Source organism: Deinococcus betulae (assembly GCF_020166395.1).
Taxonomy (GTDB): Bacteria; Deinococcota; Deinococci; order Deinococcales; family Deinococcaceae; genus Deinococcus; species Deinococcus betulae.
The window spans coordinates 1-43,328 of the sequence record NZ_JAIQXU010000036.1; the positions used below are offsets into that span (position 1 = coordinate 1).

At 65.4% G+C, this 43,328-nt stretch carries 43 protein-coding genes and 1 tRNA gene; 30 read left to right on the plus strand and 14 right to left on the minus strand.

Annotated elements, in window-relative coordinates; all coding sequences use genetic code 11:
* Window positions 1-197: 197 nt before the first annotated feature.
* The 3 genes from dtd to K7W42_RS19840 are packed head-to-tail and all read right to left on the minus strand — an operon-like array spanning window position 198 to window position 1,288.
* Complete coding sequence (gene dtd / locus K7W42_RS19830; protein ID WP_224576888.1) at window positions 198-638, minus strand: D-aminoacyl-tRNA deacylase; 441 nt, start codon at window positions 636-638, stop codon at window positions 198-200.
* Window positions 639-905, minus strand: coding sequence for a DUF1844 domain-containing protein (locus K7W42_RS19835; protein WP_224576890.1), 267 nt, complete (start codon window positions 903-905; stop codon window positions 639-641).
* 17 nt (window positions 906-922) lie between these two features.
* Window positions 923-1,288: a hypothetical protein gene (locus K7W42_RS19840; RefSeq protein WP_157459305.1), complete on the minus strand. Its 366-nt coding sequence runs from the start codon at window positions 1,286-1,288 to the stop codon at window positions 923-925.
* Between the two features lie 336 nt (window positions 1,289-1,624).
* On the opposite strand from K7W42_RS19840, the gene K7W42_RS19845 reads away from it, so the two are divergent.
* Window positions 1,625-2,251 carry a C40 family peptidase gene (locus K7W42_RS19845; protein WP_224576892.1) on the plus strand — a complete coding sequence of 209 codons (627 nt, stop codon included), beginning with the start codon at window positions 1,625-1,627 and terminating at the stop codon, window positions 2,249-2,251.
* Between the two features lie 217 nt (window positions 2,252-2,468).
* Here the strand turns inward: K7W42_RS19845 and K7W42_RS19850 are convergent, their stop codons facing one another.
* Window positions 2,469-3,122 carry an outer membrane lipoprotein carrier protein LolA gene (locus tag K7W42_RS19850; protein ID WP_224576894.1) on the minus strand — a complete coding sequence of 218 codons (654 nt, stop codon included), beginning with the start codon at window positions 3,120-3,122 and terminating at the stop codon, window positions 2,469-2,471.
* Window positions 3,123-3,219: 97 nt separating this feature from the next.
* Window positions 3,220-4,308, minus strand: a complete 1,089-nt coding sequence (locus K7W42_RS19855; RefSeq protein WP_224576896.1) for a hypothetical protein — start codon at window positions 4,306-4,308, stop codon at window positions 3,220-3,222.
* A gap of 216 nt (window positions 4,309-4,524) precedes the next feature.
* On the opposite strand from K7W42_RS19855, the gene K7W42_RS19860 reads away from it, so the two are divergent.
* The 6 genes from K7W42_RS19860 (at window position 4,525) to K7W42_RS19885 (ending at window position 9,803) form a co-directional block, all read left to right on the plus strand.
* Complete coding sequence (locus K7W42_RS19860) at window positions 4,525-5,025, plus strand: LEA/WHy family protein (RefSeq protein ID WP_224576898.1); 501 nt, start codon at window positions 4,525-4,527, stop codon at window positions 5,023-5,025.
* 311 nt (window positions 5,026-5,336) lie between these two features.
* A complete protein-coding gene (locus tag K7W42_RS19865; RefSeq protein ID WP_224576899.1) occupies window positions 5,337-6,509 on the plus strand; it encodes an amidase in 1,173 nt (390 codons plus the stop codon).
* Window positions 6,506-6,928 carry a hypothetical protein gene (locus K7W42_RS19870; RefSeq protein WP_224576900.1) on the plus strand — a complete coding sequence of 141 codons (423 nt, stop codon included), beginning with the start codon at window positions 6,506-6,508 and terminating at the stop codon, window positions 6,926-6,928. The genes K7W42_RS19865 and K7W42_RS19870 overlap by 4 nt, the downstream gene beginning before the upstream one ends.
* A 123-nt stretch (window positions 6,929-7,051) precedes the next feature.
* The gene (gene miaB, locus K7W42_RS19875) at window positions 7,052-8,440 is read left to right on the plus strand and encodes a tRNA (N6-isopentenyl adenosine(37)-C2)-methylthiotransferase MiaB (protein WP_224576901.1); all 1,389 of its coding nucleotides are present in this window, start codon (window positions 7,052-7,054) and stop codon (window positions 8,438-8,440) included.
* Window positions 8,441-8,531: 91 nt separating this feature from the next.
* A complete protein-coding gene (locus K7W42_RS19880; protein WP_224576902.1) occupies window positions 8,532-9,101 on the plus strand; it encodes a hypothetical protein in 570 nt (189 codons plus the stop codon).
* A gap of 150 nt (window positions 9,102-9,251) precedes the next feature.
* Window positions 9,252-9,803 carry a hypothetical protein gene (locus K7W42_RS19885; RefSeq protein WP_224576903.1) on the plus strand — a complete coding sequence of 184 codons (552 nt, stop codon included), beginning with the start codon at window positions 9,252-9,254 and terminating at the stop codon, window positions 9,801-9,803.
* A 47-nt stretch (window positions 9,804-9,850) separates the two neighbouring features.
* Here K7W42_RS19885 and K7W42_RS19890 read toward each other — a convergent pair whose 3' ends face one another.
* Window positions 9,851-10,801: a ring-cleaving dioxygenase gene (locus K7W42_RS19890; RefSeq protein ID WP_224576904.1), complete on the minus strand. Its 951-nt coding sequence runs from the start codon at window positions 10,799-10,801 to the stop codon at window positions 9,851-9,853.
* A gap of 95 nt (window positions 10,802-10,896) precedes the next feature.
* Entirely contained in the window at window positions 10,897-12,996 is a 2,100-nt protein-coding gene (locus K7W42_RS19895; protein ID WP_224576905.1) for a 3-hydroxyacyl-CoA dehydrogenase NAD-binding domain-containing protein, read from the minus strand.
* A gap of 143 nt (window positions 12,997-13,139) precedes the next feature.
* Between K7W42_RS19895 and K7W42_RS19900 the strand changes: the two genes are divergently transcribed.
* The 3 genes from K7W42_RS19900 to K7W42_RS19910 all read left to right on the plus strand — a co-directional run bounded on the left by K7W42_RS19900 (window position 13,140) and on the right by K7W42_RS19910 (window position 16,670).
* A complete protein-coding gene (locus tag K7W42_RS19900; protein ID WP_224576906.1) occupies window positions 13,140-14,129 on the plus strand; it encodes an NADPH:quinone oxidoreductase family protein in 990 nt (329 codons plus the stop codon).
* Window positions 14,130-14,340: 211 nt separating this feature from the next.
* Window positions 14,341-15,444 carry a semialdehyde dehydrogenase gene (locus K7W42_RS19905; protein WP_224576907.1) on the plus strand — a complete coding sequence of 368 codons (1,104 nt, stop codon included), beginning with the start codon at window positions 14,341-14,343 and terminating at the stop codon, window positions 15,442-15,444.
* Complete coding sequence (locus K7W42_RS19910) at window positions 15,441-16,670, plus strand: NAD(P)/FAD-dependent oxidoreductase (RefSeq protein WP_224576908.1); 1,230 nt, start codon at window positions 15,441-15,443, stop codon at window positions 16,668-16,670. The genes K7W42_RS19905 and K7W42_RS19910 overlap by 4 nt, the downstream gene beginning before the upstream one ends.
* A gap of 214 nt (window positions 16,671-16,884) precedes the next feature.
* Here the strand turns inward: K7W42_RS19910 and K7W42_RS19915 are convergent, their stop codons facing one another.
* The 3 genes from K7W42_RS19915 to K7W42_RS19925 form a co-directional block, all read right to left on the minus strand.
* Window positions 16,885-17,427: a phosphoribosyltransferase family protein gene (locus K7W42_RS19915; RefSeq protein ID WP_157461205.1), complete on the minus strand. Its 543-nt coding sequence runs from the start codon at window positions 17,425-17,427 to the stop codon at window positions 16,885-16,887.
* 90 nt (window positions 17,428-17,517) lie between these two features.
* Entirely contained in the window at window positions 17,518-18,048 is a 531-nt protein-coding gene (locus K7W42_RS19920) for a phosphoribosyltransferase family protein (RefSeq protein ID WP_224576909.1), read from the minus strand.
* A 232-nt stretch (window positions 18,049-18,280) separates the two neighbouring features.
* Window positions 18,281-19,663 (minus strand): YdgA family protein, encoded by a 1,383-nt coding sequence (locus tag K7W42_RS19925; protein ID WP_224576911.1) that lies wholly within the window; start codon window positions 19,661-19,663, stop codon window positions 18,281-18,283.
* 179 nt (window positions 19,664-19,842) lie between these two features.
* Between K7W42_RS19925 and K7W42_RS19930 the strand changes: the two genes are divergently transcribed.
* The 8 genes from K7W42_RS19930 to K7W42_RS19965 all read left to right on the plus strand — a co-directional run bounded on the left by K7W42_RS19930 (window position 19,843) and on the right by K7W42_RS19965 (window position 27,170).
* Window positions 19,843-20,292, plus strand: coding sequence for a DUF4395 domain-containing protein (locus K7W42_RS19930; protein ID WP_224576913.1), 450 nt, complete (start codon window positions 19,843-19,845; stop codon window positions 20,290-20,292).
* 58 nt (window positions 20,293-20,350) lie between these two features.
* The gene (locus tag K7W42_RS19935; protein ID WP_157461210.1) at window positions 20,351-21,922 is read left to right on the plus strand and encodes a nitrite/sulfite reductase; all 1,572 of its coding nucleotides are present in this window, start codon (window positions 20,351-20,353) and stop codon (window positions 21,920-21,922) included.
* Window positions 21,919-22,458: an adenylyl-sulfate kinase gene (gene cysC, locus K7W42_RS19940; RefSeq protein WP_224576915.1), complete on the plus strand. Its 540-nt coding sequence runs from the start codon at window positions 21,919-21,921 to the stop codon at window positions 22,456-22,458. The genes K7W42_RS19935 and cysC overlap by 4 nt, the downstream gene beginning before the upstream one ends.
* Before the next feature lie 5 nt (window positions 22,459-22,463).
* Window positions 22,464-23,168 carry a phosphoadenylyl-sulfate reductase gene (locus K7W42_RS19945; protein ID WP_224576917.1) on the plus strand — a complete coding sequence of 235 codons (705 nt, stop codon included), beginning with the start codon at window positions 22,464-22,466 and terminating at the stop codon, window positions 23,166-23,168.
* A gap of 99 nt (window positions 23,169-23,267) precedes the next feature.
* Window positions 23,268-24,443: a sulfate adenylyltransferase gene (gene sat, locus K7W42_RS19950; protein ID WP_224576919.1), complete on the plus strand. Its 1,176-nt coding sequence runs from the start codon at window positions 23,268-23,270 to the stop codon at window positions 24,441-24,443.
* A 169-nt stretch (window positions 24,444-24,612) separates the two neighbouring features.
* Window positions 24,613-25,572 (plus strand): ABC transporter substrate-binding protein, encoded by a 960-nt coding sequence (locus tag K7W42_RS19955; protein ID WP_224576921.1) that lies wholly within the window; start codon window positions 24,613-24,615, stop codon window positions 25,570-25,572.
* Between the two features lie 18 nt (window positions 25,573-25,590).
* A complete protein-coding gene (locus K7W42_RS19960) occupies window positions 25,591-26,424 on the plus strand; it encodes an ABC transporter permease (RefSeq protein ID WP_157461218.1) in 834 nt (277 codons plus the stop codon).
* Window positions 26,421-27,170 (plus strand): ABC transporter ATP-binding protein, encoded by a 750-nt coding sequence (locus K7W42_RS19965; RefSeq protein ID WP_157461219.1) that lies wholly within the window; start codon window positions 26,421-26,423, stop codon window positions 27,168-27,170. The genes K7W42_RS19960 and K7W42_RS19965 overlap by 4 nt, the downstream gene beginning before the upstream one ends.
* Window positions 27,171-27,216: 46 nt before the next feature.
* Here K7W42_RS19965 and K7W42_RS19970 read toward each other — a convergent pair whose 3' ends face one another.
* Both K7W42_RS19970 and K7W42_RS19975 read right to left on the minus strand, forming a co-directional pair.
* The gene (locus K7W42_RS19970; RefSeq protein WP_157461220.1) at window positions 27,217-27,612 is read right to left on the minus strand and encodes a hypothetical protein; all 396 of its coding nucleotides are present in this window, start codon (window positions 27,610-27,612) and stop codon (window positions 27,217-27,219) included.
* 93 nt (window positions 27,613-27,705) lie between these two features.
* Window positions 27,706-29,109: an MATE family efflux transporter gene (locus K7W42_RS19975; protein ID WP_224576924.1), complete on the minus strand. Its 1,404-nt coding sequence runs from the start codon at window positions 29,107-29,109 to the stop codon at window positions 27,706-27,708.
* A gap of 128 nt (window positions 29,110-29,237) precedes the next feature.
* Between K7W42_RS19975 and lysS the strand changes: the two genes are divergently transcribed.
* From lysS to K7W42_RS20010, 7 genes are all read left to right on the plus strand, one after another.
* Window positions 29,238-30,446 (plus strand): homocitrate synthase, encoded by a 1,209-nt coding sequence (gene lysS / locus K7W42_RS19980; RefSeq protein ID WP_224576925.1) that lies wholly within the window; start codon window positions 29,238-29,240, stop codon window positions 30,444-30,446.
* 93 nt (window positions 30,447-30,539) lie between these two features.
* A complete protein-coding gene (locus tag K7W42_RS19985; RefSeq protein WP_224576926.1) occupies window positions 30,540-31,910 on the plus strand; it encodes a DUF1990 family protein in 1,371 nt (456 codons plus the stop codon).
* Between the two features lie 152 nt (window positions 31,911-32,062).
* Window positions 32,063-33,094, plus strand: coding sequence for a dual-specificity RNA methyltransferase RlmN (gene rlmN, locus K7W42_RS19990; RefSeq protein WP_157461224.1), 1,032 nt, complete (start codon window positions 32,063-32,065; stop codon window positions 33,092-33,094).
* Window positions 33,095-33,185: 91 nt separating this feature from the next.
* A complete protein-coding gene (locus K7W42_RS19995) occupies window positions 33,186-34,817 on the plus strand; it encodes a tetratricopeptide repeat protein (RefSeq protein WP_224576927.1) in 1,632 nt (543 codons plus the stop codon).
* Window positions 34,814-35,857 (plus strand): SPOR domain-containing protein, encoded by a 1,044-nt coding sequence (locus K7W42_RS20000; protein ID WP_224576928.1) that lies wholly within the window; start codon window positions 34,814-34,816, stop codon window positions 35,855-35,857. Before K7W42_RS19995 ends, K7W42_RS20000 begins: the two co-directional genes overlap by 4 nt.
* Window position 35,858: 1 nt before the next feature.
* A complete protein-coding gene (locus K7W42_RS20005) occupies window positions 35,859-36,557 on the plus strand; it encodes a redox-sensing transcriptional repressor Rex (protein ID WP_224576929.1) in 699 nt (232 codons plus the stop codon).
* The gene (locus K7W42_RS20010) at window positions 36,554-38,482 is read left to right on the plus strand and encodes a hypothetical protein (protein ID WP_224576930.1); all 1,929 of its coding nucleotides are present in this window, start codon (window positions 36,554-36,556) and stop codon (window positions 38,480-38,482) included. Before K7W42_RS20005 ends, K7W42_RS20010 begins: the two co-directional genes overlap by 4 nt.
* A 57-nt stretch (window positions 38,483-38,539) precedes the next feature.
* Here the strand turns inward: K7W42_RS20010 and K7W42_RS20015 are convergent, their stop codons facing one another.
* Window positions 38,540-39,016: a peroxiredoxin gene (locus K7W42_RS20015; RefSeq protein ID WP_224576931.1), complete on the minus strand. Its 477-nt coding sequence runs from the start codon at window positions 39,014-39,016 to the stop codon at window positions 38,540-38,542.
* Window positions 39,017-39,125: 109 nt separating this feature from the next.
* Here K7W42_RS20015 and K7W42_RS20020 point away from each other — a divergent pair, with 109 nt between their 5' ends.
* The 5 genes from K7W42_RS20020 (at window position 39,126) to K7W42_RS20040 (ending at window position 42,478) form a co-directional block, all read left to right on the plus strand.
* Complete coding sequence (locus K7W42_RS20020) at window positions 39,126-39,299, plus strand: hypothetical protein (RefSeq protein WP_224576932.1); 174 nt, start codon at window positions 39,126-39,128, stop codon at window positions 39,297-39,299.
* Entirely contained in the window at window positions 39,296-40,222 is a 927-nt protein-coding gene (locus K7W42_RS20025) for an MBL fold metallo-hydrolase (RefSeq protein ID WP_224576933.1), read from the plus strand. Before K7W42_RS20020 ends, K7W42_RS20025 begins: the two co-directional genes overlap by 4 nt.
* Window positions 40,222-41,481: a phosphoribosylamine--glycine ligase gene (gene purD / locus K7W42_RS20030; protein WP_224576935.1), complete on the plus strand. Its 1,260-nt coding sequence runs from the start codon at window positions 40,222-40,224 to the stop codon at window positions 41,479-41,481. Before K7W42_RS20025 ends, purD begins: the two co-directional genes overlap by 1 nt.
* Before the next feature lie 42 nt (window positions 41,482-41,523).
* Window positions 41,524-41,605: transfer RNA gene (locus K7W42_RS20035), tRNA-Leu, on the plus strand.
* A 621-nt stretch (window positions 41,606-42,226) separates the two neighbouring features.
* On the plus strand, window positions 42,227-42,478 hold the full coding sequence (locus tag K7W42_RS20040; protein ID WP_224576936.1) for a type II toxin-antitoxin system Phd/YefM family antitoxin: 252 nt from the start codon (window positions 42,227-42,229) through the stop codon (window positions 42,476-42,478).
* Between the two features lie 515 nt (window positions 42,479-42,993).
* On the opposite strand, the gene K7W42_RS20045 is transcribed toward K7W42_RS20040, so the two are convergent.
* Window positions 42,994-43,328 (minus strand): TIGR02391 family protein (locus tag K7W42_RS20045; RefSeq protein ID WP_224576937.1); only part of this gene is annotated, 335 nt, incomplete at its 5' end.

Here is a 43,328-nt window from a genome sequence, read left to right on the forward strand (position 1 = left end):
CCCGAAGTACAGCTAGACTGAGCACTGGCAAAGCTGCTGTCATGACTAGTGAGGGGCAGCAAGAGAGCCTCAAGCCGCCTGTTCCAGACCCAGTTCAGGACGGAGAGCAGCTCAAGAACCGACTCATCGCGGTTGCCTGTTTCGTTAGTGGTGCAGAGCCTAAGGGCATCATCCCAGCGCCCTCGCCCTCTTCGCCCTTAGTCCAGTTCCAGAGTTAGGGTGACGGGGCCGTCGTTGGTCAGGCTGATAACCATGTGGGCGCCGAACACCCCCTCCTCCACCGGCAGACCCAGGTCGCGCAGGGCGGCATTGAACACCCCGTACAGCGCCCTGGCCTGCTCGGGCGGCGCGGCGGCCGTGAAGCTGGGACGGTTGCCGCCCCTTGTCTCGGCGTACAGCGTGAACTGACTGATGCTCAGGATGCCGCCGGCCACATCCTGCACGCTGCGGTTCATTCGGCCCGAGTCGTCGCCAAATATCCGCAGCTTGGCCACCTTGGCCGCCAGGGCGCGCGCTGTGGGCTCGGTATCGGTGTGCGTGACCCCCAGCAGCACCAACAGGCCCGGCCCAGTGCGGCCGGTCACCTCGCCGTCAACCGTGCAGTCGGCGTGGGTCACCCGTTGCAGCGCCGCGCGCACCTAGGCGCCCGGCGCGGTCAGGCGGCCCTGCACACTGGCGATGGCGCCGGTCAGGAGGTCGGCCTCGGTAAAGTCCAGGTTGCCGCGCGTTTTCTCGGCCAGCATGACCAGCAGTTTCAGGCTGCGCTCAGCGGTCTGGCGGGCGCGGCGCTCGTCCAGCAGGCCGTCGCGGGCCGCGCTGGCCGTGGCGGCGTTCAGGTCGCCCAGGGCCGCCTCGGCGGTGGCCTGCAGGGAATTCACGAGTCCGACAAAATCCGGGTGGGGCATACCGCGCCAGTGTACGGTCAGGCGGGCAGCCGGGGGCGCCGGCTGCGCGCTTCGCGCCGGGTCTTGGGATCCAGCCCCACCAGCAGAAAGAAGTTTTCCAGGGCGTTTTCCTGGCCCTTGATGTCAGGATGGGCGTCTTCCGGGGTTCCGGTCACAAACGGCAGGCCCTGGTACAGGCTCAGGGCGTGCGCAATCGTCTCGTCTGGGCCGTGGCTGTCGGCGTGGGTGCCCAGCTGGACATAAATCTCGCGGCGGCTTTCAGCGTGCCTTAGAAAAGCGTCCGGGTGCGGGGTCTCGCCGGCACGCAACATGTCCTGACGCGCAATCCGGCGGTAATGCTTGAGGCCCTGCTGAATCTGTTCGGTGGACAGCATTTCCTTCATGCCGTCAGCGTACCGCCTGTGTCGGGGGCGGAGGTCACACCAAGCTTAAAAGGCACACGACTGTTGCCCACGAACCATTTGAGACCGCATTGTCCCAAAGCATTAGAAAAATGAGTTTTTGCAAAATTTGGCATTCGTGGAAAGAGGGCTGACATGGTGCTTTTTGACGAACCTTTCCCATGAGGGTCTTCTTGAGAATCCTGAGGTCTGGCCGCTATTTCCAGGCTCTTGATCAGGTTTCAATCACGCATAAAGACCGTATAGGCGCATACTCAGCCCGCCTTTTCCCAAGAATAAAGGACAAATAAATAAAGGGACGATAAACTGCGCAGGTCAATGAAAGTCTTCCGTGCCCTGCTGACCCTCGCCGCCCTTTGTGGCAGCGCCACCGCCGCCACCTACACCGTTAAGCCCGGTGACACCCTGTACTCGATTGCCAAGGCGACGGGTGTGGAGGCCGGCACGCTGATGAAGCTCAACCGCCTGAGTAGCTCCACGATTCAGGTAGGCCAGAAGCTGAGCACCGGCGGCAGCGCCCAACCGGCCGCCGCCAGCCGCCCCGCTGCGCCCGTGGCCGCAGCGCCGGCACGCGGCAGCGCTTTCGTGCGCTCAGCTGCCACCCGTTTCCTGGGGATTCGCTACGTGCTGGGCGGCACGGGTGGCGGCGGCCTGGACTGCAGCGGCTTCACCATGAATGTCTTCCGCCAGATGGGCATCAGCCTGCCCCGCACCGCAGCCGCCCAGTGGAGCGCCGGCAGCGCCGTCAGCCGACGCGACCTGCGCGCCGGCGACCTGGTCTTCTTCAACACGATGGGCCGCGTGGCCAGCCACGTGGGCATCTACATGGGCGACGGCATGATGGCCAACGCCAACAGCTACTACGGCCGCACCATTATCGAGCCGCTGTTTGGCAACGCTTACTGGTCCAGCCGCTACAACGGCGCCCGCCGCGTCCTGAACTAAGCCAAGCACACTTTCATTGACCGACCCCCGCCACCCCGGCGGGGGTTTTGCATAACGCAGCGCGACCACTCAAAAAAGCTGGTCGCGCTGCGTTATGACTTCAGTTCTTCACGTTCAGGTGGCGTCTTCCAATTGAGCGCCTTGCCTGCACTGGTTGTCAAAGACTTATCTCTACACCAGAAAAGGTCTCAGCAGTAGGCCTTTTCCGGCGGGACGTTTATTGCCGGATCACCTGGGCGTCTTTGGGGAGGGCACGGATAGACGCCGCACTGAGCCCAGAGTTGACGCGGTAGTTCGAGACGCTCAGGTCGGCAACTGTTTTGCCTGCGCCGCTAAGAATCTGGATACGGGTCGGGCGCCAGCCTGCTTCGGTAATCCAGACTCGGGTGCGGTCGCCGCTGCCCGACTTGGGCGTGGCTTCCAGCTGATACTGCCGGGCGCCCGCCGCGCCGCTGGTGGCCAGCAGTTTGACGTTGTAGGCGCTGAGCATGGCGGCGGTGTTGCTCAGCTGCGTGAAGTCCAGTCCCAGGCCCGCCGAATTGGCCGCGTTCTTGGTGCTAGTGACGGTAATCTGGTTGGTCAGATAAAGGTACTGACGAACCTCGTTCTTGTCGGCCACGACCACATTGTCGGCCAGGGCGTCAGGCGCAGCGAACTGCACACGTGCCACGTTCTGAGCGGGAATGGCCTTGACGGTGAGATCAATGCGCTGCGCAGCGCTGTCCAGAGCCGCCGTTCCGCTCAGGCGAAACGACACGTCTTTGGCCGCTTTCTGGGTGGTGTCTACTTTGTTAATGATGTCCTGTGCGGTCTGCGCTCCGGCCACAGGCAGCAGAGCGGTCAGCAGGGTCAGAGTCAGGCGTCTGGTCATACCGCCGCAGTATCGGGCGCCCACTCATGAGAAGGCCGCCGCACACCTGATGGGCGGTTTATTCTTGCGCCCAGACGTGCCCTAGGTCAGTTTGAGATCAGGGACTGTCCGTGCCGGCGAGGGGCAGAGCGTAGGAGACGCGCAGCCCAACACCCGCCGCCCCGTCCAGTCGGCGCCCCCCGTTCACCTGCACGCCCAGGGTGCCTGGCCCGGCGGCCAGGGTCGCCTCTACCCCCGCACGCAGCGGCGAGCTGACGGTGCGCCACGGCTCGTAAGCAGCATAGAGACGCAGGGTGCTGCCCTCGCCCAGCACTTCGTTCCAGGCGGCGCTGCCAGTGAGGCCCAGGGTATGCGGCCCGACCAGTGCGTCCAGGGCCAGGGTCAGACCGGCCTCGGTGGCATACGACAGCCCGCCGCTGAGCCCCAACACGTCCCGCCCAGCGCGGGCACCCAGCCGCCAGGAGAGTGTGCCCACCAGTTCCACCTCGGGTTCGGCCAGGGCTGATTCATCGGGAGCAGGCTCGTCGGGGGCAACTTCGCTGGACGTAGGTGGTTCTGTGGGCAGGGTGTCACTGGGGACAGTGTCAGGTAGAGAGTCTGCGGCCATTGGTTCGGCATCCTCAGCGGCTTCTGCACCCTGCACAGGCCGGGTCAGGACGCGGCGGCCCTCGACACCCGCCAGCAGATGCGGCTGCGCCCCGAATTCGCCCCCGACCACCGCCACCACTTCGCGGGAGAGGCGGTAGCGCAGTGTGAGGTCGCCGCTGATGCCACGCTCACGCAAATCGGTGGCGGTCTCCGTGAACGCGGCGTTCGGGTCAGCAGCGGTGGCAGAGGTGGTAAAGGCAGCGGCCCCCAGATTTAGGGCCAGCGGGCCCACGCTGCCACTGGCGCGGCTGGCCAGCCGCACGCCACCCTGCCAGGTCACAGTCAGGTCACTGCTGACGCTGACCGCCCCCAACGGCGGAAGCGCGAGACCCCGCACGTAGCCCAGCCGCGCGGCGCGGGTGCCGGCCACGGCCGTGACGGTGCCGCCCAGCAGCGGCAGGTCGCTGACACCGGCCTCGGCCCAGAGGGGAGAGCCTACAGGGCGCGCATACGACACCCCGAACTCCAGCGTGACGGCCTGGGCGCCGCCCACCCCCACCGCAGCGGCCAGCGCCAGCACCCGAACAATCTGCACCATGCCGGCAGGGTAGCAGGAGCGGCCTGGGTGAGGAGGGGCGCTGTCAGGGTCCAACACAAGTTCTCTGCGGCCTGGCACGCAGGTGGCCATCTGAAAGAGTGGGTTCCGGCACAACTCGCTCCAGAGACATTACGGGACAGAACCCGGAGTCATCGCAGCTTCCATGAGCAACTGGGCCGTCAGGTTCCGGCAAGCCCAGCGCGCTACCGTGCAGCCATGCGTTTGCGTCTTGCCGCGCCGGCTGTGTTGCTCTCCCTTGCCCTGGGCGCCTGCGCGCCGCTGCAACAGGTGTTCCAGGTGCCCGAGGTGGCGGTCCAGAGCATCGGCCTGACAAGCCTGAGCCTGCCCGGCGGCTTTGGCAGCGCGCCTGTTGCCCAAATTCGAGTGGGGCTGCGTGTGACCAACCCCAACCCCTTGCCGCTGCGCCTAGCCAACCTGGGCGGCTCACTGGTGATTGACGGCGCCGCAGTGGGCGACGTGAACTTTCCGAATATTGCCCTGCCCGCGCGCGGCAGCGCCGAACAGGTGGCCGACTTGACCCTGCCGGTGTCGCTGACGACCGCCGCCTCTTTTCTCAAGGTGGCGCGCGGGCAACTGGTGACCTACCGGGTGGATGGCCGGTTCAGCGCGGATTTTGGACCGCTGGGCCTGCAGAACTTTGGCCCCTACACCCTGGCGCAGGGGCAGTGGAAGCAGGACCCAATCTTGCCGTTCTGAGAAGGGTGCAGCCCTGGTCAGCAACTGTCAGACCAGGGCTAACGAAAAACAGCTCTGGTTCAGCCGCACTGAATTCCAGGGGTAGATTCCGGGTCTTCTGTCTTGCTGAACTTCGCCCTCTTACTCAGGCTGCTTGTCGCCCTTTTTCTGCCCGCCCGTATGACCCACCTAACCTTTGAAGGACAGCGCCAACCTAGAAGATCTCGGTTGCCAGTCGCTGTAATTGTCTCAGCCCTAGTCAGCTCATGGCACTGCCCCTCTTCCGGATGGCGCCTGACCTTTCTTTCCTCGAATGCTCTAGGCTGAGCTGGATGAGTGGCCCTCTTGCCCCTGACCCGCAGCGCGCCTGGGCGTACCGGCCGGCCTCTCCCCTGCTGGGTCAGGCGGGCGGGCCACTGTCCGGCCTGACCTTCAGTATCAAGGACCTGTATGGCGTCGCGGGCTGGCCGCTGCACGCCAGCACCCGCGCGCCGGTGCCGGACCCTGGCCCCAGTCCACTGGTCACGCGCCTGCTGGCGCTGGGGGCAAGTGCCACAGGCAAAACGCACCTGCACGAAATCGCGCTGGGCATTACGGGCGCCAACGGTTACGGCGGCACCGAACACCCGACACTGCCCGGACATGTGCCAGGCGGCAGCAGCAGCGGCGCGGCAGTCAGCGTGGCGCTGGGGCAGGTGGATTTCGCGCTGGGGACCGACACTGGCGGCAGCATCCGCATTCCAGCGGCGTGGTGCGGGGTGGCCGGGTTCAAGCCCACCAAGGATCATCCAGCCTGGCCATTGACCGGGGTGCTGCCGCTGGCCCCCAGCTGCGACCACGCCGGGCCGCTGGCGCGCGACGTGGCCACACTGGCGCGGGTGCATGACGCCCTGGCCGGCACCCAGACCCAGGCGCAGCCCTGGACAGGTGTGCGGGTGGGCCTGTGGCAGCCCGAGGGCTGGGTCACCCAAGAGGTGGCACAGGCGACCGAGGCGCTGGCAGATCAACTGCGCAACTTGGGGGCTGAGGTTGCCCCCGCCGATTTTCCCGAGGTTCTGGACGCCTACTCGCCCACCGTACTGAGCGAGGCTGCAGAGGTCCACCGCGCGGCGCTGGCGCTGCCTGACCCGGCCTTCCTGCCGGTGACGCTGGCTTCACTGCGGCAAGGAGCCGCCCTGAGTGCGGATGAACGGGCCGCCGCACAGGAGCGCCGCGTGGCTTACCGGGCGCAGTTGGACAGCCTGCTAGCGCGGTTTGATGTGCTGCTGGCCCCAGCAGTCCCCACCCCACCCCCCCGCATAAGCCAGGATGAGGTTGAGTTGCCCGGCGGTCCCCTGCCCCTGCGCCGCGCGGCCCTGCGCCTGACCGCTCCCTTTAGCCTGCTGGGAACGCCGGTGGTGACGCTGCCCACAGGTCTGCCCTTTGTGGGCGCGCAACTGGTGGGCCACCACGGTCAGGACGAGCATCTGCTGGGCCTGGCCCTGAGCCTAGAGGGCAGCCAGTGAAGCGCGGTTGGCCAGTCCTGGTGCTGCTGGCAGCCTGCGCCCCCACCCAGCAGGCGCAGCCAGTGATGACCTACGAGGGCGAGGTCCGCTTTTTGCTGCTGCCGCAGCGTCTGCGTATCACCTATACCGTTAATCCGGTGACCCACAGCGTTAGCGGGACCTACCGCAACCTGAGCAGCGGCGACGCCTTTGTACTGGAAGGCACGCTGCTCCCCGGCCCGGACGGCGCGACGCTGACTGCTCGCATCACCCCCGCCGAGACCGCCCGGCTGAACGCCAGCGTTCTGGGCTTTGGCGTGAGCAATATTCCCCTCAAGGCCAGTGCCACCCTGAGCGCCTTGGTAGGCCAGGACACCCTGAATGGGGCACTGACGGTTAACGCCCTCCGGTATCCCGTGACGCTGAAACGGCTGCCCTGAAGGGGATTCGCGCGGTTCAGCGCGTAGCATCTGTGCAGAAAATGCTCTAAACTCCCGTGTTCACCCTTACAGCAGTGCTAGGGGGAGGAAAGGCCCCGGAATCCATCCGTTAGGCTGAAGGAGTTGGTTCATACGAAGGCACATCTCATTACCTACGGCTGTCAAATGAACGAGTACGACACGCACCTCGTTCAGTCTCAACTGGTCAGTTTTGGCGCCGATATAGTGGAATCGGTGGACGAGGCCGATTTCGTCCTGATCAACACCTGCGCCGTACGCGGCAAGCCGGTCGAGAAGGTGCGCAGCGTCCTGGGCAAGTTGCGCAAGGCCAAAGAGCACCGCCCGTTGGTGGTGGGCATGATGGGCTGCCTGGCGCAGCTGGAAGAAGGGCAGCAGATGGCCCGCAAGTTTGGCGTGGACGTGCTGCTGGGACCAGGCAGTCTGCTGGACATCGGCAAGGCGCTGGAAACCAACGACCGGTTCTGGGGGCTGGCCTTCAAGGATGAGCTGCACGACCACATTCCGCCGCCGCCCACCGGCAAATTGCAGGCGCACCTGACCATCATGCGCGGCTGCGACCACCACTGCACCTACTGCATCGTGCCCACCACGCGCGGGCCACAGGTCAGCCGCCACCCGGACGATATTCTGCGCGAGCTGGACACCCTCCTGGCAGCGGGCGTGCAGGAAGTGACCCTGCTGGGCCAGAACGTGAATGCCTACGGGGTAGACGGCGGGGCACGGCTGGGTGGTTACCCGAGTTTTGCCAACCTCCTGCGCCTGGTCGGCCAGAGCGGCGTCCAGCGCATCAAGTTCACGACCAGTCACCCCATGAACTTCACCGAGGACGTGGCCGCCGCGATGGCCGAAACCTCGGCTGTGTGCGAGTACGTGCATCTGCCGGTGCAAAGTGGCAGCAGCCGTGTGCTTAGACGCATGGCCCGCGAATACACCCGCGAGAAGTACCTGGCCCACATTGCCGATATCCGCAAGCACATGCCGGACGTAGTGCTGGCCACCGACATCATCGTGGGCTTTCCCGGCGAGACTGAGGAGGACTTTCAGGAGACCCTCAGCCTTTACGACGAGGTGGGCTACGACAGCGCCTATATGTTCGCCTACAGCGCCCGCCCCGGCACGCCCAGCTACAAGCACTTTGACGACCTGCCGCGCGAGGTCAAGACTGAGCGCCTGAGCCGCCTGATCACCAAACAGAAAGACTGGAGTGCCCGTAAGAACGCCGGGAAAATTGGCACGGTGCAGGAGGTGCTGCTGCGCGGCGACGCCCACGACGCCAACTTTCTGGAGGGCCACACGCGCGGCAACCACCCCACGGTCGTTCCCAAGGTCATGGGCATAACGGGCGCAGGCATCTATCAGGTGCGTATCAACCACGCCACGCCACATGTCATGTACGGCAAGCTGCTGGACGCCCAGGGCAACGAGCTTCCCGAACTGCCCAAGCACAACCCCGAAGCGGCGGCCCTGAGTGCGCCGCTGGCGATGGCCTGAGCCGCGCCGCCCAATGTCCTTTAAGCCCGCCTGAAGACACCCTCAGGCGGGCGTCACATTCGGGTCAGGGTGAGCGGGCACAGTGAAGCGCATGAAACGACTGGGTGTGGTGACGGCAGGACTGGCAGGACTTCTGGCTGGGTGCGGCAGCTTCGGCGCGGCGCCAGATGGCAGCGGCGGCGGCCGCATCGAGCAGATGAGGACGGAATACAAGCTGGGCAGCACATTCATCGCCTGCGACAACATCGCCAACAATGTTGGGCGCAGCAGCCAGACCCAGGTGGGCGTGCGCTTCGTTCTCTCGGGCAGCATCAGCACCGTCACGGTGTCGCTGAAGGGCGTGAACTCAAGCCAGTACGACAACAACTTCAAAGAGACCTTTACCCGCGACCAGCTGCAATCGGTAGACACCAACACCTACCGCGCGCTTTTCAATGCCAACTCGGCCACAGGCGCTTTCCTGCCGCAGGCCATTGTGGTCAATCCAGCGCCCGTCAAGATCAAGACCGTGACCGCGTCAGACCAGGTAGGCGAGTTCTACGCCCAACTGGACGTGAACACCGGCTCGGCCACCTACTCCTTTAACGGCAACAGCGCGCCGTTCCGCGTTCCGGTGTACCGCAACTGCACGGTCACGGGCGACACTGGCGAGAACGTCTAAAGTTCATCCGCCCTGTAGGGCTCAAGATCAGAGCCTGTCCAGACGCCTTTTGCACCGCCGCTACTTGGGGCGGTGTCTTTTTCTCTTTTCTTCTGGGGCGCTCAAGACCCCATCACACACGCGTCAGCTTGGAGAGGCACAGTGAGAGGCATGAAGAAAGCCGCTTTGCTCTCTCTCGGTCTATCTGGGCTGCTCGCCAGCTGTAACGTCACGGTGGTAGGGCCCTCGGTTGACCCAGTGCGTAACTTTCAGCTTCAGGCCTACCAAAGCCAGTACACGCTGCCCGCTGACTACACGGATACGCGCACAGGCACGGTGTATCCCAAAGGCACATCTATCATTTGCGACAACCTCAACACCCGGCTGAGCGTCACGCTGGACTGGAACGGCACCATCAGTGAGGTGGGCGCCCGTCTGGTGGGACGCGACACGGGCACCACGCGCCGCGTGTACTCCAACCCGCTGGGCGACATGTATTCCAGCAGACCCTCCACGTTTGAATTTGTGGTGGGGCCGAACACCGCGCCCCTGAGCCTGTCGGCCGGCAAGTTGGGTGCCCAGGCCATCGTGGTCAACCCGGTGCGCACCTTCACGGTCAAGGGCGCGACGTTTGTTGACGTGCAGGCCCGCTCCTCAGACGGCACCACGACCCCCATTCGCCAGAGCGTGCAGGCCATTCCCGTGGCCGACTGCACCGTCTAAACCGCATGAAAAAAAGGCCCCGTCCAGATGCGACGGGGCTTTTTTTCTCAGGTCAGCGGCGTCAATCCCGCTTCAATCTGTGGGCGCCTCGGCTCCAGGAACGGCGCGAGAATCAGGGTTTCGCCCAGGTGGGCCGGGTCTTCATCCACGGCGAACCCAGGGCCGTCTGTGGCCAGTTCGATCAGGACGCCCTGCGGCTCCCGGTAGTAGATGCTCTGAAACCAGTGGCGGTCCACTTCGCCGCTGGTGCGTAGCCCTAGGCCGCTCAGATGGGCATTCCAAGCGTGGTAGTGCCCGTCTTGCACCCGCAGGGCCAGATGATGCACGCCGCCGGCGCCAGGGCGGGCTGGGGGCAGCGCAGGGTTAATGCGCAGGTGCAGTTCGGCGTGGGGACCTCCTTCGCCCATCTGGTAGACCTGAACGGTGTGCGCCGCGTTCTCCGAATCGGGATAGGTGCCGCTGGCCGTCAGCCCAAACGCCCGTTCCAGCACCCGCGCAGTGGGAAAGAGGTTGGGCAGGGTTAGCTCAGCAGGCCCCAGGCCATAGATTTGATGCTCTGCGGGGACAGAACTATCCGGCCAGACCACGCCCTGAGGCCCACCCTCGACCAAGCTCAGGCGCTGGCCCTCAGGGTCGTGGAAATCCAGATGTGGACGCCCGGCGCGGGTGACGGGTGTGACCTGAAGGCCCTGCCCTTCCAGATGCCCCTGCCACCACTCCAGCGACCCCAGTGGCACCCGCAAACTGGTGCGCGAGATGCTGTGGTTGCCGGGCTGCTCGGGCGGCACTGGCCACTCGAAGAAGGTCAGGTCGCTGCCGGGACTGCCCTCGGCATCGGCGTAGAACAGATGGTAGGCGGTCACGTCGTCCTGATTCACGGTTTTCTTGACCAGCCGCAGCCCCAGCACCCCAGTGTAGAAGCGCAGATTTTCGCGGGCATTGGCGGTAACGGCCGTGACATGGTGCAGGCCATGCGGAACAAGAGGGATCGTCGTCATGGTTCTATTCTAATCGTTTAATGTTGAGCGATTGTGATGGGCCAGCGATGAATAAGGCGGGTGCCCGCTAGAGGGGGCTGGCCCGCCTCAGCCCCCTAGCTCCTCGGTTCCTTCTCCCAGTCCGCAAAGGTCTTGCCCTCCGCTGCCAGCCGCTCCAGCAGGGGCGCAGGGGCCTTGCCGCCGTAGCGCTTCAGGTCGTCGACCACGCCTTGCAGCCCCTGCTCGCTGGCATAGTGCATGGGCCCACCCCGGTAGGCCGGAAAGCCATAGCCGTAGATATAAATCACGTCAATGTCACCGGCGCGCGCCGCAATACCCTCGTCCAGAATCCTGGCCCCCTCGTTGACCAGGGTGGCAGTCAGGCGGCGGGTAATTTCATCCTGGGTGAGTTCGCGCGGCGTCACGCCTTTCTCGGCGCGGTAGGCGTCAATCAGCGCCTGCACATCAGCATTTGGGCGGGGCCTGCGGTTCTCGTCGTAATCGTAGATACCGCCGCCCGTCTTCTGTCCTTTGCGCCCAGTTTTCACCACGCGGTCCAGCCAGCCGTCCGGCTCGGGTTCGCCGCGTTGCTGCGCCCGGTGGACGCGGATCGCGTGGCCGATGTCCAGCCCGGCCATATCGGTCATCTGAAACGGCCCCATCGGCAGGCCCAGGGCGTTCATGGCGGCGTCCACGTCACCTGGGGCCGCGCCTTCCTCGACCAGCTGGCGGGCTTCCTCACCGTAGCGGTGCACCATGCGGTTGCCCACAAAGCCGTCACACACGCCCACCACCACGCCCACCTTGCCGATCTGTTTAGCCACGGCCATGCTGGTCGCCAGCACCGAGTCGCTGGTCCTGTCCGCCCGCACGATTTCCACCAGTTTCATCACGTTGGCGGGGCTGAAAAAATGCAGTCCGATCACCTGCTGGGGGCGCGAGGTCACAGCCGCAATCTCGTTCACATCCAGCGTGCTGGTGTTCGTGGCCAGGATGGCGTCTGGCCCCGCAACCGCGTCCAGGCGCGTGAAGATGTCTTTCTTGACGGCCATACTCTCGAACACGGCTTCGATGATGAGGTCGGCGTCTTTCAGGTCTGCGAGGTCGAGGCTGGGGGTTAAGAGGCCCAGTCTCGTGTCCACATCCTCGGCGCTGATGCGGCCCTTTTTCGCGCTGCTCTCGTAGTTGCGGCGGATAAGGCCCAGGCCCCGGTCCAGCGCCTCCTGACCGGTTTCCACGATGGTCACGGGAATGCCCACGTTCAGGAAGTTCATGGCGATGCCGCCGCCCATCGTGCCCGCACCAATGACGCCCACCCGGCGGATAGTGGTGGTGGTGGTGTCTTTGGCCAGTCCGGGCACCCGGGCACTCTCGCGCTCGGCAAAGAAGATGTGGCGCAGCCCGCGCGACTGGGGCGACTCGCGCGCTTCCATAAACTTGACGGCCTCGGCCTGCCAGCCCTCCTGAAAGGGCCGGGTGGCGGCCAGTTCCGCGAGGTCAATGATGAGCGACGGCGAGAGCTGGCCTCTGTGGGTTCTTTTGATGGCTTCGCGGGCCGCTTGAAACGCCTCCGGAGTGACGTCAGGACTTGAATCCGTCAACGTGCGCTCACTGACCCGGGGCAGTGGGCGGATGGTGGCATGGGTGCGGGCGAACTCAACAGCGCCGGACAGCAAGTCACCAGCTATCAGCTCATCTACCAATCCAATGTCTTTTGCTTCTGCCGCGCCGATGAGGCTACCGGACAGCATCATGCTGAGCGCCTTAGCCACCCCCACCACGCGGGGCAGCCGCTGGGTCCCGCCCGCACCCGGCAGCACGCCCAGCTTCACCTCGGGCAGCCCCAGGCGGGCGCCCCCTACGGCCACGCGGTAGGTACAGGCCAGCGCCAGTTCCAGACCGCCGCCCAGCGCCGTGCCGTGCAGCGCGGCCACCGTGGGCTTGGGGAAGGCGTCCAGTTTTTCAACCGTGCCGCGCAGGTCGGGCGCCTGATCGCGCGGCAGATTGAAGGTCTTGATATCGGCGCCGGCCACAAAGGTGCGCCCACCGCCGATCAGAATCACGGCTTCAATGGTGTCGTCGACTGCCGCCGCGTCCAGACCGGCTTTCAGGCCTTCAGGCACGCCGGGCGAGAAGGCGTTCACGGGGGGGTTGTTGATGGTCAGAACGAGGACAGAGCCTTCACGGGTTTGCTCGACCAGTTGGGGGTTAGTCATGGTGGGGTGGCCTCCTTGGGTGGGGGCGGGGGAAGGGCTTGAGGTTGGCGGCCCCAGCTTTCCACGATTCGGAAAGGGGGTCAAACACGCGCGCGTTCACTATGTCCGTCCACGTTCATTCTGAGCGGAGTATGCTGCGCCGCATGACCGACACCATGCAGGCTATCCGGGTCGAGCGTCTTGGCCCTCCCGACGTGATGCAGCTTCAGGACGTGCCCGTGCCGCAGCCTGGCCCCGGTGAGGTGCGAATTGAGGTCGAGGCTGTGGGCATCAACTTTGCCGACGCCCTGGCCGTGGCCGGCGAATACCTGACGCGCACCCGCGTGCCCTACACACCGGGCATGGAGTTTGCGGGCCGTATCGAGTCGCTGGGTGAAGGGGTCAGCGGCGTGCAGCCAGGGCAGCGGGTGGCGGCGCTGGGCGGCAGCGGCGCCCTGGCCCGCTACGCCACCGTGAACGCGGCGGGCCTGATTCCCGTGCCCCAGAGCCTCAGCGGGGCGCAGGCCGCCGCCTTTCCGGTGTCGTACTTCACGGCCTACCACGGCCTGAAGACGCTGGGCCGCGGCCAGGCCGGGGATTGGGTGCTGGTGCAAGCCGCCGCCGGGGCGCTGGGCACCGCCAGCGTTCAGCTGGCCAAGGCCCTGGGACTGAACGTCGTGGCCCTGGCCAGTACCGAGGAAAAGCTGGACCTGGCCCGCCGCCTGGGTGCCGACGTGACGCTGCTGCAAGATGACCCTGAGCGCGTGCAGAAGGTCAGGGACGCCGCTGGCGGCAAGGGCGTACCGCTGATTCTGGAAGTCGTGGGAGGCGCGCGCTTTCAGGAAAGCCTGGACATGGCCGCCAGCCAGGGCCGCATCATCGTAATTGGCAACGCCAGCCGGGAACAGGCGAACCTGCGCCCCGTCGAACTGATGAAACGCAACCTGACCGTCACGGGCCTGTGGCTGACCAGCTTGATGGGGGACCGCCAGGCCACCGCCGAGGCCGCGCAGGTGCTGGGCGAACTCGTGGCCAGCGGCCAGGTGGTCCCCCAGGTCGGCCCCACGTACCCCCTGTCCCAGAGTGCCCAGGCGTTTCAGGACCTTCTGGACAGAAAGACGACCGGCAAGGTGATTATCGAACCGGGGCAGTAAGGCAACAGACGACTCCCCTGCCAGGCCCCCCATCAGGGGCCTTAATTTACTTCATCAAGAAATCATCTTAGACTGAGTACACATCTGAGGCCAACGGTGGCATCCGCTTCCGTTGGCCTCATGTTGTGTCCGCTTCCGGTCACGCCCTGGTCATGGACCGCCAGTCACAGTGCCTGCAGGTCCAGTCAACACGCTCCCCTGTGAGGTCGCTATGAACGATGCCCCCTCTGCTCCACGCCACCCCGTTGCCTTTCTCGTGCATCCGCGTACCAATGTGGCGCGTGACCTGGGCGGCATTTTCAGGCCCCTGGGCTGGGTGCCCAACCACGTGTACGACGCCGCCCTGCGCCGATTTGACCTGCCTGCACCTGTTACAGGAACCCTGCGCTACGCAGACCGCCCAGCCGAGACTGCCGCCTGGCTGCTGACTGTGCCGCTCACACCAGCCAGCCTGCTGCAAGGCGGGCGCCGCGTACAGCGCATTATTGATGGGGCGGTAAGTAAAGCCGCTGCCCTGGGCGCACGCACCGTGGGCCTGGGTGCCCTGACGGCGCCGGCCACGGCGGGGGGGGCGGCCCTGCGTCACCGCACCGATGTGGGCATTACCAACGGCAATGCCTTTACCGCTGCCATGACCTTTCTGGGCGCCGAGCGCCTGCTGAGCCTGTGCCCTCCAGACGCGCGCATTGCCCTGGTCGGCGCCAGCGGCAGCGTCGGCACGCCTCTGACCCAGCTGCTGGCCCGCCGCACCCAGCAGCCCCTGCTGCTGGTGGCCCGCAACGAGGCCCGCCTGCTGAGCCTGCAAGCCTCGCTGCCGGCGGGCCGCGCCGAGGTCACCACCGATATGCGCCGGGTGCGCGAGGCCGACCTTGTGGTCCTGCTGACCAGCGCCACCGACGCCGTGCTGCGCAGCGAACATCTGAAAGAAGGCGCAGTGGTGCTGGACGATACCCAGCCGCGCAACACCAGCCCTGAACTGCTGCAGGAACGACCTGATGTGCGCGTCATAGACGGCGGCCTGGTCAGCGTGCCGGGCGTGCAGCGCAAAGGCTTTATCGGCTTGCCACAGGGGGTCGCCTACGCCTGCCTGGCCGAGACGCTGCTACTGGGCCTGGCGGGCCATCAGGGACACTACTCGCTGGGGCGGCCCCGTCTGGAGCAGGCCGAAGAGATGCTGGCACTGGCGGGCCGCTTTTCGCACCTGGGCTTTACCCTGGCTGCCCCCCATTCGTTTGGCCAGCCGGTCGAACTTGAAGAGGCCGCCGCAGGCTCCGCGCCCGTGCCCATGGGTCCGCTGGCTGGGGCGCAGGCGTGAGCGCGCCGGCGCAGGTGGTCATCGTGGGCGGCGGCTACGTGGGCCTGGACGCCTACCGCGCCCTGATGCGGCAGCTGGGTGAACAGGTCAAGCGCAGGGAGGTAACAATTACCCTGATTAACCCTGTCCCGTACCACACCTTCCACGGCTTCACGGGTGAGGGGCTGGGGGGCCTGGTGCCCCTGACGCATACCCTCACGCCCCTGGCGCCCCTCATTCCACACGCACGATTTGTCCAGGGCCAGGTGACACAGGTAGACCTGGAGGCCCGGCGGGTACACGTGGCGCAGGAGGACGGCGCGGAGACCTGGTTGCCCTACGACCATCTGGTGCTGGGCATCGGCTCCGTTGACCCGCTGGACCAGGTGCCTGGACTGCGCGCCCATGGCCGGCGCCTCAAAGATTCACGCGATATGCATGCATTTCACGCCGAAGTGAACGGCCGTTTCCAGGCTCGTCAACCCACCACGTTCAACGTGATTGGGGGCGGCTACGCGGGCGTGGAGATGGCGGCGGCCCTGCGCGAGCGCCAGCAGCGTGAAGGCGTGGGAGGCGAAGTTCATCTGCTGGCCAGTGGTCCGGTGCTGGAGACCCTGGGTGACCGCCTGGCCCCACTGGCCGCCCACGCCCGCACCTCGTTGCGCCGCGCTGGGGTCCAGGTGCACGAAGGCGAGCGGGTCACCGAACTGGTCGCAGCTGGCGCTCACGCTTCTCGCTTCTTTCCTGCTGACCTGACCCTTTACGCTGCCGGGATTGCCCACACGGCCTTGCCAGGCACTGAGCGTCTGCCACGCGACGCACGCGGCCGACTGCTGACCGACGAGTGTATGCGGGTGCCGGGCCACGCGAACATCTGGACTGGCGGGGACGCCGCGCGGGTCCGCCGCCCCCAGCGCGACGAGGACTGCCCCGTCAATGCCCTGTGGGCCATGAAACATGGCATGTGCGCTGGCAACAACATCGGCCGCAGTTTGAAAGGCCAACCCCTTCGCCCCTTCGCCTACCGTGGCCTGGGTCAGAGCGCCAGCCTGGGGCTGGGCGACGGCATTACCGAACTACTGGGCATGCGCTTCACGGGCCCACTGGCGTGGGTGATGCGCCTGGCCTTTTTCGCCTGGTTCATGCCAAGTAAGGCGCAGGGCGCACGTGTGGTGGCCGACTTGTTGTGGCGGCGGCCGAAAGCGGTGCGGGCCGCCGCAGTGGACACACCCAGCACGGTGGCCTGATCGGAAAATCCGGCATCGAGATACAACACTCTAGCCGTTATGAGCGAGTTTGCCGAGTGAGTTTCTGCGCCGAGCCGATGGGCGGTGTGAAAGAGCCAGTGACGCGCTTGAAGTATCAAGACACGGATGACAGCTGTGAAACCCGGAGAAGCGGCTAGACCCCCTCGTCTAGCCGCTTCTGCATTCAAATTAGTGGCGCTGTTGAGTCTTCGTCTTACAGCGTCTTCGGCAGACTTTGCAGGGCCACCAGTGGCAGGGTGCTGTCCCCCTGCCGGAAGGCCGCCAGATAGCCGTTGACGGTGCCGCCGGCCCGCTCCACCAAACGCGCCAGCGCCTGCGCCGTACCGCCTGAGGCCACCACATCCTGCACCACCGTCACCTGCTTGCCCTTCAGGCGCGCCGCATGCGGGCCGTCGAGCCACAGGGTTTCGGCCACGCCCAGGGTCATGCTGGGCACGTCCTGAATGATGGGGTTTTGCATGTAGGTGCGCCGCTTTTTACGGGCACAAACATACGGCAGGCCCGAACGGTCGCTGAGTTCGTGCGTCAGGGGCAGGGCGTTGGTGACCACTGTCAGCAACACCTCGGTGCCCTCAGGAATGAGAGCCACCATCTCCTGCGCCACGGCGTTCGTAAATTCACTGTCGCCAATGAATTCCACCAGCGGCACGCGGCCCATGCCTCCGGCACGAACAGTGGGGAGGGTGCGCGACACGCCGCCGATGGTCACGGTCAATTCCTGCTGGGTGCTGGTCATGGCTCAGGCTAACGCACCCACGTCGGTCTGTCACAAAGACGCGCAGAGGCGTCCAGGGCCGCTGGAACGCCTCTGCGCTGCCCGACGGGTTTACTTGAACAGGGGCAGGTGGCCCAGCGCCGTAACCTCGGGGCGCTCCTGGCCTTCGGTGAACACAGCAACCACCGCCGCGACCTCACCGCCCACCTCTTCAATAATCTGGCGAATTGAGTGCAAGGTGCCGCCACTGGACACCACATCGTCCACGATGGCGACCTTGCGGCCACGAATTTTTTGCACGTCGAAGCCGTCCAGCACCAGCATCTGCGGCTTACCTGTGGTGATTGAAATGACCTCGCGCGCCACCGGGTCCACCATGTAGGGTTTCTGGGTCTTGCGGATCACGATGTAAGGCTTGCCGCTTTCCCGGCTCAGCACATGCGCCAGCGACAGCGCCTTCACCTCGGGGGTCACCAGCACCTCAATCTCGGCGGGCAGGAGGGCGGCCAGTTCGCGCCCAGCCGCCTCGGTGACTTCGGTGTCACCCAGCATGTTAAAGAGAGCAACACTGACGCCGGGCGCAACGGGAACGATGGGAAGCTCGCGGGTAACCTGACCCACTTGAACCTTGAACGTCTTCACTCTGGGTAGTGTACGGCACCGCTCTGACCCTGCCTGCTCGTGTTCAGCCCCAGGCAGCCGACGACCTGGAGCGCCTACACCACAAAGAGGGCGTCCTTCGCCACCCTCTTTGCCTACAGAGGCACCTTGACTCTTTCCGCACGCTGAGGGCGACCTCCGCAGCACCACCCAGCACTGTGGACTGCTGAGAACCGGTTGAGGGCTTGCCTTTCAACAGCGCTGGGTTCCGTGCTCAGAAGTCAGCCATACTCTGGCCGTTCAGCGTGGGCTCACCCTGGTTCAGTCGCAAGGCCAGGCTCAGGGTGTCACCGCTGCGCTTCAGGTAACCCGCCTCGATAAAGGCGTCGAGGTTGTCTTCCAGGCCACGGCCAAAGGTGCCCAGCAGGCCGCGCATCGCGGCTTCCGACCCCTGCAAGTTGGCCTGCACGTCCAACATGCCCAGCGCCCCCGTGGGTTCTTCCAACAGGGCTTTCAGGTCGGTGTCACTCAGGGCAGCGGCGCCGGGGAGGGCCGCGCTGCCCGTCAGCAGGACTTCGCCGCCCTCACCTTTCAGGCTCAGCCGGTCCAGGGTCAGGACTGGCTTGTCCTTGACCAGGGCCAGCAGGTCAGCGCCCGCCTGCTTCTCCTGCTCGGGGGTGAGTGACTTCAAGTCGCCCGCTGCCGAGGCCACACCTGTGGTCTTGCGCGTCTCATCCAGCAGCACCAGGAGGCGGTGCAGCGGGGCCTGGGCCAGGTGCCCGACCCCCAGGTGCAGTTGCACGCCGCCGTAACTCTGGCCGGCGCCCTCGGCACGGCCGATGTCGTAGTTCATGGCCACGTCGTAGTGTTCGCCCTTCAGAGCGCTCTGGGCCGTGACTGCCACGTCCTGTACATTGATCTGCTCGCTGCCGTCGCCCAGGCGCACCTGCGCCAGCTTTAGGGTGCTGCTGCCGGTGCCCAGGCGGTCTTCCGGGCCGCTGCGGCGCAGATCGCTGGTCAGGGTTACATTGCCCACCTGACCCGAGCCGTCCGGGCCGCTCATCTGAAGGCCAGGCCAGGTCAGGTTGGCGCGGGTCTGGAGCCCACGGACCTCAACCTGGCCTTTCAGTGCCTGCCAGGTCAGGTTGGTGCCCTCTTCTGTCACGGTGCCGGCCGGCACGCCAAGGTCGCTGGTGGTGTCGCCGTTCAGCGCAATGCGGGTCAGCAGCTTCGGCTTGTCGGCCGGAAAGGCCCGCTCGTACCCCGCCTGAATTTTGGGGTCTTCAAAGCGCACCGTGGTATGGATCACCGCCTGCCCGGCCGCCTGAAAGCCGGGCAGCGGCCCGTGCTGAATCTCGTTGGTCACGAGCAGGTTGACCGGCGCCGCGGCGTCCGTGAGGGTCACGCGCATGGTCTGGGTGCTGCGGGTCAGCCCCCGCTGATAAGACAGCTGCTCCACCTTGGCGGCGCCGCTGGCCTGGGCTGAAAGCTGGAGGCCGGCCGTCAGGTCACGGGTAAGGGTCTGGGCACGGCTGGAAAACAGGGCGGTGGCCCCGGCGTAGGTGCCGGCCAGCAGTAGGGCGCCCACCCCCAGCAGCAGGGGCAGAGGGCGGCGGCGGGCGCGGGGACGGGTGGGGGCCGGTGGGGGAACAGTCATGGTAACTCCTGGCAGTGAAGGGGCAAAGGCAAAGCTCGGTCTTCCGGCAGGCTACCGGGCGCGGCGGGGGCGCGTTGCCTCATGTGTGGCCAGCCTCCGGCCCCTGTCCCGCCCCTGCCAAGACAGGTGACCAATTGTTGACTTGTTTTGTCCTCCATAAAGGTTTACCTTTTTTGTCAATGATTGCTTCTGCCTCTCCCCTTCCAGCCCAGACCGACCTCAGCGCCCTGAAGTTCAATGCGTGGCTGGTCGTTGTGGTGACGGCCCTGGCTCTGCTGTCCAGGCTGCCGGCACTGACGCTGGGGCTGGGGGCGGCCATGCTGCTGGGCGCGCTGATACCGCAGCGCTCGGTGCTGCGCGCGGCCTACCGAATGCTGGGGCCACGGGTAGGCCTGACCCCCGACGTGGTGGCCGAAGACCCGCGCGCCCACCACTTTGCACAGGGCGTGGGCGGCAGCTTTCTGCTGGCCTCGGGGCTGCTGTCCCTGTCCGGTCTCTGGGTGGCCGCTACCGTGCTGGGGCTGACGGTCATGGCCCTGGCCCTGCTCAACCTCTCGCAGAAGATCTGTGTGGGCTGTCTGATGTACTTCCAGTTTCGCCGCCTGAGGTACGCCCTGCTGGGGCGCTAAAGGTTCAGACCACCGCCCCACCGCCGTCTCCTGCCCCTATATAAGGAAGCCACCTGCCATGTCCGACATTGAAGCGCTGAAAAAAGAAGTTCCTCCCTTCCAGATTTTCGACCTGATTCCGCAGTACGCCGCCCAGGGCTTTATTGACCCCGAGCGCATTGACCTGCTCAAGTGGGCGGGCGTCTATCCGCAGCGCCCCCAGGAAGACGGCTTCCTGATGATGCGCGTGCGTGTGCCCGCCGCCGAGTTCTCCAGCGCCACCCTGCGCGAGGTCGCCAATATCGCCGAGGAGTACGGCCGGGGCTTTCTGGACGTGACCGACCGTCAGGCCTTTCAGTTTCACTGGCTGACCATTCAGGATATTCCGCGTATTTTTGACCGCCTGGCCCCGCTCGGGCTGCACCCCAAAGGTGCGTGCGGCGACACGGTGCGCGCAGTGATTGCCAGTCCCCTGGCCGGCCTGGACGCCCGCGAGATCATAGACGTGCGCCCGCTGGCCTTTGCCATGGAAGGCAGCCTGACCGGTAACCCTGACTTTCAGGACCTGCCGCGCAAGTTCAAGATGAGCCTGACCGCCACGCCCGAGCTGGAAGGCATTCACCTGATTAACGACATCGGCTTTCTGGCACACCGCGTGAACGGCGAGATCGGCTTCGATGTCTGGGTGGGGGGTGGCCTGGGGGCCGTGGCGCACCTGGCCAAGCGCCTGGGCGTGTTCATCCGCCCGGAAGAAGTCGTGGAGGTCGGCCAGGCCATCACGGCGGCCTACCGCGACCACGGCTACCGCCAGAACCGCAAAAAGAGCCGCCTGAAGTTCCTGATCAAGGACCTGGGTGCCGAGAAGTTCCGCGAGATTGTCGAAACCGAGTATCTGGGCCGCAAGCTGCAAGACGGCCCCTCAGCCCCCGTGGCCCGCTTCGGCGGCAACGACGTGCTGGGCATCAACCCGCAGGCCGACGGCCTGAATTACGTGGTCGTGGCCACCACCGTGGGCCGCATCAATCCCGAAAAGGCGCGCGCGCTGGCTGACCTGGCCGACCGCTACGGCAAGGGCACGCTGCGCACCACCGCCTTCCAGAACATGGTGATTCCGCATGTGGGCACAGAGGACCTGGAGGCCATCAGCGCCGAACTGGCCGCCCTGAATCTGGCGCCGAAGGCCACCATTCGCGGCACCACCATCGCCTGCACCGGCAACCAGTTCTGCCGCCTGGCCCTGACCGAGACCAAGGCGCGCACCGCCGACTTAGTGGACCATCTGGAACCCCTCACCCTGGCGCTGGACGTGCCGTTTACCATCAACCTGACGGGCTGCTCGAACGCCTGCACGCGCTATCAGGTGGCCGACCTGGGCTTCATGGGGGCCAACCGCACCGACAAGGACGGCAGCGTCCATGAGGTCTACAACGTGCATCTGGCGGGCAGCATCGGGCAGGCGCAGCGCACCGGCACCAAGCTCAGGGGCGCCGTGCCCGCCGAGCGACTGAACGAATACACCGAGGCTGTGCTGAGCGACTTCCAGGCAGGCAAGGCGCCGGGCGAGAGCTTCGTGGAATACGCCGACCGCATGGGCCACGAGCGCTTTACCCCCGACGCTGTGCTGAACGCCAAAGAAGTAGTGGGCGCATGACCATCCTGGCAGAGCGCCCCGCCACCCAAAAAGGCCGCGTGGTCTGGCTGACGGGCCTGAGTGGCGCAGGCAAAAGCACGCTGGCCAGCGCCCTGTACGCCGAGCTGCTGGCGCGCGGCATTCCCACCGAACTGCTCGACGGCGACGCGGTGCGCGAGAACCTGAGTAAGGGGCTGGGCTTTTCCAAGGCAGACCGCGATACCAACGTGCGCCGCATCGGCTTTGTGGCCGGGCTGCTGGCCAAACATGGCGTGACAGTGCTGGTCAGCGCCATTAGCCCCTACGCCGACACCCGGCGCGAGGTGCTGTCCGGGCTGCCCAATCCCCTGGAGGTCTTTGTGGACGCGCCCCTGGAGGTTGTGACGGCGCGCGATGTCAAGGGGCTATATCTGAAGGCGCTGGCCGGGGAGATTCCGCACTTCACCGGCGTCAGCGACCCCTACGAGGCGCCCGAAGCCCCGGACCTGCACCTGCGCACCGACCAGATCGCGGTGGATGAGGGGGTGCGGCAGTTGCTGGTGGCCCTGGGGCTGTGACAGCTGTGGACCGGACCGAAGAGGCCCCGCGCCTTCCCTGGCTTCCCGCCGCCTTCTCCCCGGACACCGACCCGCTGGAGGTTATCCGCTGGGCGCTGGCGACCTACCCCGACCTGCGGATGCCCAGTGCGTTTAACCTCAACGGGGTGGTGCTGCTGGACCTGGCTTATCAGGCGGGCTACCGGGGCGAGGTGATCTTCGTGAACACCGGGTTTCACTTTCCCGAAACCCTGGCCACGCGGGACCGCCTGGCGGCGCGCTATCCGGGCCTGACCTTCGTGACCTTGAATGCGGGCGCCCACCCCGAGGACGGGCAGACCGACCCCACGCTGTACGCGAGCAACCCGGATGCCTGCTGCGCGGCGCGCAAGGTGACCCCCTTGCAGGCCTATCTGCGCCAGCAGGCCCCCTCGGCACTGCTCAACGCCCGCAGCCGCGACCAGGCCGCCACCCGCGCCGAGATTCCGTTTGTCGAAGACGGCGCGCGCGTCAAGATCAATCCTCTGGCCCACTGGACGCGCGAAATGCTCGAAGCGTACGCCGCCGCCCACGACCTGCCGGTCAATCCGCTGTACTGGGACGGCTTTCTGAGCGTCGGCTGCTGGCCCTGCACCCGCGCGGTGCGCCCCGGCGAGGACGCCCGTGCGGGCCGCTGGGCGGGCCAGGGCAAAACCGAGTGCGGCCTGTGGGCCGGCGAGGGGCGCCTGTGAAGGCCCAGCGATGTTCCCCCTCTTTCTTTTTGCCGCAGTAGTTGACCCCTTTTGTCCACCAAGTACGCTGACTCCACCCCATCCGAGGTTGCCCACGACATGACGATTCTGCTGCCCCACCTTGCCTCCTCTGCCCTGCCGGCCCCTCTGGGCGGCACCCTCGTCAGCCGTCTGCGCCACCCCGGTCTTGACTTTGACCCCGCCGAGCTGGCTGGCCTGCCCCGCCTGGCGCTCTCGGACCGCAGCGCCGCCGACCTGGAAATGCTGGCGACGGGCGCCTACTCGCCCCTGACCGGCTTTGTGGGCGAGGCCGATTACCTCAGCGTCATCGAGCGGCTGCGCCTGGCCGACGGCACCCCCTGGAGCGTTCCCATTACGCTGCCCGTGAGCCGTGAGGACGCCGCGCGCCTGCGGGGCCGCGTGGTCCTGACGGTGGCCGGCCAGGATGTGGGCTGGATAGACGTGCAGGAGGCTTACGAGGCCAGAAAGGCCCTGGAAGCCCGCGAGGTCTACCGCACCGAGGACGAGGCGCACCCCGGCGTGGCCGCGCTGTACGCCCAGGGTGATTACAACCTGGCCGGCGAGGTGGCGCTGTTTGACGTTCCGCGCGGCGCCTTTCCGGGGCATCACCGCACGCCCGCCGAAGTCAGAACGGTGATTGAGGCGCGCGGCTGGCGCAGCACCGTTGCGTTCCAGACCCGCAACCCCATTCACCGCGCCCACGAATACCTGCAAAAGGTGGCGCTGGAACTGGTGGACGGCCTGCTGCTGCACCCGCTGGTAGGCACCACCAAGGGCGACGACGTGCCCGCCGACACCCGCGTCAAGGCCTATGAGGTGCTGCTGGCCGGGTACTATCCCCAGGCCCGCACCCTCCTGAGCGTCTACCCGGCCGCCATGCGCTACGCCGGGCCGCGCGAGGCGATTTTGCACGCCCTGTCACGGCGCAACTACGGGGTCACGCACTTCATCGTGGGGCGTGACCATGCGGGCGTGGGCAGCTACTACGGCACCTACGACGCCCAGGAGATTTTCAGTGCTTACAGCGCCGAAGAACTGGGTGTGCAGATTCTGAAGTTTGAACACACCTTTTATTGCAACTCCTGCGGCCAGCTTGTCAGCCCACGCACCTGCCCTCACGATTCTTCCCACCATCTGGTTCTGAGTGGCACGAAAGTCCGCGAAAAGCTGCGCGCCGGCGAGGATCTGCCCGCCGAATTCACCCGCCCCGAAGTGGCCGAGGTGCTGCGCGCCGCCTATACCGGGCGGGCGTAGAGGCGCTTGTCGGGTCTGGCCGCTGACCCTCCTCAGGCTGCCGCCTGCGCCCTCTTCCTCATCTTCCTGACCGGGCCTTAAGAAGCCCTGAAGGCGCCGCCAGCGTGGTCACACCCGGTCGGCGGCGCCTGAGCTTGAAATGCAGCATCTCCACCGGAGGCCCCTTCCTATGACCCGAACCCAGACCCTGCTTGCCCTGTCCCTTGCCCTCTTGGGCACCACCCACTCTGCCCAGGCCCAGGAGGCACAAAGCGTGCGGCTGGGCTTTTTTCCCAACCTGACCCACGCCCCCGCGCTGGTGGGCCTGGAGCGCGGCACCTTTCAGAAGGCGCTGGGCAAGGTCAAGCTGGAACCCAAGGAATTTGTCTCGGGCACCACGCTGACCGAGGCCTTTGCCGCTGGGCAGATTGACATCGCCTACATCGGGCCGGGCCCGGCCATCAATGCCATTACGCGCGGAATGCCCGTGCAAATTGCTGCCGGGGCCAGCGAGGCCGGCGCCGTGCTGGTGGCGCGCAAGGACAGCGGCATCAAGACCTACAAAGACCTGAGCGGCAAGATTGTGGCGGTGCCCAGCCTGGGCAACACCCAGGACATCAGCCTGCGCCACATCCTGAACGAGAACAGCCTGAAGCCCAAGACCGATGGCGGCACCGTCACGATTACCCCCGTGGCCCCGGCCGACGTGCAAACCGCCTTTGCAGCCAAACGGGTGGACGCCACGCTGGTCCCCGAGCCCTGGGGCGCGGCACTGGAAGCCCAGGGGCACAAGATTATCGGCACCGAGAAAACCGTGTGGCGCGACGGCAAGTATCCGACCACCGTGGTCATCGTGAACACCAAGTTCGCCCAGGCCAACCCGGCCCTGGTGGCGGCGCTCCTGAAGGCCCACGGCGACGCGGTGGCGTACATCAACAAGTCGCCAGCGGCGGCCCAGACCGTCGTGAACAAGCAGCTGCTGGAACTCACCGGCGCCAAGCTGGACCCGCGCGTGCTGCAGCGCGCCTTTGCCCGCACCCGCTTCACCACGGCCCTGGACGCCGCCGCCCTGAAGGAATACGCCGCCCTGAACGTGGAGGCCGGCTATGCTCGCAGCGCGCCCGACCTCACGCCGTTCCTGCGCAAATAAGCGGCTTGGGGGAATGTCATGACTGCGCTGCAACGAACTGACTTCGCCCGCCCCGCCGGCGGTCCCTCTCGCTGGCAAATGCTGGCCTGGCAGTTCGCCGGCCTGCTGGTCATCCTGGGCCTGTGGTGGCTGGTCACCGATGTCCTGAAGGTGTATCCGCCCTACGTCTTTCCTGGGCCCAAGGCCGTCTGGACCGAAATCAGTTACGGCCTGTGGGGCACCGGACCCCAGGACGGCAAACTGCTGTCCGCGATTGCTGGCAGCCTGCGGCGCGTCCTGACGGGCTACGTCATCGCAGTGGCGCTGGGCGTTGGGGTCGGCCTGCTGATGGGGGCGTGGCGGCCTCTGCGCACGACGTTGGGCGCCTACCTGACAGGCATTCAGAGTGTCCCCAGCATCGCGTTCGTGCCGTTTGCCATCCTGTTTCTGGGCCTCAACGAGCGCGCGGTGCTGTTTGTGGTCATTCTGGAGGGCTTTATTCCGGTGGCGCTGGCGGTATCGGGCGCGCTGCTGAATGTCCCGCCCGCCCTGCGAGTGGCGGGGCGTACCCTGGGCGCCGGGCCGCTGAGCCTGATGCTGCGGGTGCTGCTGCCAGCCAGCGTGCCCAACATCCTGACTGGCCTGCGCACTGCCTGGAGCTTTGCCTGGCGGGCACTGGTGGGCGGCGAACTATTAATTGCCGGGGCCAGCAGTCTGGGCGAGCAATTAGAGGTGGGGCGCAACACCGCCAATGTGGCGCTGGTGCTGGCGACCATCATCATCATTGGCATTATCGGCGGGCTGTTTGACGCCCTGCTGCGCGCCGCTGAAGGTCGCGTGAGGCGCAATTACGGCCTGGAGGTGCCACAATGACCACCACCATGAATCGCTCTGTGCCTGCGGTGTCCAGCGCTGTGCGCGGCGGCGCCCCACTGCAGCTGGACGGCGTGGTTTACCGCTATCACGGCAAGCAGGCCAGCGGCGCAGGCGTGGGGCCGCTGAGTCTTCAGGTGGCCGCTGGCGAATTCCTGTGCGTCGTAGGGCCTTCGGGCAGTGGCAAAAGCACCCTGCTGTCGCTGCTGGCGGGCTTCTTGCGCCCGCAAAGCGGCAAGATTTCGCTGGGCGGCGAGGCTGTGCGCGGCCCCCACCCCCGCCTGACCCTGGTGCAGCAGGAAGCGGCGCTGTTTCCCTGGCTGACGGTGGCGGGCAACGTGGCCTTTGGCCTGCGCGGCGTCTCTGGTCAGGAGAAAAAGGCGCGGGTGGCCGAGGCCCTGCGGCAGGTCAACCTGGCCGGCTACGAAGGCCGCCGCCCCCATGAGCTGTCGGGCGGGCAGCGCCAGCGCGTCGCCCTGGCCCGCGCCCTGGTCACGCAGCCGGGGCTGCTGCTGCTGGACGAACCGTTCAGCGCCCTGGACCACGCCACCCGCACTGCCCTGGCCGACGAACTGCTGAGCCTGTGGCGTCAGGCCGGCGTGACGGTGGTGTTCGTGACGCACCAGCTGGATGAAGCGCTGCATCTGGGCCAGCGTATCGTCGCTCTGCACGACGGCGAGGTGGCGCTGGACACGCTGGCCACTCAGACCAGCCTGCCCGAGTTGCAGGGGCTGTTTAAGGTCTAGGAAGTGAGCAAGGGTGAGGCGGCGTGTGGACTGCTCACACGCCGCCTCACCATTTGTTCAGCAGCGATCGCATGACCCGCAGAGCATCCTGACTGTGCGGGGTGGTGGGGTCGGCCAGTGCCATCTGCGCGGGGAGAACGGCGGCCAGCCCCTCCAGCGCCTGCCGATAGTTCACCCTGAAGGCAAGCGAGAGGTGAGCCTCAAGCCCGGGCGGGTGGGTATTTCGGCGCTGTCTGGACGCCTCTATCAGCGCCAGCAGAACGAACAGTTCGCCGTGAAAGACGGCTGGAAAACGGTGGATGACCGCACACCACACCGGCACCGCCACACAGGTTGCCGGATAGATGGTGCCCTGGTGCCAGATTTGACTCCAGGTGCGTTGATACAGCGGGATTTCTTCCTCTCTGTAGATTCTGGACTCGGGTGGAAACCCGTATTCCACTGGTCCACATCTGGGCCAGCCAGTCAGCCAGCCGGGGCTCCTTATAGCAGGACTGGAGGAGCAGCGCTCTCTCCTCTGCCGAGAACACCAGGCTCAATGCGCCGCTACTTCTTTGCCCTCCTGCTCCTGGGCCAGCTTCACCCAGTCAATGCGGCGGCGGCGCCATTCGAAGATGGCCACCTTCACCAGTTCTTCGGCGCTGCGGCCCAGGAAGACGCCCCAGACGCCCAGCGGTGAGTACAGGCCCAGCGCCACCGCCAGCGGCAGCCCTACGACAAACGCCCCCACCACATCCCCAAGAATGACGCCCTTGCCATCAGAGGCGCCGGGCAGCACGCCGCCGCCGATAATCATGTTGCGCACTTTGGCCACCTGGGTCACAGCGCTGATCAGAATGCCGAACAGCGCAATCTGATGCACCTCGGCCCCCACACGCGGAAACAGGGGCGGCACCAGCAGGGCGCTGGCGGCAAACAGCAAACCAAATACTGCACCCGTCAGCAGCCCGGCGCGGCCAATGCGCCGCAGCCACACCTGGGCGCCTGCCGGGTCGCCTGCTCCCAGGGCGCGGCCGATGAACACAGTCGCGGCGCTCATCAGGCCAAACGACCCCACGATAAAAATTCCTTCCAGGGTGCCCACAATCTGACTGGCCGCCAGGGCCGCCGTGCCCACGCGGGCGTAGACCGCAGCGTACAGAAACCCGCCCAGGCTCCACGCAAACTCGGTAAAGGCCATCGGCGCACTGACCTTGAGGAGGGGGCCAGCAATGGTGCGCCACGCCGCACGGGCCGGCAGGGTCAGGGCGGCCAGGTGGCGCGGACCATAGATCTGGTAGGCCAGCAGCGCCACCTTCAGCACGTTGGCCACCACCAGCGCCCACGCGGCGCCCACTACGCCCAGCGTCGGCAGCGGCCCCACCCCGAACACCAGGCCCAGCGCCACCAGGCTCTCCACGATGACCGTGATGACCGTCGCCACCAGCGGCGTGCGCGCGTGCCCCAGCGAGCGCAGCGCCCCGCTGAAGATCCAGGCCAGGCTGCCGGGAATCAGGGCCAGCATGCTCACCTGCATGTAAGGAATGGCGGCCTGCGTCACTGCCTCCTCGCCGCCGGCCAGGCGCAGCAGCGCACCGGCGCCCAGGACCACGGGCACGGTCAGCAGCAGCGCCAGCAGCAGGCTGGTCAGGACACTGACGGTCAGTGTCTGGTTGACGCCGGCGGTGTCCTGCGCGCCGTGACGCCGGGCCACTAGAATGCTGGTCCCGGTGCCCAGCGCCCCCAGCGTGACAAAGAAGAGAAACCCCAGGCTGCCGCTCAGGCCGACCGCTGCCACCGCCACCGCGCCCAGGGTGCCCACGATGATCTGGTTGACGAACGTCAGGACCAGCTGAATAACCATCTCCAGGCTGACCGGCACAGCAATATCGGCAATCTGACGGGCTGGGCTCTTGAACGATTCAGAAGGGGGCGGCGTCAGAACTGCTTCGGCAGACATGCCCCTACCCTACACGCCCGAACAGGACCAGGAATCAGCCAGATGACCGAGGTGACAAACGCGACCATTCTTTTCACTTGGAAATACTTTAACTCTTTTTCTTGACATTTAACAAGATAGGCACCAGAATGCCCTCCAGCGAGACCCCCATGACCCAGGACGCCGACCCCATCACCGATCTGCCCGCCCCCCTGATTCCCGCCACGAGTTGGGCCATCATTGATTCCACGCTGCGGGAAGGCGAGCAGTTTGCCCGTGGAAACTTCGGGACGGCCGACAAAATCGAGATTGCCCGTGCCCTGGACGCTTTCGGGGCCGAGTTCATTGAAGTCACGACGCCGATGGTCAGCGCACAGACCCGCGCCGACATTTGCCAGTTGACCGGGCTGGGGCTCAAGGCCAAGTTCCTGACCCATGTGCGCTGCCACATGGAAGACGTGCGGCGGGCGGTAGACACGGGTGTAGACGGCCTGGACCTGCTGTTCGGCACCAGTTCCTTCCTGCGCGAATTCAGCCACGGCAAGAACATCGGGCAGATTATCGAGGCGGCGCAGGAGGTGATTGGCTGGATCAAGACCAATCATCCTCAGCTTCAGATTCGCTTTTCCGCTGAGGATACCTTCCGCTCAGAAGAGGCGGACCTGATGGCGGTTTACCGGGCGGTCTCTGACCTGGGGGTTCACCGGGTCGGGCTGGCGGATACGGTGGGCGTGGCCACCCCCCGCCAGGTCTACACCCTGGTGCGCGAGGTCCGCAAAGTGATTCACGAGGACTGCGGCATTGAGTTCCACGGCCACAACGACACCGGCTGCGCGGTCAGCAACGCCTACGAGGCCGTCGAGGCCGGCGCGACCCACATTGACACCACCATCCTGGGCATTGGCGAGCGCAACGGGATTACGCCGCTGGGCGGCTTTCTGGCGCGGATGTTCACCTTTGACCCGCACGGCCTGATGGCCAAGTACAACCTCGACCTCCTGCCCGAACTGGACGCCATGATCGCCCGCATGGTCGGCCTGCCGATTCCCTGGAACAACTACCTGACCGGTGAATTTGCCTACAACCACAAAGCCGGCATGCACCTCAAGGCCATCTACCTGAACCCCGGCGCCTACGAGGCCATTCCACCGGGCGTGTTCGGCGTGGGGCGGCGGATTCAGGCGGGCAGCAAGGTCACCGGCAAGCACGCGATTGCCTACCGGGCGCGCGAACTGGGTCTGCACTACGGCGAGGACGCCCTGCGCCGCGTGACGGACCACATCAAGGCGCTGGCCGAGCACAATGAGCTGGATGACGAGCATCTGGAGCAGGTGCTGCGGGAATGGGTGAGTGCGTAAAGGAAACGGGCGACCCGGACGGCCGCTCAGCGACGCGCCTCTTCCGTGAGAGGTCTGCCCCTGGTTCTCAACACGCCCGCCGCACTGGCGCGCATGCGGCGGCGCCTGAGCGCGGCGCCCCTGACCACTTGGGCTGAGGGCGCGGTGCAGGCGGCTCAGGCCGACCTGGGCCGGGGCGAAGGCACTTTTAGGCGGGCTCGCGCACCTCTGCGCGGCTGGCAGACGCACCGTTCGGGCTGGCTCCGGGTCGTTCTAGACACTCCGCCTGCCGTGGGCCTGACTGTCCTGGTCTGTCTTCAGGCGGGACCGCGCAGCCCACTGCGCCTGGCGTTTGGCTGCCGCGTCACGCAGATCATTGACGAGCCGCGCCGCTGGGGCTTCGTGTACACCACCCTGCCGGGTCACCCGGAACACGGCAAGGGACTGTTTCTCGTGGAGTGGCAGGAAGACGACAAGGTGGTGTTCCGACTCCTGCCCGGCCCACGGCCTGCGGCGGCTGGGGCGTCCCCTGGCCCTGTGGGTGCGGGCCCAGGGCACACGTCAATACCTCCTTGCCATGCAGGCGGGCGCGTCCTGAAGAATGGTCTAATGAACGCTTCCAGACTGACGACTGCTCTGCTTTCCTCAGCAGGCACGCGCCGCCGTGTCTTTACGGGTCTAGACGGGCAAGGGGGCAAGGCTGTCACCGTCTTTCCCAGAGCCGTCACAGACCCTCAAACCGCCGCTGCCCACGCAGGCACGCCCCTGAGCGTCTTCGTGGAGGCGGCCGAACCAGCCGCCGTTCACCTGCGCGTGTTCACGCCTGCCCGTGAGAAGGGCAGTTCGGACAGTGCGGCGCTGGCGGCCCTGACGGTTCTTCAGACCCAGTTGCCTCTCAGCGACCTGCTGACCGTGACCCAGGGCGAGGGACCGGGCGCCGAGGACCAGGCTGCGCAGCTGTGCGGCGGCGAATGGCTGCTGCGGCAGGGCGAGGTGCAGGCGCGGCCGATGACGGCCGACCTCTCCTCCATCGGCCTGGCTGGTCAGGACCCCTGGCTGGCCCAGACCGAGCGGCCCACGCTGGTGGTTCAGGTGAACGGTCTGGCCACACTGGACGCTTTCGCGCCGGATGACGGGGCCATCCGCGCCCTGGGTCAGGCGACGGGCACCACCGGCCTGGTGCTGCACGCGCCGGGTGGGCCTGACCGCGCCCTGGTCAGCTTCCGCGCCTTCGCCCCGCTGCGCGGCTTTGCCGAGGACGCCGCCAGCAGCAATATGCTGGCCTGCCTGGTGGGCACATTGGGCGCGCGCGGCGACCTGCCGGCCGACACCAACCTCCTGCGCGCGGCCCAGCGGATGCCTGGCCAGCCAGCCCGACTGAGCGCCCAGTTTGCCACCACTGCAGGCGGCACTGAGGTCTGGGTCGGGGGCCGGGTGGTGCAGGCACCGGAAGCAGGACACGAGACGCAGGCCGCAGAAAAATAAAACCTGCGCTCTGAACTCAGGCCAAACTGACCAGAGCGGCAGCTGGCCTCGTCGATGTTGCCTGCTCTACCGCGTCCTGCTAATCCCGCGCCCGCCTTTATCCCCGAGGACTTCACGGAAGCGGGGCGCGGCTGACCCGTACACTACCTGGCATGGAGCTTCTTCTCGACCTTCATCCCGACGCCTACCCCCTGGAGGGGTTCCGGCGGCGGCAGCTGCTCGACTGGGTCTTCGGGCAGGGCGTGGGCACCTTTGACGCCATGAGCAACCTGCCGGGCCCGGCCCGCGCCGAACTGGGGGCGCAGTATCACCTCAATCCGTTTCGGCTGATCGAAACGGTGCGCAGCAGTGACGGCAGCGTCAAGTACCTGTTTACCCTGCACGACGGCCGCCAGATGGAAGCCGTGTACATGCCCTACCTGGACCGCAAGACCATCTGCGTGTCCACCATGGTCGGCTGCCCGGCCCGCTGCGCCTTTTGCGCCACCGGGGCGATGGGCTTTGGCCGCAACCTCACCCCCGGCGAGATCGTGGGGCAGGTGCTGGCGGTGGCGGGCGGCGAGGACGTCGCCCCGCGCGAGATTCGTAACCTCGTGTTTATGGGCATGGGCGAGGCGATGCTCAATTATGAGAACACCATGCAGGCCGCGCGGATTCTGCTGCACCCGCAGGCGCTGGGCATGAGCAAACGCCGCGTGACGCTCTCCACGGTGGGCATTGCCAAGGGGATTCGCCGCCTGGCCGCCGAGGACGACCTGGGCATCAAACTGGCCATCAGCCTGCACGCCCCCGACGAAGACACCCGGCGCCAGATTATTCCCACCGGACACGTCAACTCTATCGAAGAGATCATGGCCGCCGCCCGCGATTATCAGGACGTCACGGGGCGCCGCATCACAATGGAATACACCATGCTCAGGGGGCTCAACGACCACGGCTGGCAGGCCGAGCGCCTGGCGGAGCTGCTACGCGGGCTGGTCAGTCACGTCAACCTGATTCCCATGAATCCCTGGCCGGGGTCCAACTTTGAGAGCAGCACCGAGGAGCAGATTCAGACCTTCTACGACATTCTGGAAGCGCGCGGGGTGGATGTCAGCGTGCGCCGTTCACGTGGGCGCGACGCTGGCGCCGCCTGCGGGCAACTGGCCCTGAAGCGCCCCGCAGCCGTCACAGGCGCGGCCTGAGGCCGGGGAGCAGCCCCGCACATGAGTAAGGGTTCCGAGAGACGTTAATGCTAGGCTACAGGCGTTTTCCGCACATCAGGAGGCCATCAAGGTGACGCAACACACGAAAGCGGTTCTGCTGGGGCTGGCCCTGGCACTGGCCACGTCTGGGGCCGCGCAGACCATGATCGAAACGGTCAGCACCATCGGCGTGCAGAACACCCTGCAATCGGCCGGCACGACCTCGGCGCAGGGCGCGCTGCAAAGTGCCCAGAATCTGCAAGTGCCGGGCGCTCCGGGCAGCGCCGCGACTGGTCAGGCGACCACCACGGCGCCGGCGGTTACGGTGACGCCCCTCACTGCCGAGCAGCAAACCCAGGTGGATCAGGCGCGCGCCGCCTACCAGACTGGGGACTACGCCCGCGCCCGCACGCAGTTTGAAGCGGTGCTGGCCCAGAACTACACCAACCCCGAGCCTCATTTCGGGCTGGCCCTGACGCTGTTCGCCCTGAGCGACGAACGCGGCGCCACCTTTGAATTCCAGCAGTTTCAGGCCCTGGCCCCCACCCGCTTTGAAGGGCTGTACAACCTGGGCGTCATCGCCGCGCGTCAGGGCAACCGTGACCAGGCCCTCACGCTGTTTACCCAGGCCGCCACCCTGATGGCCGGCCAGGCCACCCCCGCCGCCCAGCGGCAGGTTCTCGAAGCCCTGGCCGCCGAGCAGACCCGCAAGGCCGACTTTGCCGCCCTGAGCACCTCTCTGGCGGCGCTGGCGGTGCTCGTCCCCGATGATCTGGACGTGGCCTACCGCCTGGCCCAGGCCCGCACCCTCAGTGGTCAGGGCACAGCCGCCTTGCCCGGTGTGTACGCCCTGCTGCAAAAGGCGCCGACCCGAGTGGACGCGGCGCTGCTGCTCGCCGACATTTATGTGGCCCAGAACCTCCCGGACCGCGCCATCCGCGAACTGGACGCGGCAGCGGGCCGGGTGCAGAACGGCGGCGACCGCTCCGTCCTCCTGCTGCGGAAGGCCAACATCCTGGCCGCCACGGGCGACACCCGCGCCGCCGTGTTTGCCGCGCGCGACGCTGGCCGCGAGGACAGCCGCAACGCCGCCGCCTTTGCCCGCGAAGGCGAGCTGCGGGCCCTACGCAACGACCGCCCCGGCGCCCTGACCGCGCTGCAAAACGCGGTCAAACTGGCCCCGCAAAATGCGGCTTACCGCGCGGCGCTGGCCGGCGTGCGCCTTACCCTGAACCAGAACGCCGAGGCGGCGCGCGACGCGGCGCTGGCCCTGACCCTGCGCCCCGACGAAGCCACCCTGGCCCGCGCCCTGTTCGTGCAGGGGGTGGCCGCCTACCGCCAGGGCCAGTACGCGCAGGCGCGCACGGCGCTGCGGTCCAGCCAGACCCGCGCGCCCAACGCCGACACGGCCCTGTGGCTGGGTCTGAGCGCCTACGCCCAGAAGGACTACGCCGGCGCAGCCAGCGCCCTGGCCGAAAGTGTGCAGCTCAGCCCCAGCGTGACGGCCCGCGTGAACCTGGGCAGCGCTCTGCTCGCCAGCGCCCGCTACCCCGAGGCCGAGGCCATTCTGCGCGGCTTGGTCACGGACGATCCCAAAAACGCTGAGGCCTGGTACTTGCTGGGCCTGACCCAGCGGGCCCAGTCGCGTGAACCCGAGGCCCGGACCTCACTGCGTACCGCTGCGGCTCTGGGCAACATCCGCGCGCAGGGGGCGCTGAGGTGAGTCGTCCCCAGGTCAAACCCGGCACCGGGGCCCGCCGCTGGCCAGATGTCATGATTGGCGCCCTGGTGGTCCTGCTGGTGGGCGGGTTTGGCACCGTGCTGCTGCGCGGCGGCTCTGAAAGTGCCCCGCAGGGGTCGACCCCCGCCGTGACCCCAACCATTCCCAATGCCCCCGGCACCGAGGCGTCGGCACCGGCCACCACCGAGACCGCACCAGTCAGCGCAGGCGCCGAGACGGCCTCTCCGGAAGCTGCGGCGCCCGTGACCGCACCTCCCACAGAAGAAGCCCCCGTGATTGAGGCGGCGCCTATTGGTCAACCGGACCCGGCGCTGCAAACGCCAGTCACGCAGGAGACACCTGCGCCTGCCGGGGCCATCACTGAAGCAGCAACGGAAGAAGACGGCGCGCCTCCGACCACCACGCCGGCGCCACGCACGGGCGGCGCAGTGGCAGCCTCTGAACAGCGGGTGCCGCTGCGCAGCGACTACCGCATCAGCCTGGGCACGTTTGGCAGTGAAGAGGGAGCCCGCAGCGCCGCTGCCGGGGTCAGCGCCCTGGGCTACACGATCTATCCCATTGACCTGGGCACGCAGGTGGTGGCGCAGCTGGGACCCTTCAGTGACGAGGCCAGCGCGCGGCAGGCCCTGGCGGATATTCAACGCGCCTACCCGAGCGCGGTGCTGTACCCACCCAGAGGCCGCAGCCTAACAGGCGCCACGGCGACGACGCCTGAGGCAGCCACGCCGACCACTTCAGCACCAGAGACCACTACGCCAGAGACAGCAGCCCCCGCCCCACAGGCCACCACACCTGCTCCAGCCCCTGACGGCCCCACCTACCTTCAAGTGGGGGCCTTTGACCGGGTGGAAAGTGCCCAGAACCTCGTGCAGCAGCTGCGCGACCTGGGCTACGCCCCCACGGTCAGCGCCCCTGAAGGCCATAAGGTGACGGTGCTGGTTGGTCCCTATACCGGCGACGCCCTGGGCCGCACCGAGGGACGGCTGAACGACAACGGCCTCGACAGTTTCCGGGTGCGCTGAAGTGGCCGAAATTCCCACCGCCGCCATCAGCCGCCTCGTCACCTACCTGCGTATTCTGGAAAGCCTGGAACTGCAGGACGTGAGCCGCACCAGCAGCAACGACCTGGCCGAGCGAGCCGGGGTGACGGCCTTTCAGGTCCGCAAGGATCTGGCTTATTTTGGGCGCTTCGGGACACGCGGTATGGGCTACACCGTGCCTATCCTGAAGCGCGAACTGGTGCGGGTGCTGGGCCTCAACCGCTCGTGGAACGTGGTGATTGTCGGCATGGGCCGTCTGGGTCAGGCCATTGCCAACTATCCGGGGGCCAGTGACTATCAGTTTCAATATGTGGGCCTGTTTGACGTTCACCCGGATCTGGTTGGGCAGCAAGTGCGCGGCCTGAAGGTCGACCATATTGATACCCTGAGTGAGTTCACGCGCCTGAACGCCGTGGATATGGGCTTTCTGGCTGTGCCGCCTGAGCGTGCCCAGGACGCCGCGCAGGCTCTGGCCGACGCCGGGGTCAAGGGCATCCTGAACTTTGCCCCGACGGTCATTCAGCCCAGAGCGGCCGAACGGGCGGGTCAGCAAGAAATCAGTGATGAGTGGCGTGGTGTGATTGTGGAGAATGTTGACTTTCTCGCGGGCATGAAGCGCCTGGCCTTTTATATTCTTAATCCTCACCTCAAAGACGCTCCTGCTCCGGAGGAACCTGCATGAAGAAAGCTGCTCTCTTGTCCCTGCCCCTGCTGCTGGCGGCCTGCAACACCACAGGCACGCCAGGCGGCAGCAACGCTTCCGTCACCGTTTCACCCAGCAAGACGAGCGTGACGACGACTGCTGGTCAGCTCTCTGGCACCACGACATATGCCTTTACCAACAAGGCGGGCGGGCGTGAAGTCACCATCAACAGCGCCACATTAACCTGGACAGACACGACGACCAAGACGGCCAAGAGCGAAACGGTGAGCGTGCCCTCGTTCACGCTGCCGGCTGGCCTCACCTGCGCCGCAGCGACGAGCAACCCGTCAGCAGCCTGCAATTTTAACGATTCCGGCACCACTTACGCTGACCGTACACTCAGCAAGACCTTCTCTGACGCAGAGCTGTTTGCTAAGGTCCTGAGCGCCAACCCCAGCGCGAGCAATCTGCCGGTGACCGTGCAGTTCAATGGCACGCAGAACGGACTACCCTTTAGTTTTACCTCCACTCAGAATGGCGGTGACGACGGAACAGAGGCCGCGCCCAAGCCACTGCTCACTATTAACACCACTGGGGCGCAGCCTTACAGCGGCAGCCTGAGTGTCACCGCGTCGGGAAACTTCGATGTCACCAGTAAGGTCAAGAGCCTGGTGCTTGAAGTCAGTGATAGTAAAGGCAATATCGACAACACCTCTTTCACCAGCGTCAATCCCAACGTCAGCTTCAGCGTGGACACTTCGAAGTATCCAGATGGCGCGCTCACCTTAAAGATCATCGCCCTGACAGAGAGCGGCCTGCGTGGTGAGAGCACACCTCAGACGGTGCAGATTCGCAATATCTCGGCGCCCACCATCAGCATCTTGAGTCCAGATGCCAACTCCACCGTCACTGGCCCAGTGACTGTTCGTGTCCAGCTTCGCCAATCCACCTCGGCCTTTACCTTGACCCCATTTAACGGGAGCAACGACGTGCGCCTTGATGTGCGCGACTTCCAGGGGCGGATTGTCAAAACCACCTATGGCAAGGCGAACCGTGTCAGTGAGGGGATTTTTGAAGCATATATCCCACTCGACCTGATTGGGTCTGAATTTTCAAGCAATGCCTACACCATTACCGCAACAGCGCAGGCTGTGCTGACTGATGCCTCTACCCGAACGTTGAATGCGGCGACACCCATTACCACCAAGGTCAACAACACCAAACCGCCTGCCCTGAGTGTCCTGATGCCAGCGTACGTCGAAGATCCATACGCGGGCGCTACCCGTTCCATCCTCTCGCGCAATTCGGCACTGGAGATTCAGGGCAGTGACGACGGCGGGATCACGGATATCCGTGTGGACTTCATCTGCGATGTTGTGACAGCGTTGCCCACTCAGTCATGCCCAGCGTCACCATTCACTCACAATATCCCGGTGAATGTAGCGGGCGTTGTCTACCGCATTTTCGAAATTGGCGCTCTGCTTGATGCCCAGCCTTACGTACAGAACGGCAATTACTCGCTCCGCATTACGGCCTCAGACGGCAGTGGAAACTCCAACGTTCAGGAAATGCCGGTTCGTGTCTCCCGGGCTACAGTGGACAGTGATATCGCCGGGCTGGCAGAACAGTCCATTGTGGACAACATCGTGGAAGACACCCGGCCCGGAGAGCTTAATATTCGCAGCGCCCGCTGGGTCATTCCGGGCAGTGACGGCAGTGTGCCTGGCCGAACGGTCAACCGCGTGCGCGTCTCTACCCTGGCGTACGACAACACCACGAACACGTTGATTCCGACGCGTCAGCGGCTTGACCCCGTGTTCTCTGCAGGGTCAACCATCCAGTTAACACAGGGCTTCGCAGATGAGGGAAGTTACCGGATTGACTATATCGTTCAGGATTTGGTCACGGGTGTAACGCGGTATTATCAGGGCGGTATCATTGTTGTGAAGCGCAACGCTTCGTAAGCCCGATCTGAATAGAGGCCGCCTCTTTAAGAGAGGTGGCCTCTACTGCTCATTTCTCTACGCCGTTAACTCCGCCCCAAGCCGCTCCTGAATCTGCGCCAGCACCGTTTCGGCATCCTGACCAGGGATAACCTCTGTCCAGTGGTCAGTAATAACGCCGTCCGGCGCCACCAGAAAGGTCTCACGGCGGGGGCGGCGCACATCCTCGCCGGGCCAGGGGTCGTCCAGTACGCCAAACAGACTGCTGACAACCTGCTTGCGGTCATCCAGCAGTGGATAATCCAGCTTGCAAACATCTCTGAAACGGGCCTGTTCCTGACGGGGGTCGCCGTTAATGCCCACGACATCCACTCCCTGGGCCTGAAACTGTGGGTACAGCGCCTGGTAGCGCCGCGCCTGCAACTGGCAGTGGGTGGTGGCGGTCTTCGGAAAGAAGAACAGCACGCGCCAGCGGCCCTGTGCCGGAGCATAGGCCAGGCCGGTGTCCTGCTCGGCGGTCAGGCGGGGCAGATAGTCTCCAACAGTCAGTGACATGGCCGCAGTGTAAAAGGGCCAAATGCTGCCTGGGCAAGGGTTGGCTCAACGCCTTTTAAGACGCGCAGGTCAGAGCTGCTGGCTCTGACAGAACGCTATGCTGACAGGCATGGGACTGTGGGTGTTTTTTGTCGTGATTCTTCTAAGCGCCACAGGCATTCTGGCGCTGGCGCTGGGGCCGCTTAAGACGGCCCCCAGCGCTCAAATGCTCCGGATGATTGCTGGCGTTCAATACGCACTGGCGGCGCTTCTCCTGGGTGCCCGCCTGACGGGCAACGCATGACGGCCACCGCCTCCACCGTGCAGGCGCTTGATCTGCTGTTTCTGGGTACTCCTGGCGTGATTGCGTCGTTTGTCTTTGACACCGGCGACGGCCTGGCCCTGGTGGACACCGGCCCTGCCAGCACCCTGCCGGCCCTGCGCGTGGCCCTTGAAGCCCTAGGTGCGCGGCTAGAGGACGTGCGGCACCTTCTGCTGACACATATTCACCTGGACCATGCGGGCGGTGCTGGTGAGGTGCTGGCCCAGGTGCCTCAGGCACGCGCCTATGTCCATGAACGTGGCGCCGGGCATCTGGCCCGTCCTGAGCGGCTACTGGCCAGTGCCAGCCAGATTTACGGTGACCAGATGGAACGTTTGTGGGGGGGCATGCGGCCCATTGCCCCGGCGCGCCTCACCGCCCTGAAAGGCGGCGAGAGGCTCCGCCTGGGCGAGTTAGAGGTGCAGGCCATCGCCACGCCTGGTCACGCCTCACACCATCTGGCCTACCACAGCGGGGACGAGCTCTTCGTAGGGGATACGGGCGGCATCCGCTTGACGGAAACGCAGACCCCCCGCGCCCCCACCCCGCCCCCAGACATTGACCTGGAGGCGTGGCGCACCAGTCTGGACATCCTGGAAGCGCTGGAGGCCACGCGCCTTCACCTCGCGCACTTTGGCACCTATGCCAAGACTCCAGACCACTGGGCGGGCCTGCGCCGCACCATGACCGCCGACGCCGAATGGGTGCGCGCCGGCCTGGCAGCGGGCCAGGACTTCGAGACCATCAACGCCGCTTTTACCGGCGAGTTGATGGCCGACCTGCGGGCCGAGGCTCCTGATCTGCCCGGCCGCTACGATTTTGCCTGCCCACCCTGGATGAGTGTGCAGGGCCTGATGCGGTACTGGCAGCGGCAGACCGTGCGTGGCGCGGCGGGAGGCTACTGATGCGGGTGCTGGTCATTGGCGGCGGTGGGCGTGAACACGCCATCGTTCACGCCTGCGCCCGCGCGGGCCATGAGGTGCTGTGTACGCCAGGAAATCCGGGGATTGCTGGTCTGGCCCAGGTGCTGGACAGCGCCCAGGACGCCCCCAGCCTGGCCCGCCTGGCGCAGCGAGAAGGCGTAGAGGTGGTCATCGTGGGGCCAGAAGCCTACCTGTCAGCGGGCGTGGTAGACGAGTGCGCCGCTCTGGGCATTCCAGCTTTTGGCCCCAACCGCGCCGCCAGTCGCCTGGAAAGCGATAAGGCCTGGAGCAAGGCCTTCATGGTTCGCCACGGCATTCCCACCGCCGCGCACCAGGCTTTTCAGGATCTGGACACGGCGCTGGGCTATGCGCGCAGCCTCACGCCGCCCATCGTGGTCAAGGACGCCGCCCTGAAAGCGGGCAAGGGCGTGACCATCGCGCACACCTTTGAAGAGGCGCAGGCGGCCTTGCAGGAGATTTTTAGCGAGGCCGGCGCGCAAGCTGTCCTTGAAGACTTCATGGTGGGTCAGGAGGTCACGGTACTGGCTATGACCGATGGAGAGCGCTACGCCTTGACTCCGCCCAGCCAGGACCACAAAACCATTTCTGAAGGCGACACCGGCCCCATGACGGGCGGCATGGGTGTCATTTGCCCTTTCCCTCTGGACGCAGACATGTTGACGAACGTCAAGCGAACCATCATCGAACCGACTTTGCGGGGCATGCAGGCCGACGGCCACCCATTTCAGGGCGTCTTGTACGCGGGCCTGATGCTGACGCCGACTGGCCCAAAAGTCGTGGAATTCAACGCCCGTTTTGGCGACCCCGAAGCCGAAGCCGTGTTGCCCTTGCTAGCCAGCGACCTGGCCCAGCATGCCCTGGACGCGGCGCGGGGACAGCTGAAGCCCGAGGAAGTCCGTTTTACTGATCAGGCCAGCGCTGTGGTCATTCTGGCCGCCCCCGGTTACCCCGGTAAGCCTGTCAAGGGGGTACCGCTGACGCTGCCTGAGGAAGCTCAAAACGAGGTGATTTATCACGCAGGGACCCAGCAGGACGGGGACCAGCTCCTGAGCAGCGGCGGCCGGGTGCTGGCGGTGACTGCGACTGCGCCCACCCTGAATGCCGCGCTTGGCCGTGCCTACGCCCTGGCAGGGCGCGTGGGTTTTCCAGGTGCTCAATACCGGCGGGATCTGGGGGCCCGAATTGGAGCCGTCCCCGCAGCGGACGCCAAGCCTGTTTGACCAGCAGGGGGCTGGGGCGCTAGCATTCGCCTCGCCCGCTGTGCCGGTGTGGCGGAATGGTAGACGCACTCGACTCAAAATCGAGCGGGAAACCGTAGGGGTTCGAGTCCCCTCACCGGCACCATCAGAGAAAGCTCCGTCCTAGACGGAGCTTTGTTCATTTGGCCGTCCTGCAATTCCGCGCCGAACTTCCACTTTGCTGCAACTCTTACTGTAACCAGCTTTTTATGAGTCTCTGGTAAATCCATAGAACCAGCTCTCCCCTAACACTCCACCACCACTAGCTCTGCCGCCCACGCCTGCCGCAGCATGTCCGCTGTGCCGCCGCCGCTGGTGGCCGCCATCGTGGGCGCCCAGTTCGGGCAGGCCATCCCGCAAGCCGCCGACTAACCCCGCCCTGGGGCTAGCCGAGGCTAAGGCCGTCGCGTTCTCTTCCCTAGCCGACAGCCCGTTTTAGGCCTGCTGAGAGATCTATGGTCGCCATCATAGCCCCTTAAAAAGTGATCTTTAGCCCTTTCTTGAGTATGCGAAAGGGCTAACTTTCTATTGTGCCAATTGTACAAATCGTACAAAATCTAAAGGTACACGATGGAGTCTGAATGGAAGGTTTTAACAGCATCGCAGTGCCGCTGCATAAGCGCGACACACAGTTGTGTCCCTATGAGCTAGAAGCCTGCCTATGCCTCGCTTAGTTACTTCCCCCAGGGCTGATACCCCATTCTCTCCCCAAAGGAAGGCTGCCCCGATGCCAACACCCCTGCCCAAGGAGCGTTCAGGACGGGCCTGCGACCCAACGCGACCCGAGTCCGCCGAAGCCGAAGCTCAGCTGACAGTTTTCCCCGCCAGCGAAGCGAGAGCCAACTTTATGGAAGTGATTAGCCGTGTCCGGTTCGGACGCGAGCGCCTGGTGATCACCAACAAAGGAAAGCCTGCTGCCGCGATGGTCACGATGGAAGACCTGAGGATCCTGCAGCTTCTAGATGACGTAGACATCTAGGAGATCATTCATGAGTGCCTCGCGCACCCCCCCGCAGAAAGCGTCGATCTCGACGACTACGACTGCCGCCGCTCCTCTCACCGTTAAGGTCAAGTTACACCTAAAGGTGGAGAGGGATCTCGACTCCCTGCCGGACAAGCACTACCGTTAGGTTTGGGCGAAGATGAAGGTATTGAAGCAGGCTCCCAGCCCCTGACCGGCGCCCTATGACTAACTTCCCAGGCGTTTAACGCATGGATTCAGGTGAGTACCGAATCGGATTGACCGAACACAAGACCGCCAGCGAGCACGTGATCATGATTGTGCTGGTGGACTGTAGAAACGATCTGCAGTTCTACAAGCACATCAAGCGCCGTCTGAATCGCTGACCGTATGGCATTTCAGAAGCTGCCCCCAGGACCAGGCTGGGGGCGGTTCCTTTTTGCCGCTCATGTCTCTTCAGGCAGTACCACTGTGGCTTCGTCCAGATCCTTCAGTAGCATGCTGGCAAAGGCTAGGCGCTCCAGTGTGCGGCCCTAGTCTAGGTGTTCGACTTCTTTGTGGCTAAGCGGGTTCTTCAGGGTGGCCACTGCGCCCCGGAAAAGTGCCTGATAGCCCTCTTGCTCAGTTATGACCTTACTGAAGAAGATGCGTGTACTTTTCTGGCCCATAGCATTGTTGACCACACCGACGCTTACATCGGTGCTGGAGAGCTGAGCAAGGTCTCGGACACGCACCTTGATGTACCGGAACGCATTCAGAATCGCCGTGAAATAATCACCACTGGCGAATGAAGTTGCACACCGCTCCTGCAGGTCCGGGTGAAAGTAGCTGGGTAGAAGTGTCTGCTGGTCACTAGCTGTACTTCGGG

What these genes read in the sequence shown, in the direction of transcription:
- K7W42_RS19835 (WP_224576890.1), bottom strand. Translation starts at nt 905, where the DNA reads ATGCCCCACCCGGATTTTGTCGGACTCGTGAATTCCCTGCAGGCCACC.
- K7W42_RS19840 (WP_157459305.1), bottom strand. Translation starts at nt 1,288, where the DNA reads ATGAAGGAAATGCTGTCCACCGAACAGATTCAGCAGGGCCTCAAGCAT.
- K7W42_RS19845 (WP_224576892.1), top strand. Translation starts at nt 1,625, where the DNA reads ATGAAAGTCTTCCGTGCCCTGCTGACCCTCGCCGCCCTTTGTGGCAGC.
- K7W42_RS19850 (WP_224576894.1), bottom strand. Translation starts at nt 3,122, where the DNA reads ATGACCAGACGCCTGACTCTGACCCTGCTGACCGCTCTGCTGCCTGTG.
- K7W42_RS19855 (WP_224576896.1), bottom strand. Translation starts at nt 4,308, where the DNA reads ATGGTGCAGATTGTTCGGGTGCTGGCGCTGGCCGCTGCGGTGGGGGTG.
- K7W42_RS19860 (WP_224576898.1), top strand. Translation starts at nt 4,525, where the DNA reads ATGCGTTTGCGTCTTGCCGCGCCGGCTGTGTTGCTCTCCCTTGCCCTG.
- K7W42_RS19865 (WP_224576899.1), top strand. Translation starts at nt 5,337, where the DNA reads ATGAGTGGCCCTCTTGCCCCTGACCCGCAGCGCGCCTGGGCGTACCGG.
- K7W42_RS19880 (WP_224576902.1), top strand. Translation starts at nt 8,532, where the DNA reads ATGAAACGACTGGGTGTGGTGACGGCAGGACTGGCAGGACTTCTGGCT.
- K7W42_RS19885 (WP_224576903.1), top strand. Translation starts at nt 9,252, where the DNA reads ATGAAGAAAGCCGCTTTGCTCTCTCTCGGTCTATCTGGGCTGCTCGCC.
- K7W42_RS19890 (WP_224576904.1), bottom strand. Translation starts at nt 10,801, where the DNA reads ATGACGACGATCCCTCTTGTTCCGCATGGCCTGCACCATGTCACGGCC.
- K7W42_RS19895 (WP_224576905.1), bottom strand. Translation starts at nt 12,996, where the DNA reads ATGACTAACCCCCAACTGGTCGAGCAAACCCGTGAAGGCTCTGTCCTC.
- K7W42_RS19900 (WP_224576906.1), top strand. Translation starts at nt 13,140, where the DNA reads ATGACCGACACCATGCAGGCTATCCGGGTCGAGCGTCTTGGCCCTCCC.
- K7W42_RS19905 (WP_224576907.1), top strand. Translation starts at nt 14,341, where the DNA reads ATGAACGATGCCCCCTCTGCTCCACGCCACCCCGTTGCCTTTCTCGTG.
- K7W42_RS19915 (WP_157461205.1), bottom strand. Translation starts at nt 17,427, where the DNA reads ATGACCAGCACCCAGCAGGAATTGACCGTGACCATCGGCGGCGTGTCG.
- K7W42_RS19925 (WP_224576911.1), bottom strand. Translation starts at nt 19,663, where the DNA reads ATGACTGTTCCCCCACCGGCCCCCACCCGTCCCCGCGCCCGCCGCCGC.
- K7W42_RS19930 (WP_224576913.1), top strand. Translation starts at nt 19,843, where the DNA reads ATGATTGCTTCTGCCTCTCCCCTTCCAGCCCAGACCGACCTCAGCGCC.
- K7W42_RS19935 (WP_157461210.1), top strand. Translation starts at nt 20,351, where the DNA reads ATGTCCGACATTGAAGCGCTGAAAAAAGAAGTTCCTCCCTTCCAGATT.
- cysC (WP_224576915.1), top strand. Translation starts at nt 21,919, where the DNA reads ATGACCATCCTGGCAGAGCGCCCCGCCACCCAAAAAGGCCGCGTGGTC.
- sat (WP_224576919.1), top strand. Translation starts at nt 23,268, where the DNA reads ATGACGATTCTGCTGCCCCACCTTGCCTCCTCTGCCCTGCCGGCCCCT.
- K7W42_RS19955 (WP_224576921.1), top strand. Translation starts at nt 24,613, where the DNA reads ATGACCCGAACCCAGACCCTGCTTGCCCTGTCCCTTGCCCTCTTGGGC.
- K7W42_RS19960 (WP_157461218.1), top strand. Translation starts at nt 25,591, where the DNA reads ATGACTGCGCTGCAACGAACTGACTTCGCCCGCCCCGCCGGCGGTCCC.
- K7W42_RS19965 (WP_157461219.1), top strand. Translation starts at nt 26,421, where the DNA reads ATGACCACCACCATGAATCGCTCTGTGCCTGCGGTGTCCAGCGCTGTG.
- K7W42_RS19975 (WP_224576924.1), bottom strand. Translation starts at nt 29,109, where the DNA reads ATGTCTGCCGAAGCAGTTCTGACGCCGCCCCCTTCTGAATCGTTCAAG.
- lysS (WP_224576925.1), top strand. Translation starts at nt 29,238, where the DNA reads ATGCCCTCCAGCGAGACCCCCATGACCCAGGACGCCGACCCCATCACC.
- K7W42_RS19985 (WP_224576926.1), top strand. Translation starts at nt 30,540, where the DNA reads ATGCGGCGGCGCCTGAGCGCGGCGCCCCTGACCACTTGGGCTGAGGGC.
- rlmN (WP_157461224.1), top strand. Translation starts at nt 32,063, where the DNA reads ATGGAGCTTCTTCTCGACCTTCATCCCGACGCCTACCCCCTGGAGGGG.
- K7W42_RS20010 (WP_224576930.1), top strand. Translation starts at nt 36,554, where the DNA reads ATGAAGAAAGCTGCTCTCTTGTCCCTGCCCCTGCTGCTGGCGGCCTGC.
- K7W42_RS20015 (WP_224576931.1), bottom strand. Translation starts at nt 39,016, where the DNA reads ATGTCACTGACTGTTGGAGACTATCTGCCCCGCCTGACCGCCGAGCAG.
- K7W42_RS20020 (WP_224576932.1), top strand. Translation starts at nt 39,126, where the DNA reads ATGGGACTGTGGGTGTTTTTTGTCGTGATTCTTCTAAGCGCCACAGGC.
- K7W42_RS20025 (WP_224576933.1), top strand. Translation starts at nt 39,296, where the DNA reads ATGACGGCCACCGCCTCCACCGTGCAGGCGCTTGATCTGCTGTTTCTG.
- purD (WP_224576935.1), top strand. Translation starts at nt 40,222, where the DNA reads ATGCGGGTGCTGGTCATTGGCGGCGGTGGGCGTGAACACGCCATCGTT.
- K7W42_RS20040 (WP_224576936.1), top strand. Translation starts at nt 42,227, where the DNA reads ATGCCAACACCCCTGCCCAAGGAGCGTTCAGGACGGGCCTGCGACCCA.